General features: G+C 43.1%; 46 protein-coding genes (2 of these 46 only partly in view). 44 read left to right on the top strand and 2 right to left on the bottom strand.

Annotated features, from left to right (window positions below; translation table 11 throughout):
* The 3 genes in view from BLCOC_RS27225 to BLCOC_RS27215 are tightly spaced (at most 32 nt apart) and all read left to right on the top strand, a layout consistent with a single transcriptional unit that may run on beyond the window.
* On the top strand, nucleotides 1-681 hold the 3' portion of the coding sequence (locus BLCOC_RS27225) for an ABC transporter permease subunit (protein WP_115623971.1). Its footprint begins 183 nt before the window's first position; 681 of the gene's 864 nt are visible here — the last part of the coding sequence; its start codon lies off the left edge, out of view; its stop codon occupies nucleotides 679-681.
* 32 nt (nucleotides 682-713) lie between these two features.
* Nucleotides 714-2,213: a GldG family protein gene (locus BLCOC_RS27220; protein ID WP_242999014.1), complete on the top strand. Its 1,500-nt coding sequence runs from the start codon at nucleotides 714-716 to the stop codon at nucleotides 2,211-2,213.
* The gene (locus BLCOC_RS27215) at nucleotides 2,214-3,788 is read left to right on the top strand and encodes a DUF4340 domain-containing protein (RefSeq protein WP_115623970.1); all 1,575 of its coding nucleotides are present in this window, start codon (nucleotides 2,214-2,216) and stop codon (nucleotides 3,786-3,788) included.
* Nucleotides 3,789-4,198: 410 nt separating this feature from the next.
* On the opposite strand, the gene BLCOC_RS27210 is transcribed toward BLCOC_RS27215, so the two are convergent.
* A complete protein-coding gene (locus BLCOC_RS27210; RefSeq protein ID WP_018594796.1) occupies nucleotides 4,199-5,155 on the bottom strand; it encodes an alpha/beta fold hydrolase in 957 nt (318 codons plus the stop codon).
* Between the two features lie 471 nt (nucleotides 5,156-5,626).
* Between BLCOC_RS27210 and BLCOC_RS27910 the strand changes: the two genes are divergently transcribed.
* From BLCOC_RS27910 to BLCOC_RS27140, 15 genes are all read left to right on the top strand, one after another.
* A complete protein-coding gene (locus BLCOC_RS27910) occupies nucleotides 5,627-5,734 on the top strand; it encodes a DUF6783 domain-containing protein (RefSeq protein WP_465220623.1) in 108 nt (35 codons plus the stop codon).
* Nucleotides 5,735-6,355: 621 nt separating this feature from the next.
* Nucleotides 6,356-7,132 carry a ParA family protein gene (locus tag BLCOC_RS27205; RefSeq protein WP_029471024.1) on the top strand — a complete coding sequence of 259 codons (777 nt, stop codon included), beginning with the start codon at nucleotides 6,356-6,358 and terminating at the stop codon, nucleotides 7,130-7,132.
* Complete coding sequence (locus BLCOC_RS27200; protein WP_029471025.1) at nucleotides 7,123-8,046, top strand: ParB/RepB/Spo0J family partition protein; 924 nt, start codon at nucleotides 7,123-7,125, stop codon at nucleotides 8,044-8,046. The genes BLCOC_RS27205 and BLCOC_RS27200 overlap by 10 nt, the downstream gene beginning before the upstream one ends.
* A gap of 23 nt (nucleotides 8,047-8,069) precedes the next feature.
* Nucleotides 8,070-8,597 (top strand): DUF4446 family protein, encoded by a 528-nt coding sequence (locus BLCOC_RS27195; RefSeq protein ID WP_026255415.1) that lies wholly within the window; start codon nucleotides 8,070-8,072, stop codon nucleotides 8,595-8,597.
* Between the two features lie 331 nt (nucleotides 8,598-8,928).
* Nucleotides 8,929-10,206 carry a serine--tRNA ligase gene (gene serS, locus BLCOC_RS27190; RefSeq protein ID WP_029471026.1) on the top strand — a complete coding sequence of 426 codons (1,278 nt, stop codon included), beginning with the start codon at nucleotides 8,929-8,931 and terminating at the stop codon, nucleotides 10,204-10,206.
* A 280-nt stretch (nucleotides 10,207-10,486) separates the two neighbouring features.
* Nucleotides 10,487-11,362 carry a DUF3881 family protein gene (locus BLCOC_RS27185; RefSeq protein WP_018594791.1) on the top strand — a complete coding sequence of 292 codons (876 nt, stop codon included), beginning with the start codon at nucleotides 10,487-10,489 and terminating at the stop codon, nucleotides 11,360-11,362.
* Nucleotides 11,363-11,719: 357 nt separating this feature from the next.
* Complete coding sequence (locus BLCOC_RS27180; protein WP_115623968.1) at nucleotides 11,720-16,345, top strand: EAL domain-containing protein; 4,626 nt, start codon at nucleotides 11,720-11,722, stop codon at nucleotides 16,343-16,345.
* 78 nt (nucleotides 16,346-16,423) lie between these two features.
* On the top strand, nucleotides 16,424-18,172 hold the full coding sequence (locus tag BLCOC_RS27175; protein WP_115623967.1) for a sensor histidine kinase: 1,749 nt from the start codon (nucleotides 16,424-16,426) through the stop codon (nucleotides 18,170-18,172).
* Entirely contained in the window at nucleotides 18,165-18,884 is a 720-nt protein-coding gene (locus BLCOC_RS27170) for a response regulator transcription factor (RefSeq protein ID WP_165907238.1), read from the top strand. The genes BLCOC_RS27175 and BLCOC_RS27170 overlap by 8 nt, the downstream gene beginning before the upstream one ends.
* A 103-nt stretch (nucleotides 18,885-18,987) precedes the next feature.
* The gene (locus tag BLCOC_RS27165) at nucleotides 18,988-20,310 is read left to right on the top strand and encodes an ABC transporter substrate-binding protein (RefSeq protein ID WP_029471031.1); all 1,323 of its coding nucleotides are present in this window, start codon (nucleotides 18,988-18,990) and stop codon (nucleotides 20,308-20,310) included.
* A 118-nt stretch (nucleotides 20,311-20,428) separates the two neighbouring features.
* A complete protein-coding gene (locus tag BLCOC_RS27160) occupies nucleotides 20,429-21,340 on the top strand; it encodes a carbohydrate ABC transporter permease (RefSeq protein ID WP_115623964.1) in 912 nt (303 codons plus the stop codon).
* Entirely contained in the window at nucleotides 21,321-22,163 is an 843-nt protein-coding gene (locus BLCOC_RS27155; RefSeq protein ID WP_115623963.1) for a carbohydrate ABC transporter permease, read from the top strand. Before BLCOC_RS27160 ends, BLCOC_RS27155 begins: the two co-directional genes overlap by 20 nt.
* A 6-nt stretch (nucleotides 22,164-22,169) precedes the next feature.
* Nucleotides 22,170-22,823: a GDSL-type esterase/lipase family protein gene (locus BLCOC_RS27150; RefSeq protein WP_115623962.1), complete on the top strand. Its 654-nt coding sequence runs from the start codon at nucleotides 22,170-22,172 to the stop codon at nucleotides 22,821-22,823.
* Nucleotides 22,824-22,854: 31 nt separating this feature from the next.
* Nucleotides 22,855-24,162, top strand: a complete 1,308-nt coding sequence (locus BLCOC_RS27145) for an ABC transporter substrate-binding protein (protein WP_131918339.1) — start codon at nucleotides 22,855-22,857, stop codon at nucleotides 24,160-24,162.
* Nucleotides 24,163-24,498: 336 nt separating this feature from the next.
* Nucleotides 24,499-26,121 (top strand): helix-turn-helix domain-containing protein, encoded by a 1,623-nt coding sequence (locus BLCOC_RS27140; protein WP_242999013.1) that lies wholly within the window; start codon nucleotides 24,499-24,501, stop codon nucleotides 26,119-26,121.
* 73 nt (nucleotides 26,122-26,194) lie between these two features.
* Here BLCOC_RS27140 and BLCOC_RS27135 read toward each other — a convergent pair whose 3' ends face one another.
* On the bottom strand, nucleotides 26,195-26,920 hold the full coding sequence (locus BLCOC_RS27135) for a FadR/GntR family transcriptional regulator (RefSeq protein WP_029471036.1): 726 nt from the start codon (nucleotides 26,918-26,920) through the stop codon (nucleotides 26,195-26,197).
* 413 nt (nucleotides 26,921-27,333) lie between these two features.
* Here BLCOC_RS27135 and BLCOC_RS27130 point away from each other — a divergent pair, with 413 nt between their 5' ends.
* From BLCOC_RS27130 to BLCOC_RS27005, 26 genes are all read left to right on the top strand, one after another.
* Nucleotides 27,334-28,602 carry an MFS transporter gene (locus tag BLCOC_RS27130; RefSeq protein WP_115623960.1) on the top strand — a complete coding sequence of 423 codons (1,269 nt, stop codon included), beginning with the start codon at nucleotides 27,334-27,336 and terminating at the stop codon, nucleotides 28,600-28,602.
* Nucleotides 28,603-28,628: 26 nt separating this feature from the next.
* Entirely contained in the window at nucleotides 28,629-28,829 is a 201-nt protein-coding gene (locus BLCOC_RS27125; protein WP_018594778.1) for a 4Fe-4S binding protein, read from the top strand.
* Nucleotides 28,830-28,840: 11 nt separating this feature from the next.
* Nucleotides 28,841-29,896 carry a 3-methyl-2-oxobutanoate dehydrogenase subunit VorB gene (vorB, locus tag BLCOC_RS27120; protein WP_115623959.1) on the top strand — a complete coding sequence of 352 codons (1,056 nt, stop codon included), beginning with the start codon at nucleotides 28,841-28,843 and terminating at the stop codon, nucleotides 29,894-29,896.
* Between the two features lie 6 nt (nucleotides 29,897-29,902).
* The gene (locus BLCOC_RS27115; protein WP_081732787.1) at nucleotides 29,903-30,649 is read left to right on the top strand and encodes a thiamine pyrophosphate-dependent enzyme; all 747 of its coding nucleotides are present in this window, start codon (nucleotides 29,903-29,905) and stop codon (nucleotides 30,647-30,649) included.
* Entirely contained in the window at nucleotides 30,646-31,176 is a 531-nt protein-coding gene (locus tag BLCOC_RS27110; RefSeq protein WP_029471039.1) for a 2-oxoacid:acceptor oxidoreductase family protein, read from the top strand. Before BLCOC_RS27115 ends, BLCOC_RS27110 begins: the two co-directional genes overlap by 4 nt.
* A gap of 28 nt (nucleotides 31,177-31,204) precedes the next feature.
* The gene (locus BLCOC_RS27105; RefSeq protein ID WP_115623958.1) at nucleotides 31,205-33,301 is read left to right on the top strand and encodes an acetate--CoA ligase family protein; all 2,097 of its coding nucleotides are present in this window, start codon (nucleotides 31,205-31,207) and stop codon (nucleotides 33,299-33,301) included.
* Nucleotides 33,302-33,328: 27 nt separating this feature from the next.
* Nucleotides 33,329-34,756, top strand: a complete 1,428-nt coding sequence (locus tag BLCOC_RS27100; RefSeq protein WP_029471041.1) for a sodium:solute symporter family protein — start codon at nucleotides 33,329-33,331, stop codon at nucleotides 34,754-34,756.
* Between the two features lie 15 nt (nucleotides 34,757-34,771).
* Entirely contained in the window at nucleotides 34,772-35,758 is a 987-nt protein-coding gene (locus BLCOC_RS27095) for a C-terminal binding protein (RefSeq protein WP_115623957.1), read from the top strand.
* Nucleotides 35,759-36,019: 261 nt separating this feature from the next.
* Complete coding sequence (locus BLCOC_RS27090; RefSeq protein WP_029471043.1) at nucleotides 36,020-37,789, top strand: sensor histidine kinase; 1,770 nt, start codon at nucleotides 36,020-36,022, stop codon at nucleotides 37,787-37,789.
* Nucleotides 37,782-39,368, top strand: a complete 1,587-nt coding sequence (locus BLCOC_RS27085; RefSeq protein WP_029471044.1) for a response regulator transcription factor — start codon at nucleotides 37,782-37,784, stop codon at nucleotides 39,366-39,368. Before BLCOC_RS27090 ends, BLCOC_RS27085 begins: the two co-directional genes overlap by 8 nt.
* A 184-nt stretch (nucleotides 39,369-39,552) precedes the next feature.
* A complete protein-coding gene (locus tag BLCOC_RS27080; RefSeq protein ID WP_029471045.1) occupies nucleotides 39,553-39,993 on the top strand; it encodes a PPC domain-containing DNA-binding protein in 441 nt (146 codons plus the stop codon).
* Nucleotides 39,994-41,376, top strand: a complete 1,383-nt coding sequence (locus BLCOC_RS27075) for an ABC transporter substrate-binding protein (RefSeq protein WP_115623956.1) — start codon at nucleotides 39,994-39,996, stop codon at nucleotides 41,374-41,376.
* Between the two features lie 78 nt (nucleotides 41,377-41,454).
* A complete protein-coding gene (locus BLCOC_RS27070) occupies nucleotides 41,455-42,330 on the top strand; it encodes a carbohydrate ABC transporter permease (RefSeq protein WP_018594767.1) in 876 nt (291 codons plus the stop codon).
* Nucleotides 42,331-42,346: 16 nt separating this feature from the next.
* On the top strand, nucleotides 42,347-43,225 hold the full coding sequence (locus tag BLCOC_RS27065) for a carbohydrate ABC transporter permease (RefSeq protein WP_115623955.1): 879 nt from the start codon (nucleotides 42,347-42,349) through the stop codon (nucleotides 43,223-43,225).
* A 28-nt stretch (nucleotides 43,226-43,253) separates the two neighbouring features.
* Nucleotides 43,254-43,961, top strand: coding sequence for an RraA family protein (locus tag BLCOC_RS27060; protein ID WP_115623954.1), 708 nt, complete (start codon nucleotides 43,254-43,256; stop codon nucleotides 43,959-43,961).
* 101 nt (nucleotides 43,962-44,062) lie between these two features.
* Nucleotides 44,063-44,932, top strand: coding sequence for a sugar phosphate isomerase/epimerase family protein (locus BLCOC_RS27055; protein ID WP_029471048.1), 870 nt, complete (start codon nucleotides 44,063-44,065; stop codon nucleotides 44,930-44,932).
* A gap of 12 nt (nucleotides 44,933-44,944) precedes the next feature.
* Nucleotides 44,945-46,840 (top strand): DUF5060 domain-containing protein, encoded by a 1,896-nt coding sequence (locus BLCOC_RS27050; protein WP_115623953.1) that lies wholly within the window; start codon nucleotides 44,945-44,947, stop codon nucleotides 46,838-46,840.
* Nucleotides 46,841-46,844: 4 nt separating this feature from the next.
* Complete coding sequence (locus BLCOC_RS27045) at nucleotides 46,845-47,834, top strand: dihydroxyacetone kinase subunit DhaK (RefSeq protein WP_115623952.1); 990 nt, start codon at nucleotides 46,845-46,847, stop codon at nucleotides 47,832-47,834.
* A 74-nt stretch (nucleotides 47,835-47,908) separates the two neighbouring features.
* Complete coding sequence (dhaL, locus tag BLCOC_RS27040; RefSeq protein ID WP_115623951.1) at nucleotides 47,909-48,547, top strand: dihydroxyacetone kinase subunit DhaL; 639 nt, start codon at nucleotides 47,909-47,911, stop codon at nucleotides 48,545-48,547.
* Nucleotides 48,548-48,566: 19 nt separating this feature from the next.
* Nucleotides 48,567-49,007 carry an RpiB/LacA/LacB family sugar-phosphate isomerase gene (locus BLCOC_RS27035; protein WP_029471052.1) on the top strand — a complete coding sequence of 147 codons (441 nt, stop codon included), beginning with the start codon at nucleotides 48,567-48,569 and terminating at the stop codon, nucleotides 49,005-49,007.
* A gap of 6 nt (nucleotides 49,008-49,013) precedes the next feature.
* Nucleotides 49,014-50,081: a hypothetical protein gene (locus BLCOC_RS27030; RefSeq protein WP_115623950.1), complete on the top strand. Its 1,068-nt coding sequence runs from the start codon at nucleotides 49,014-49,016 to the stop codon at nucleotides 50,079-50,081.
* Nucleotides 50,082-50,104: 23 nt separating this feature from the next.
* Entirely contained in the window at nucleotides 50,105-51,142 is a 1,038-nt protein-coding gene (locus BLCOC_RS27025) for an alcohol dehydrogenase catalytic domain-containing protein (protein WP_115623949.1), read from the top strand.
* 38 nt (nucleotides 51,143-51,180) lie between these two features.
* Nucleotides 51,181-54,738 (top strand): pyruvate:ferredoxin (flavodoxin) oxidoreductase, encoded by a 3,558-nt coding sequence (gene nifJ / locus BLCOC_RS27020; RefSeq protein WP_115623948.1) that lies wholly within the window; start codon nucleotides 51,181-51,183, stop codon nucleotides 54,736-54,738.
* 15 nt (nucleotides 54,739-54,753) lie between these two features.
* Nucleotides 54,754-55,041, top strand: coding sequence for a UxaA family hydrolase (locus BLCOC_RS27015; RefSeq protein WP_018594756.1), 288 nt, complete (start codon nucleotides 54,754-54,756; stop codon nucleotides 55,039-55,041).
* A 21-nt stretch (nucleotides 55,042-55,062) separates the two neighbouring features.
* Nucleotides 55,063-56,223, top strand: coding sequence for a UxaA family hydrolase (locus BLCOC_RS27010; protein ID WP_029471055.1), 1,161 nt, complete (start codon nucleotides 55,063-55,065; stop codon nucleotides 56,221-56,223).
* 27 nt (nucleotides 56,224-56,250) lie between these two features.
* Nucleotides 56,251-57,671: the 5' portion of a 4-hydroxyphenylacetate 3-hydroxylase family protein gene (locus BLCOC_RS27005; RefSeq protein ID WP_115623947.1), read on the top strand. Its footprint extends 34 nt past the window's final position; the window shows 1,421 of its 1,455 coding nt (coding positions 1-1,421); the start codon lies at nucleotides 56,251-56,253; its stop codon lies beyond the right edge, outside the window.

Below are 57,671 nucleotides of genomic sequence, written 5' to 3'. Positions count from 1 at the left end.
GTTCTGACCATGAGAATTTTGGCAGAGGAGAAGAAAAATAAGACGGATCAGCTCCTTTTTACATCTCCGGTGTCAGTTTGGAAAATTGTACTAGGTAAGTATTTGGGAATGGTTACAATCTATGCAATCCCTGTAGTAGTTGCCGCATTTTACCCTCTTATAATGGGAAAATACGGGACAGTGTCGTATCCTATGGCATATACCGCTGTAATCGGTTTTTTCTTTCTGGGATGTGCGGATATTGCTGTAGGTCTGTTTCTCTCATCTGTTACGGAAAGTCAGGTAATTGCGGCAGTTCTGACTTTTGGCGTTCTTTTCTGCAGCTATGTGATGAACGGCATCGAATCTTTCTTTTCACAGACAGCAGTAAGTTCTATGCTGGCCTTCATGGTGATTGCCCTTATTATTGCGTTCATTGTTTATCAGATGACAAGAGATGCGATACTCACCGGAATTGTAGGTGTTATTCTGGCAGGGGGCACACTTGTTCTGTACTTTGTAAAATCATCTCTTTTTGAGGGAGCTATTCAAAAAGTTTTGGATTTATTTGCAATTGCAAATCATTTTGATAACTTTGTCGGCGGTATACTGGATGTGACAGGAATCATATATATGCTTTCCGTAATTTGCATTTTTGTATTTCTGACAATTCAATCCATACAAAAACGGCGTTGGAGCTGATTATGGAGTCGAAGAAAGGAGAAAATGCAGACATGAAAGAATCAAAAGGTAATATTAGTAAGAAAAAAATTAATATAAAAGATATTATTAGTAATAATAAGGAAAACAGACGAAAAAACAGGAAAAATCTGAAGCATGGAACATATAGTTTGGGAGTCGTTGCGGTTTTTATTGCAATTCTGGTAGTAGTAAACCTATTGATCCAGGAACTTCCATCAAAATTTAGAGAGATTGATCTGAGTACACAGAAAATGTACACGATTGGAGATCAGACAAAGAAGCTGCTGAAAAATCTGGATAAAGATGTCACTTTGTATTATATAGCACAGAATGGTTCTGAGAGCAGTGATATAGAGAAACTGTTGGAGAGGTATGAGGAAAATAGTAAACATTTAAAAGTTGAGAAAAAAGATCCTGCTGTCAATCCAAAGTTTACTTCCCAATACACTACAGAAGGTGTAAATAATAACAGTATTATTGTAGTCTGTGGTGATAAGAGCAAGGTAGTTGATTACAATTCCATGTATGAGACATCTGTAAACTATCAGACGTATACAAGCGAAGTCACCGGGTTTGATGGGGAAGGCCAGCTTACAAGCGCAATCAATTATGTGACATCAGACAATATGCCTGTTATGTACACACTGGAAGGCCACGATGAGTCTACTATGAGTGATTCTCTAAAAGATATGATACAAAAAGCAAATATAGATATTCAATCGCTGAATCTGCTCACAATGGATGCTGTTCCGGAAGATGCAGACTGCTTGTTTATATTTGCACCATCAAAAGATATTTCAGAGGATGAGGCCAATAAAATCATATCTTACTTGGAAAACGGAGGAAAAGCTCTTATTGTATCTAACTATACAGGAGAAGATATGCCAAACTTTGCGTCAGTTTTAGAAAATTATGGTGTGAAGACCGCAGATGGTATTATACTTGAGGCGGATTCTAATCATTATATCTCTCAAAACCCGTCATATCTGCTTCCTAATATAGAAAGTAATGATATAACTTCAAATCTTTCTTCTGGCAGCCGTTATATTCTTATGCCCTTGGCGCAGGGTATCAAGACGGTGGATAACTACAGGGATACGCTCAAAATTCAAAATATTTTAACCACATCTGACAGTTCGTATTCTAAGGTAAATGTGGAAAACATGCAGACTATGGAGAAAGAAAGTGGAGACATTGATGGGCCATTTAATGTAGGCGTGGCAATCAGTGAAGATTTAGATAATGATAAGCAGACACAGATTGTATACTATTCTTCAGAAACATTGTTTAATGATAATATGAATACTATGGTATCAGGCGCAAACTTTGAGCTGATTTCCGCATCTGTTAACTGGATGTGTTCAAATGAGGATGGAAGTACAATCTCTATACCAAGTAAGAGTATGGATACCACCACCTTGACGATACCCGCAGCAGATGCAAGCTTTTGGAGTATATTTGTCATGGCTGTAGTTCCGGCATTTTTGATTATTTTAGGCGGTGGAATTTGGATGAAGAGGAGAAAACAGTAAATGAAGAAAAAAAATACAGCACTAATTGCAGGCATTGTAGTGTTAGCTCTGCTGCTGATATTTTATATGATTCTTCATAACAGCGGCAAAGAAGATAGTCAGGAAAATGAAAAAGAATCAGAAACGGCATTCGAGACTGATATAGATGATGTCAGTGAGGTTGTAATCCAATCAGGTGATAATAAGTATAACTTTACAAAAGCAGAAGATACGTGGAAGTATGACGGCGATGAAAGTTTTCCACTGGATCAGTCAGCTTTTGAAGAGATTATCAAAAAGTTTGAAAAAATAGCCGCTGATAGAACCTTAGAAGGTCAGGATAATGTATCAGAATACGGACTTGACAATCCAACTGTAACTGTGAGCCTAAAAGATAAGGACGGAAACGAGCAGACACTGCAGTTTGGTGATACAAATTCTGTTACCAGCAGTAGTTATATGACAGTAAATGGTGATAATAAAAAAATATATATGGTATCCTCCACTATTGTCACATCTTTGCAGTTTGATTTAAATGATTTGGCAGAGAAAGAGAAATTTCCAAGTATTTCAGACATCACAGGTGTATCTATAAATAAAAATGGCCAGACATTTACAATTGCAAAAGACAGCGCTTCCGGTACAGGATGGAGTGTAACGGGCTGGGATGGAACAAAAAAAGATGCAGGCAGTTCTCAAGTATCAGAATATACAAAGCCTATAACAAGTATGTCATGGACCGGTTTTATAAGTCAAAATACAGAAGATTTAAGCCAATATGGACTTGATGCTCCTACTGTTGTGACTATTGATTATCAGGTTACTGAAACAAAATCTTCTGATGATGCGGAGGACAACAGTGACCAGGTGGATTCTGATAAAGATACTGCTTCTGAAAGTGAAAATACAGAAGATGTTGATACCGAGGATAAAGTGACTGTTGATAAACAGGAAATTTTGTCAATAGGAAGTCAAACAGAGGATGGCAGCTATTATGCTAAACTTGCAAATCAGTCAGGAATTTATACATTAAGCGAGTCTGTTGTTGATTCACTTCTAAATGCTGAAGTAAATCAATTTTTAAGTACCTATATTTCTGATTATATTTTTGCTGATTTAGATAAAGTCACTATTGAAAAGGATGGAAATACTTACGAGTTTACCAAAAAAACAGAAGAGAAGCCAGTAGAAAGCAGTAGTGACAAGGAAAAAGCAAATAATACGGAGAAAACAGAGGATACTAAAGAATCAAATAATTCAGATACAGCAAAAGAAACAACAACTGTAACAACTTACTATATGAACGGAAATGAAATTGAACTAAATGATTTTTCTGAGTTTTATAGCCTGATAAGCAGTATGGAATGCCAGGAATGGCTAGATACAGTGCCGGATGTTGAAAATACACCCGAAATGTCAGTTCATTTCTTTAAAGAGAATGGTGTTGATGTTACCGTTGCGTACTATGCTTATGACTCTAATTTTTATCTTGTAAAAGACAGCAAAGGAAACGCATCTTTGGTAAATAAGATGAAAATAAAAGAATTGACAGATGCTTTTGATGCTTTTTTGGGTAAGCAAAATAGTAAATCATAAAAATGAGCTGTTATAATCTGAAGAATAAACTAAAACTTATATTTAAGAAGGTTCTGGAAGACTATGATGTATCTATTGATTTATAATTCTTTAGAATAAGAGGTATTAAAAATGTATTGTTGTATTATTTTCTATTATTTAGTAAGAAATGTATGATTATACAAATCTTTAAAAATATTATAGCGGTTTAATACCTGTTCAGTATCATAAGGGGTATAGGTAATTATAACTTAATAGACATTGACAATGGAACTTTTCCCTTAATTATTAAATGTTTTCTTATAGTTTGAGCGGGAAAGTACAGAACTAGCAATAGCAAAAGATTTTTATACTAAAAGATATTATATTAATAAGAAAGGCAATGTAGTAATCCAATACTACATTGCCTTCTTATGTTTCACGTGAAACATTTAATCTAGAAATATATTTAACTGTTCCATAAGAGCATCCGGTGCTTCCATATGAGGAAGATGTTTTGCTCCTTTCAAACTGATTGCCTCAACTGCAGGGTTACATTCTGTATACTGAGATATAATATCTTTACTGTCTCTCTCGGCTTCTCCCTCAATGATAAAAATACTCTGATCAATCGCCTTTAGTGCATGATTTATATTATTGTTGGTATATCTTCCTATCATGCTGGAGAGAAGATATCTTGAACTACTCATACCCTTGTGTGCGGATTCATAATAAGTATCAAGCCATTCGGCAGTCATATTAAAGGGATTATAAAGATACTGTTCTGTAAATAACAACTGAATATTGCTTTGGCAAGTGATCATATTGTAAACTAAAGTACCAAAAACAGGAATCTCCAACAAAAACTTATACAACTTACTTTTTTTGTCAGGAATTTTGTTTAAGGTGCTAAGAGCAGGCGGATTTATCATAATAATTTTACCAAATAAATCAGTTTCATTATGACAAGCCATCAAAGCAAAAGAACCTGAATATCCACTGGTTATAACATCTGTTTTCTCATGAATAACATTCTTTATAAAATCAGAAATAACCTGTACATATAAATAATTTGTATAAGTTATCCTCTGCTTGTCGGATCGGCCGCATCCCAGTAAGTCAATAGTATAAACAGTATGATTTTCAGCTAACTTATCGACAATTTTATTCCATTCATATGCAGAACTATATACCGTCAAATCATGTACCAGTAAAACAGGGGTCCCAGAGCCAGTCTTTTTGTAATATATCTTGCCAAACCGCCAATTATAATAATTGTTAGCTGTGGACTTCAACATTTCTTTCAACACAGCAGTTCCAAATATAAGGCGATTAATCACATATATAATACCTGTAGCAATAGAAAAAAGTATACTTGCTGTAATTAGTTTATGCCTTGATTTTTTCATAAAACCGTCCACCTCCCAAAAAATAATATACTAATATTATAAAACATTAAAGTCAATTATACAAGTTTAAAATAATTGACAGTTAAATACCAATCAGTAGAACTAAAAACAGTTGCAATGCTGATATACTACTTCTAGTGTTAACATGTATATATTAATATATGAAATATAATTATATTAAAAAAATTAATTCCTAGATCAAATAAAAAACTTGTTTTTAAGTGATCTTACTTAATGATGGATAATATTTATTAAAAGTTGTTTTTGCTTTTTTAATATACTAGGTACTAATTCAAGGTATTGATATGATAAACGCACAGATATGTAAATATGATATAAAAAAAGTTAGATGACAAGATGTTTCACGTGAAACATCTTGTTGTTTAAGTTGTTGCTCTTTAGAAAGTATTAAGCTAGGTGTTTTATAAGAAAGATGAGGAAAGTAAAAAAAGAAAAAAATAGAAAAAGTAAATAAACAGAAGAACAATAGTACAATTTATTATTGCTTTCAGTAAGCTGTGCATCACACTTTGTAGGAGATTTTGTTCCAATGAGGGGATGCGTAGCGGGGTGCGTTGACTAAATTAAATCAAATTTTCCACAAGATGGGTGTGCAGATTGTATGAATAAATTTTTAAACACACTTTATGTCAAATGTATTATATCTAACATGTATTATTTAAATTTACATCTTATACAAACATGTTTGTTAGCATTTACGGAAACTTAAAGCACGTCTATACTATAAACAAACATAACGAGCAACAGCAACACTACCAAAGCCGTATATGAAAAACATGCAAATAAAACCAGTATCAAAGAAAAACAGGTTGAGAAGGAGAGGCGGGGCAGAGGGCGGAGGAGAGTGATGTCACAGTAGAGCGTTCGGAAGAGATCCACCTGCCCCAGACACTTAATGAGGAGGCCGCTGCCGACGAATTTAGTGTCTGGGAGCCGGTTAGCTTCCGGACAGCGAAACGCTTCACTCTCCTCCGCTCTCTGCCCCGCCTCTCCTTTTCAACCGTCCGCCCTCACCTATTTTTTCATATACAATATAACCAATAAAATACTAATAAAAAAATGTTTCACGTGAAACATTCTTATGGAAATACTCCACAATTAATGCTATAATAAACACGTATATCATAATAAAAAACAAATTAAAAACTTTTCCACACAGATGAAAAGAGGAGAGTATAATTGGGAAGAATTATAGCTATAGCAAACCAAAAAGGCGGTGTAGGTAAATCTACAACAACCATTAATCTTTCCGCCTGTCTGGCAGAAATGAATCAAAAAGTCCTCATTATAGATATCGACCCTCAGGGAAACACCACAAGCGGCGTAGGCGTAGAAAAGGAGAACCTGGATGCCACGTTGTATGAGCTGCTTCTTGGAGACTGCGATTTATCAGACTGCCTGATTGAAAACGTATTTGAAAATTTATCCATCATTCCGTCTAACGTCAATCTGGCTGGAGCCGAGATTGAATTAGTAGGAGTTGAAGACAGAGAATACTTACTAAAAAATCATATTGACGGCATAAAAGACAAATATGATTTCATTATTATGGATTGCCCTCCATCACTTAATATCTTGACAATCAATGCAATGACAACAGCAGATTCCGTTCTTGTTCCAATCCAATGTGAATATTACGCCTTGGAAGGACTTACACAGCTTATTCACACCATTGAATTAGTACAGGAGCGTCTAAATCCTTCTCTTGTTATGGAAGGAGTAGTATTTACCATGTATGATGCAAGGACAAACCTTTCCCTGCAAGTAGTAGAGAATGTAAAGAGTAATTTGAACCAATCCATCTACAAAACAATAATACCGAGAAATGTCCGTCTTGCAGAGGCACCCAGTTATGGCCTGCCGATTACATTATATGATAAAAAATCTGTGGGAGCAGAGAGTTATAAGCTTCTCGCAGAGGAAGTTTTACATAAGGGGGATGAAGAATGGCAGTAAGAAAAGGTGGACTTGGAAAAGGGTTAGATTCCATGATTCCGGACAGTAGTGCTAAAGTCAAAAAGAAAAATCCTGTGCCCGCACCTGCTGTAAGTACAAATGAAGTTGACATAAAAGATGAAAAATCTGTTCAGATGATTAAAATGTCTATGATAGAACCAAACAGAGAGCAGCCCAGAAAACAGTTTGGAGAAGATGCTTTGCTGGAGCTGGCAGAGTCAATAAAGCAGTTTGGAATCTTACAGCCGCTTCTTGTACAGAAAAAAGGTGATTACTATGAAATTATTGCAGGGGAGCGTAGATGGAGAGCCTCTAAGTTGGCAGGTGTAAAAGAAATTCCTGTTATCATAAAAGAATTTTCAGATCAGGAGGCTGTAGAAATTTCTCTGATAGAGAATATCCAGAGAGAAGATCTGAATCCCATTGAGGAGGCAGTGGCCTATAAACGCCTTATGGAAGAGTTTCATTTAAAACAGGATGCCATTGCGGAGAGAGTGTCAAAAAGCCGTACTGCTGTGACAAACTCTATGCGGCTTTTAAAGCTTGATGAACGTGTTCAGCAAATGCTTATTGATGAAATGATAACAACAGGACATGCCAGGGCACTTCTGGCTATAGAGGATTCTGAAATTCAGATCATGGCAGCTACAAAAGTGTTTGACGAAAAACTGAGTGTCAGAGAGACAGAAAAAATGGTCAAAGAAATTCTGAATCCGGCACCGGAAAAACAGGAAAAACCGGTAGACGAGGCACAAAACCTGGTATATCAGCAGTTGGAGGAAAAGATTAAGCAGATTATTGGTTCAAAGGTAGAAATACACCGAAAGAACAATGATAAGGGGAAAATAGAAATCGAATATTATTCCAAAGATGAGTTGGAACGTATTGTAGAACTGCTGGAAACGATTAGATAAAATAAGGGAGTTGTGAACAACAGATGAGTAGTTTATTAGAAAGCCTTCAGTCTCACTCAGGAATATTGATGGTTTTATTGCTGATCGTAGTAATTATACTGCTGATTTGCGTATTTAACCTTTCATTGGGACTGAACCGGCTAAACAGAAAATATACGCTGTTCATGAAGGGGAAGGATGGACAATCCCTTGAACGGCTGTTTAAAAGAAAATTTGACTTGATCGAGAAATTAGTGCGCTCCACAGATGACAATGGGGAGGAAATTGACAAAATATGGAAAGTAATGGATAAGTCCCTGAACAAATATGGTATTGTCAAATATGATGCCTTTGAGGATATGGGGGGAAAACTTAGCTTTGTACTTGCCATGCTTGACAAAAATAATACAGGTTTTTTGCTGAATGCTATACATAGCAGAGAAAATTGCTTTCTTTACATTAAAGAGATAGTAAATGGGGAATCCTATGTAGTATTGAGTGAAGAAGAGGTGGAAGCACTGAGACAAGCTGTAAACTTCGGCATTTTACAGGAAACAGAATTAGAGGATTGATTATAACGATTCATTTGACTGTATTGTTATGATTAATTATGTAAATAATCATATGTAAAATCATATGTAAATAACGATATATAAATAACGATATGTAAATAACGATATGTAAATAACCATATGTGAATAAACAATAAGTAAATAAACATAAGTAAATAAATATAAGTAAATAAACATAAGTAAATAAGCACATGTAAACAAAGCTGTATAAATAAGATTATGTAAACAATAAAAACGCTAGAAACAACATACAAAAAGCTATATAAACAATATACAAAAGTTAAAATAAAAGTTATGTAAACAAACTAGCGAAAACAGAAGGAGAACAGAAATGTTAGACATTAAATTTTTAAGAGAAAACCCTGATATTGTAAAACAAAATATTAAAAATAAATTCCAGGACAGCAAATTGCCGCTTGTAGACGAAGTCATTGAGCTGGATAAAAGGAATCGTGACATTAAAAAAGAAGTGGAAGCTCTGAGAGCAGAAAGAAATAAAATCTCCAAAATGATTGGCGGTCTTATGAAGGAAGGCAGGAAAGAAGAGGCAGAGGAGGTAAAAAAGAAAGTTACAGCCAATGCTGAAACCGTAGAGCGTCTGTCTGCTGAGGAGAGAGAAGTAGAAGAAAAAATCAAAACCATAATGATGACCATTCCGAATATTATTGACCCATCTGTGCCTATTGGCAAAGATGATACGGAAAATGTAGAGGTTCAGAAATACGGTGAGCCGGTAGTTCCTGATTTTGAAATTCCGTACCACGCGGAAATCATGGAGAGTTTCAACGGTCTTGATCTGGACAGTGCCAGGAAAGTAGCAGGAAACGGATTTTACTATCTTATGGGGGATATTGCAAGGCTTCACTCTGCTGTTATTTCCTATGCAAGAGACTTTATGATAAACAGAGGATTTACTTACTGTGTTCCGCCGTTTATGATTCGCAGCGATGTGGTGACAGGAGTTATGAGTTTTGCTGAGATGGATGCCATGATGTATAAGATTGAGGGGGAAGACCTCTATCTGATCGGAACCAGTGAGCATTCCATGATTGGTAAATTCATTGACACTATTGTACCTGAAGAAGAGCTGCCAAAGACTCTCACAAGCTATTCTCCGTGCTTCAGAAAAGAAAAGGGAGCACATGGACTGGAGGAGCGCGGTGTATACCGTATACACCAGTTTGAGAAACAGGAAATGATCGTTGTATGTAAACCAGAGGAAAGCAAAGAATGGTTTGATAAATTGTGGCAGAATACAGTAGATTTATTCCGTTCTTTGGATATTCCGGTTCGTACACTGGAATGCTGCTCCGGGGATTTGGCAGATTTGAAGGTGAAATCTGTGGATGTAGAAGCATGGTCACCAAGACAGAAGAAATATTTTGAAGTAGGAAGCTGCTCAAATTTGGGTGATGCGCAGGCAAGAAGATTAAAAATCCGTATAAATGGGAAAGATGGCAAGTATCTGGCGCATACCTTAAATAATACAGTTGTTGCTCCACCTAGAATGCTGATTGCATTTCTGGAAAACAACCTGCAGGCAGACGGCTCTGTAAGGATTCCCGAGGCACTGAGACCTTATATGGGCGGAATGACAGAAATAAAATAAGAAATAAATAGAATAAAAAACAGGCAGAATAAGAAACAGGCAGAATAAAAAGCAAACAAAATAAGAAACAGACAGAATAAGAAGCAGACAAAATAAAGCGCAAACAGAATAAGAAACAGACAGAATAAGAAGCAGACAAAATAAAGCGCAAACAGAATAAGAAGCAGACAAAATAAAGAGCTGACAGAATAAAAAACAAACAAAGTAAGAGGCATACAGAGTATTAATAAATATTATGTAAACTAAGTTATGTAAACCTTAACCAGACGGAGGTACGTATTTGCACAGTTATTTAAAATCCATTGGTTTTTCTGGGATTAACGGAAAAAAAGAGGTGGACCGGATTCTTAAAGATGTGATTTCACATTATGATGAGAAGACGGTGATCGAGGACAGAAAAAACCATCTGTTTGCGGAAATCTCAAAAACCTATGGCTGTGATTTTGGAATAACGGTCTGTGGAGAATATGATGAGAATAATGAATTCCAGATGGAATATTATTTTCCCTATTTCCGCGGTACCGGGATTACCACCCAGGAGGATGTGGTAATTGAAAAACATGCGGGAAAAGAATCTTATGCAGGTGCCTGTGATGATGTGAGAATTGGAGTGACCATTATATTTTATCTGCAGAATGCAGGGGAATATCTCACAGAGAGAAGCCATGGGAATTATTCCAGAGGATCCTACGCCATTACCCTTGCGGCTCTGGCTAAGGAGGGAAAGATTCTTCTTCCTGTCACAAAGGATGAAAAGCAGGAAAAAGAAGAGAAGGAAAATACCATTAACCGCAACCGCATGATCGCGGCGGCCCGCAACGGCGATGAGGATGCTATGGAAAATCTCACGATGGAGGATATTGATATCTATTCCATGATTTCCGGAAGAATCCCCAACGAGGATGTGTACTCTATTGTAGATACATATTTTATGCCGTACGGTATGGAATGTGACCTGTACAATGTCATGGGCGAAATTATGGACTGCTCCAGAGTGAGAAATGTCATGACAAATGAGGAAGTTTACGAACTCAGAATTGCATGTAATGATCTGGAAATTGATGTCTGTATCAACACCAGTGACCTGATGGGAGAACCTGAGGTTGGCCGGCGCTTTAAGGGTGTGATCTGGCTTCAGGGAAGCATTCATTTTTGATTATATTTTGAATTATATTTGTAGTTACATTTGCAATTATATTTGCAGTTACATTTACAATTGTGCAGAAGCTGTATTTTGAAAAAACACAGAGTATAATTTAAAACAAAATTAAGATTTAAGAAAATGAGGTATCGGAATTTATTCCGGTACCTTTTTTATTGTCTGGGAAAGTGTATAAGACGCTGCTGTGCAGTAAACAAGGGTATCATACAGGATATGTACTGCTATGTAATGCACCAAAAAAATCTATTTTGGGGTTCGTGGAATTGCATAAGGCAGAGTCAAATACATTGACGATTATGTGCATTCAGCACTATAATAAGTGTATTAACGGGTAAACACGTTGGAGGTTGTATGGATAAGCTATCAGGAAATGAAAACAGTAAAATATATATTATAAATAGTGATTACAGGATTGTCAGCTGCAATGAGGAGCTGAAAAAAACATTTCCTGAACTGGAGTGCGGGCAGATATGTTATGAGGCACTGTGCGACGAAAAGGAGCCATGCAGAGATTGCCCGCTTGCCCGGCAAGCCAGAGACAGTGCTGTCTTCTACAATAAAAAGGTTAAGAAATGGGTGGAGATCAATTCCGGTGCTGTTGACTGGCCGGGAGCCGGAGTATGCAGTATGGTGCTGGCAAAAGAAATAGATGAGGGAAATAAAAGCCTGTTCTTTAATCTGACAAGCCTTACCGCGTATGATGAGCTGTATGAGTTGAATCTTACACAGAATACATATAAAACGCTGTATCAGATGGAGGGAAAATATCCCGCGGTCCCGCTGTCAGGAAGTCTTACACAGATACTTCGGGATACCGGTGACCATCTGATCCACCCGGATGACAGAGAGGAATATTTTGAATTCTGGAATCTGAATGATATCCTGGTAAGAATGTCAAAGGAATCTGCTGAAAATGTGCTGCGGCTGCAGTGCAGAAAAAAAATGCAGGACGGCCGGTACTGCTGGGTTCTCCAGATGGTTGTGCCCCTTCGGTACCAGGTCGGCGGAGATAACATTATCATGTGCTTTATCCAGGATATCAATAACCAGAAGGCAAAACAGATAAATCAGGAGAGGCAGAGCCTGATCCAGGAAAACTATTATGACAGTCTGACAGGACTTTATAAGAAAAATGTCTTTTTTGCCAGAGCGGAGGAACTGCTGAAAAGGGGTGGTGATAAAAAATACTGCCTGATGGCTGTTGATATAGAACATTTTAAAATATTTAACGAATGGTATGGACAGGAGGCAGGGGATAAGTTTCTTGTAAGAGTGGGTGAGTTCCTGAAAGAGGCTCAGGAAAAAGACCATGGAGTTGCCGGATATATTGGTGATGATGATTTTGTGATTATACTGCCGGACAACAAAGATGCTCTGAAATCCCTGCAGAACGATATCCTGCACTATGTAAGGCAGTACGGAGGGAACGCGGGCTTTCTCCCTGCCTTTGGTATGTATGAGATCACAGATACCAATTTACCGGTAAGCACCATGTGTGACAGGGCATCTATAGCGCTGGCATCTGTGAAGGGAAATTATGCAAAGCGTGTTTCCTGGTATGACGCGGCAATGATGCAGAAAATAGAAGAGAACCATTTACTTTTATCGGAAGTACAGAGAGCGCTTACCAACGGTGAATTTGTATTTTACGCACAGCCAAAATGCAATATGATGACAGGAAAAATCATAGGACTGGAATCACTTGTCAGATGGATCCACCCTGAAAGGGGTCTAGTACCTCCAAACGAATTTATACCGGTTCTGGAGAACAGCGGATTTATTGCAAACCTGGATATTTATATCTGGGACAAGGTATGCGGATGTGTCAGAAACTGGCTGGACAGGGGGAACCGGGCAGTTCCTATTTCTGTGAATGTGTCCAGGATCGACATTTATACAGTTGATGTGGTGGCATGTTTCTGCGGTCTGGTGGAGAAATACAGGCTTGACCCTTCCCTCATAGAAATAGAAATCACAGAGAGCGCCTACGCAGAGAATTATAACATCATCAAAGAGACGGTGGAGGAACTGAGAAAGTCAGGCTTTACGGTTTTGATGGATGATTTCGGGAGCGGATATTCTTCCCTTAATATGCTCAAAGATGTGAATGTGGATATTCTCAAAATAGATATGAAATTCCTGGATATGAGTGAAGAAAGCGCAGACCGTGGAGTAGGAATCCTAGAGGCTATATCAAGTATGGCACGCCTTATGGGAATCCGTGTGATCGCAGAGGGTGTGGAGACAAAGGAACAGGTGGATTTCCTTCTTGATATGGGATGTATTTATGCACAGGGGTATTATTTTTACAAGCCAATGCCTGTGGATGTATTGGAACCTCTGCTTGAAGATGTTAATAAAGTGGATTTCAGAGGAATTAAGGCCAGAGCGATCGAGAGATTCCGCATAAAGGATATATTCCGGGAAAATGTGTTCAGTGAGACCATGATGAATAATATTCTTGGGGGAATCGCATTTTACCATGTGTTCCGGGATGAAGTAGAGCTGGTGCGTGTCAATGAGCAGTATTATAGAATAATGGAGACAGATCCCGTGGACCTGGAAGAAAATAAAATGAATATCCTCCGGTATGTCTATGAGGATGACAGGAGCACAATGTTGCATATTTTCCAGGAGGCATATGAGAAGACGGCAACAGGAGCGGGCGGGGAGATCAGACGTCTGAAAGGAAACGGGAAAACCATCTGGCTGCATATCCATGTATTTTTCCTGAAGGAACAGGATGGGCATAGATTCTACTATGGAGCTGTCAGTGATGTGACGATGCAGAAAGAGAGGGAGACTATGCTGGAGTCATCTCAGAGAGCACTCTCTGCTGTTCTGAATGTATCGGAGAATGATGAATCTTTTATGAAACTCACAGAGGATAACAGAAAGACAGCCTCCACCATATTTGCCCAGATGTCTCCGGGAGGCATGATCGGAGGATACTGCGAAGAGGGATTTCCGCTTTATTTTGCCAATTATGAAATGGTCCGTCTGTTGGGCTATGAAAGTTTCGAGGAACTCAAAGCAGCTATCAATGGCTTGGTGGTCAATACCATACATCCGGAAGACAGGAAGCGTGTAGCAGAGGATATAGGAGAGTATTCGCCCGGTGTGGAATATACCACAACGTACCGTATGCCAAAAAGAGATGGGACCTGGTTCTGGACACTGGATAAGGGAAAAATCATACGCGCAGAGGACGGAAGGCTGGCGATCGTCAGTGCGTGTACGGACATTTCAGAGACTATGATGGTACAGCAGCAGCTGGCAGAAAGAAATGCCATGCTTCTTCGTCAAAACCGGGAACTGATGTTTTTGAATTACGATATGCCAGGGGGGTATCATAGGTGCGCGGATACGCCGGAGTACGATTTTCTGTACATCAGTGATAAATTCCTGGAGATGTTCGGATATACAAGGGCTGAGATAGAGGAACGGTTCCAGAATAAATTTATGCGCATGGTACATCCCAATGACCGGCATCTGGTCCTGGACGGCGTGAATTTCCTCAGCAGCAACACAAAACTGCATAACCTGGAGTACAGGATATTGGGAAAACAGGGGTATGTATGGGTTATTGACCAAAGCAGATATATGCATTTTAACGGCACTTCATTTTTGCAGGGAGTAGTCATAGATGTGACGGAGACAGTTGAGCTGAGAAATAAAATGCGTATGCTCATGGAAAATTCTCCGGATAATGTGGTGATGGTCTATTACAAGGACGGCATATTCAGCTATGATATTCTGGGTGACGGACTTTTCAGGGAATTGGGATATACAAAGGAAGAGTATGAAAATCCTTGGAAAAAGGGGCAGGAGCTACAGTTTACAAGAGAGAGGCTGGAGGAGGCCATCAAGTCAGGAAGAAATTATCAGGATACAATAGAACTGAGAATGCCGGACAATATGAAGATATGGCTCAGTGTAGACGGAAGATTTATCGGAGAAAATGAAGAGGGGATCATATACCTGTGCATTTACAAGGATGTGTCTTCGATCAAGAGAAAAGAACATGAACTTTGGCTTATAAGAAAAGAAATCGAGAGTATTCTCCGCCTGGCAGACATCAACGGCTGGGAGTGGGATATCAGGAGAAATCTGCTTACCTTGTCTGATATACAGCATTTAAAGTCAGGAAAAGAGCAGGATACTTCCCAACTGGTAAAAAACTTCCCGTTTTGTTTTCTGGAAAAAGATCGTATTCCGGAGGAATACAGGGGTCAATTTATAAGTATGCTGAAAGAATTGTGCAAAAAGGTATCCGGGGGCAGTGCGGAGTGTATCTTTCCTCTCATGAAAGAAAACGGAGAGGTCATATGGGTCAAAGCAGCAGGAGAATCAATCCGGGATAAGGACGGAAGCCCGGTGAAAGCCATAGGGTATTATCTTGATGTCACGGATCAAAAGAATCAGGAACTGCGGCTTACAAAAATCGCAGAGGTTGATGCCCTCACAGGATTATTTAACCGCCAGACAGCAATACCGAGGATCAAAAAGCATCTGGCAGAATTGAGCAACGGGGAAGAATCCGCTGCGATCATTATGTTTGATCTGGATAATTTTAAATTGGCCAACGATGTGTTCGGACATGCATATGGAGATGAGATGATCTTCCAAAATGCGCAGAAACTGAAGGGATTTTTCAGAAGTGATGACATACTCTGCCGTATAGGAGGAGATGAATTCCTTATATTCTGCAGAAGGATCAAGGACGCTGATGTACATGCAAAGCTTAAAAAGGTGGTAAAAGGTATGATCACTGTCCGCAGTGACGGAGAGCATGAGATTGTATTCTCTGTATCCGCCGGATATGTGATGATACCTGAACAGGGCGTGGAGTTCGATGAACTTTACAGAAAAGCTGATGTTGCGCTTTTCAATGCCAAGATGAATGGAAAAGGTTCCTTCAGAAGGTATGAAAGTGACATGAAGGAAATCAGATATGAACTGGCAATGGATAAGTAGCTTTTGGTTAATGACAGGCATTTAAGGGCAATGCCTGTCATTTCTGACTGCAAAAAACAGTGCTGATTGGAGGATCTTATGAGAAGAGGTAAGATGAAAATTCTTGGAAAGGCAAGAATTTCTGTAAAACTGGCATTTTTGTATATGTCGCTGCTTTTAATATCATGGAGTATCATATTTTTAATCTTTTATCGTGTCAGTGATAAAAATGCCACAGACTCCGCGCAGGCCCTTTCCACTCAGACATTGAACACGGTCAGTAAAAATATTTCAACCCTGATAGACAATACGGCTTATTATTCCAGGATCATTTTGTCCAGCAGCGATATTACAAACGCACTGGAGAAAAAAGATGAGAAGCTGCAGAAGGAAAGCCTTCATCAATTTACTTCACTTGTAGATACGGAAACGCACATCAATGGCATTTATATGTGGGATATGGACAGTCATGGATGCAGTATTGACAAGAACCATGTGAGGATCCTTCGCACAGAAGATATCAGAGAGACAAACTGGTATGAAGAGGTAAGAGAATTGTCCGGGTCTTACTGTCTGAGATTGAATGCAGACCGCGTTCTCACCCAGAGCAGTGCTGAGACCACAGTATCTCTCATGCGGGTCGTCAACAACCCCACAGATTACCGGCCTGTTGGAATCCTGATGATAAATATGGATCTGAACGCTTTTGCGGACAGCTACAGCGGACTGGACCAGAAGAGTATACCTGATATCTATATTCTGGATGATACAGGAAAAATTGTCACATCCCGGGCAGAGACATCCCTTCCCAGAGTAAAAAAAGAGCTGGAAGACGGCAGGAGCAATAAAAAAGTGTTATTTGCACAGCAGGATATTGAACGTATAAACTGGAAGGTACTGGCGGGAGTAAGAATTGAAAACGGATTGGAACAATCCGGGATCGGTGGTCTTATTTTTGCCATGGCTATGATCTTTCTGGCTTTGTTCTGTGGTACGGGCTACTTTATCATGAAACGCTATGTGGCGGATCCTTTGGAGGCCATGGCAGGCTCCATGAACCGCATGAGCGGAAGAAAATTTGAAAAAATCAGGATGTGTGAAAACAGACACAGCACTTTTGGAGAGATGGAGATTCTGGAAAGCACTTATAACAAGATGGTGGATGAGATAGACGCTTTGATCGAGATGGTCTATGAGGAGGAGAAAATTAAGAGAAAGGCAGAGCTGAACGCCCTGCAGGAACAGATGAAACCGCATTTTCTCTATAACACCATTGACGCCATGGGATATCTGGCGCTGAGCGGAAAAAATGAGGAGGTATATGACGCACTGGAGGCCTTTGGCAGTTATTACAGGATACTGCTGAGTAAAGGAAGGGAAATGATCTCTGTCCGGGAAGAAGCGGAGATGGTAAAGGATTATCTGGAACTGCAGAAATTGCGGTACGGTGATTCCCTGCACTATGTTCTCAATGTAGCACCGGAAATACAGGGAACCTTTATCTTAAAGATGGTACTGCAGCCTTTGGTTGAGAATTCAGTCAATCATGGAATACGTCCAAAGGAAACTCCGGGTGTGGTATATGTGGAAGGCATAGAGGAGGACGGATACCTGAAATTTACTGTGGAAGATGACGGTGTGGGTATGGATGAGGATAAAATAAGAGAGCTGAACAGAGAGAACATAAGTACCAATGAAAAGAGTTTCGGGTTGAGAGGGACCATAGAGAGAATGAGGATATTTTACGAGTCAGATATTGATTACACGATCAAAAGCACAAAAGGCAGGGGTACCACCATTGTATTGAGAATACCTGTCTGCTATGAAGGAGATGAGGGGCATGATTAAAGTTCTGCTTGTGGAGGATGAAGTGGGGACCAGAAATCTTCTCAGGATCATTGTGAATTGGGAAGAGTTTCATATGAAAATTATCGGAGAGGCGCCCAATGGCAGGGAGGCGCTGTTCCGCATACAGAGAGAGCTTCCGGATTTGGTAGTGACAGATATTAAAATGCCCATTATGGACGGTATTGCTTTGGCGGAGGAGATCATGGAAAAATATCCATCGGTGAAGGTCATCATTGTGACAGCATATGATGATTTTAAGTATGCGCAGAAAGCACTCCGGGCAGGCGCGGTGGACTTTATTTTAAAGCCCCTAAAGCGGCAGGAGGTAAAGGATGCTCTTTTGAGAGTGGGCAGGCAGATTGAGACTGTTGAGGAGGATGCAAAGGATGTAATTGAACAGATACGTGATTATGTAGAGGAAAATTATGCCCAGAGCAGCCTTTCTCTTTCAATGACAGCGGAGAAGTTTTATCTGAACTCCAGTTATTTAAGCCGGGCATTCAGAAAGAAGACGGGAATCCCTTTTGTGGAGTATCTGAACAAGGTCAGGATCGAACATGCCTGTGATTATCTGAAATCAGGAAACTGGAAAGTATATGAGATTGCTGAAAAGGTCGGAATTCCGAATCCGGACTATTTCAGCCGATGTTTTCGGAAATATATAGGAATGTCTGTCAATGATTATAAAAAGAGTAAAATATGTGAGGATTAGGGTAAAAATTCTGGGTTCAGAGTCAGGAGAATATTTTCTATACTGTAACCGTAGCAAGCGATAAGCCATAAGAAGCTATAGTATGTATCAGGAGGAAAAGAAAATGAAGAGGAAAATGGCAATTCTTTTATGCGCAGGTATGGTAATGAGCCTGTTGGCAGGCTGCGGCGGCAATGCAGGAGGAAACGGATCCTCAGACAGCAAAGAGAATAAAAGTGAAGAGGCTTCTGATAAGAAGTCCGGGGAAAAGGTAAAGCTTACATTTTGGAAATCCCCCCATTCAGACCGGGAAGATGACATATGGGCCGGTATGATCGAGGACTTCAACAAAGAAAATCCCGATATTGAGGTGGAATTCCTGAATGTTGCATGGGATTCTGTTGTAGAGAAAGAAACTGCGGCATTCTCAGCAGGCAGCGGCCCTGATATCAGTTTCCAGACAGAGCAGTTCCCGCTTTATGCCAAGAATGGATATCTTCTGTCTCTTGATGATTATGCAGATGAGGAAAAGTTATCCGGTTATCCGGAATCCGCCCTGGAATATTGTTCTCATGACGGAAAACTAATGGGTATACCGTTTGTGGCATTGAACTCAGTTATGTTCTATAACAAGGATATGTTTGAGGAGGCGGGAATTACTAAGGTGCCTGAGACATGGGAGGAGCTGAGGGAAGCTGCTAAAAAGCTCACCCAGGACAAGAACGGTGACGGCGAGACTGACCAGTGGGGCATGATGTATGAGATGGATGACTATTGGCAGCCTTTGAGTTATATTATTCAGGCCGGAGCTGATATGTGGAATAAAAACCTGACAAATATCGGATTTAATAATGACCAGGGTGTAGAAGGACTGACTTTCTTTGATCAGCTCTATCATGAGGATCAGGTAGTCCTCCCCTTGGAGAAATATACCAACAGAGATGAGGAGCGGGCTTATTTCTATAATGGACAGGTTGCAATGTTCCCGCAGCAGATACATTATACAAATATAATCAAAGAGGCTTCGGATATTAATCTGGGAGCATTTGCCCTTCCAAAAGGACCGGCCAGCGATGAGGAGCACGCCAAATGGAATTTTGCCAACATTGGTATGCTCTCCATCTCCAGCCAGACAAAATATCCGGATGAGGCATGGAAATTTGTTGAATACATTACAAGACCTGAGGTTGAGAAAATATATCTCTCAGAAGTCGGTTTCTTCTCACCGCAGCTTGCTACCAATGACATGATGTATGAAGGGGATGAAATTATGGCTGTTGCGGCAGAAGGGATCAAGAAGCTTCAGGTAAGCCCGGCTTCTGATTATGCCAATGCAATGCTTCAGAATCTGAAGATCATGTACGAAAATGTTGCAAGGGGTGAGAAATCACCTGCAGATGCCATCCAGGCCATGTATGATTCCATGAAGGCGATCAGCGGAGAATAAGTTCCGGAACTGAGTTTTGGTCTTTAAAAGGCCGGATAGAAAGAGGGGTTTTTGCAGTGAGGGATTGAATCTGCATTGCAAAGGCCCCTCTGCCGTTTGGGAGGATGGTGTATTTATTATGAATAAAAGAAAATGGAAAGAATATGCTGTGTCCTATAGCTTTTTACTGCCGTTTGCGGTATTCTTCATTGTTTTTACAATAGTACCTATAGGATATGTATTTTATCTCAGCCTGCATGACGGTAACTTTCTGCAGGCACAGTTTGAATGGGTAGGGCTGAAGAACTTTAAGGATGTTCTGCAGACACCGGATTTTCAGAACGCGTTTAAAAACACCTTTATTTATATGCTCATAGAAGTTCCGGTGAGCCAGTTCCTTGGAATATTTTTTGCACTTCTGATCAAGAAAAAAACAAGGCTGAGCCATGCGTGTGAAGTTGTTTATTTTCTTCCCATGCTGATATCCATGGTGGTTGCCAGTGTTCTGATCTCTTATATTTTATCAAATAACGGTCCTCTGAATATGTTGTTTCAGGTGTTGGGCATGAAGCCTATCAGTTGGCTGAACGGCAGGTTCAGTGCAAAAATGGCAGTTATGATACTGGAACTTTGGAAGGGCGGAACCTTTTTTGTCTTTGTTTATATGTCGGCAATGCGTTCACTTCCTGCGGATTGTCTGGAATCCTCCAGGATCGATGGGGCTAATGTGGTGCAGGAGACTATCTATGTGGTTCTTCCCCTTATCAGAAACGCTATCATTCTGTGCGTGACTATGAATACGATTTGGCAGTTCCAGATATTTGAATCTGTGTATATGCTCACAAACGGAGGACCGCTGGGAGCCACACAGACTGTCATTTACGAGATATACCAGTACAGCTTTAAATATTACAGGGTGGGATTCGGGGCAGCAGCCTCGCTTGTATTTCTGCTTGTGATCCTGCTCATATATGGACTTGAAAATCTGCTTTTAGGTGAAAGGGATAAGAGCAAGAGAAGGGGGAAAAAGTATGAACAGATACAGGGTTAAGAAAAGAGTTTTTTCCTTTCTGAAAGCGTTTATGCTGCTTTTGCTGGTGGTCATCATCGCGTTTCCATTCTGGCAGCTTATTGTATCCTCTATGCTGGATACTAATGCTATAATCAGTTATCCGCCGAAGTTCTGGCCCAGCGGAGGCTCTCTGAGTAATTATACAGAGGTATTGAAAATGCAGAGCGGGGCTTATCTGCGCTGGATGCTGAACAGTATATTTGTTGCGGGCAGTAATACGGTGCTGGTAGTGCTGGTGGCATCCATGGCCGGGTACGCGTTTGCAAAGAGAAAGTTTCCCGGATCCCGGGTTTTGTTTAATGTGGTTGTGGCCACGCAGATCATTCCCAGTGTGACCACATTGATCCCGCTGTTTCTCATTGTCTCTAAGCTGGGATGGGTTAATACATATAAGTCCCTGATCTTCCCGGGTGTGGCAAGTGCTTTCGGAGTCTATATGATGACACAGTTTATGAAGGATATTCCGGATTCTCTTCTGGAGGCGGCAAAGATAGACGGGTGCAGTAATTATGGAACATTTTTTAAGATCGTGCTGCCCATAACGGTACCGCAGTTGAGCCTTCTGGCAATCTTCAATTTTACGCAGCAGTGGGGAAGCCTGACCTGGCCTCTGATCACCGTGAATGAGACTATGATGAAGACACTTCCTCTGGGAATTGCCTCCATGAAGGATTTAAACGGAACGCTGACGGGAACCATAATGGCAGCGTCTATGATAAGTTTTATCCCTCTGCTTATTGCATTTATTTTTGCAAGTGATAAATTTATAGAAGGAATGACATTAGGAGCTGTGAAAGGATAAAGAGGTATGAAACGAATATTGTGTTATGGCGATTCTAATACATGGGGGCATAATCCTGAACCTGACGGGGAAAACTTCCGGTATGAAGATGATGTGAGATGGACCGGAGTTTTACAGAAGTGTCTGGAGGGAAAGGCAAAGATCATTGAGGAGGGGCTTTGTGGGCGCTCTGTCATGTTTGACGACCCCACCTCACCTGACCGAAATGGAAGAAAGTTTTTAAACTGCAGTCTGCAGAGTCATCAGCCATTGGATCTGGTGGTGCTCATGCTGGGGACAAATGATGTCCGCCATATATTTACGCCCAGTGTGAAAGAGATTGCAGCAGGTATGGTAAACCTGGTAAGAATGGCTCGTAACCGGGAGGCATACTGGGTTGGAAAAACACCCCAGGTACTGGTGATCGCGCCGCCACCGGTGCGGGATGAGATTGCAGGGTCTGATTTTTACGGTATGTATGATGAGGAATCTGTGAGGAAAAGTAAAGCTCTGTATGGAGCCTATGAGACCGCTTTAAAGGATATAGAAGGAGTATATCTAATGGATGCGGGCAGCGCTGCGGAGGTATCCGTGAAAGACTGTATCCATCTGAGCAGTAAGGGGCACAGCAATCTGGGAAAGGCAGCGGCGGAATATATTAAAAAGATACTGAAAATTTGAGTTCAGTAAAGGACAACATGGGTGATAGCAGGTGGAAAGATGGCAGAAAATTTTTTTATTGGGGTTTTTATTTCTATTGGCAGTGATAACCGTGTTCTTCCTCAGGTTTTTTCCAAAGCTGGAGAACGACAGCAGTAGAGATGAACAGACGATGATAAATCTACGGCTGTGGCATCCCTGGGAGAATGAAGGGGAGGCATATAAAAAATCGTTCCTTGAGGCAGTGGAGGAGTATAACGAGACACATGACAGGATACAGATTCAGGCAGAAGGGACAGAGATGGAACTTTACAGAGAAAAACTGCCCTCGGCCATTGCTTCCAATGATACACCGGACATTTATTTTTGTTTTGGGGACAGTTATCTGCGGGGGGCAGTCAGTTCCGGAAAGCTGTTAAAAATGAATGAATTTTTGTCAGATGACACGGGCAGCAGGCTTCATGCGGATGTATTGGAGAGTATGACTTATGAAGGCGGGATCTATGGTCTGGGATTTTCTGAAAGCATAGCTGTTTTATTTGTAAACGAGGATATGTTTGAGGCGTACGGGTGCCGGGTTCCTACAGATTGGGAAGAATTGCTGGAGGTATGCCGGGAATTTCTTGCCAGGGATATCACACCCTTTGCCTGCTCCGGTGACGCGGATACCGGATTCAGGCTCTATCTGGAGAGTATATGCGTAAGTGAGGCGGGAAGTGAAACCTGCGCAAAGGTACTCAGTCAGAAAGGAACAGAGGAGGAGACCGCCGCTTTTGCCGCCGGCGTGGATAAGTTTTGCCGGCTCCGGGATATGGGGGCTTTTGGAGAACCTTTATTTTCAAGAAGCACGCAGGATGTGGAGAATGATTTTTATCTGAGTAAGATACCTATGTACTTGGCAAAAAGCGATTTCACCGGAAATATAGTGAGGGAGAACAATCCCTTACATGGGAAGCTGTCTGCAGTCTTGTTTCCCGGCACGCACAGCCAGGGAGAGGTGCTGGGAGGGATCAGCGATATCTTTGTTGTAAATAGGGCAGCGGAATATCCAAAAGAGACAGTTCAGGCACTGGAAGAGGTACTGCAGAATTTCGCCGGGAAATTATACGAAAGCGGGGCAGGGATTCCGGTGTGGGATACAGGCGATGCAAAAGATCCAAAGGATGATGTTTATTGGCAGATAAGGAGTATTGCAAATTCTGCGCACAACCGGATGCCGTATTGGGAATTTTATCTGGACCGGCGCAGAGCTGAGATGTTCATGAAAAGTTCCGGTGAGCTTGGGGAAGGGATTATAACACAGGAGCAGTTTGTGAGAGGATTGTGTGGGGAAACAGAAGAGACGGCAGATGGATGGTGAGCATCCGTCTGCTGTTTTTTTAAATGTGTATTGCATATATTGAACGGCAATCTGCTTGATATTCTTTCTATTAATCCATTCCTTTGATATAATAAGTGATGAAACGGGAACAACCAATGGTTGAATTATCGAAAAAATCGAAAAAACAACTGACGGTTGCTTGTAAATGCACACAGATTCCAGATATGCTGTTAGTATCTTAAACAAGACGACGCGCCGTTTTATCAGATAAACCTAACCTTGTATAGTTGTGAGAATTATGATCACAACTGCAATATTAATGCTGAATAAATGTTGAGTAAAGCCAAACTGTAAAACTGTAATCAGGAAAGTTGAATGGGTGAAAATATGGATGAGAATACAAATAAGAGAACAGCAAATATCCGCCTCCCGGAATCATTTGGAGACAGAATTTCATTTTTAAGAAAGCTGAAAGAACTTACTCAGGCACAGCTTGCTGAAAAACTGGGGATCTCTGCACAGGCTGTAAGCAAATGGGAGAGCGGACTCTCCTGCCCGGATATTATGATGCTGGTTCCTCTGGCGGATATATTCGGAGTCAGCACAGATGTGCTGCTGGCCGGCGGTCAGCTTACGGGATATGGAATGTCTTCAGGCGAGGAGGCAGCAGAAGCATCTAAAGAGACACTGGGACTGGGCAGGCTGGAATGGCAGGCTGAAGTTGAATGGCAGATAAGACCGGAAGAGGGTACAAATGAAAAAGGGCAGACCGTTCCGGAGGACGTGGCAAAATCAGAAAATGGAGCCATGCCGGAGGACGTGGCAAAATCAGAAAATGGAGCCATGCCGGAGGACGTGGCAAAATCAGAGAATGGAGCCATGCCGGAGGACGTGGCAAAATCAGAGAATGGAGCCATGCCGGAGGACGTGGCAAAATCAGAGAATGAAGCCATGCCGGAGGGTGGAACAAAATCAGAAGATGGAGCCGAGCCTGAAAGTGTAGTAAAATCGGAGGATGGAGCCATACCGGAGGGTGCAGTAAAGTCAGAGGATGGAGCCGGGCCGGAGGGGAGAACAAAATCAGAGGATGCAGCCAGGTCAGATAGTGCAGCTAAATCAGAGGATGGAATCCGGCCGGAAAGTGTAGAAAGAGCAGAAGATGAAGCCGGGCAGAAGGGTAAGGCAGAAGAACATACAGGTAAAGAAGACGCGGCCGAAACACGGAGCCAGTTTGGGCAAGGCGAACAGGGGAATAAGACTGAGAGCGGATACCGGCAGAGTGATTCCGACAGGAGGAAGTGGCAGGAGGACTGGAAGAACGGTACGCTGGAAGTCAGAAAGGTTTTCCGTGAAAATAATGTGATGATCCATTCCCTTCACATTGATATCGGCATGGCAGATGCCATAATCCGCGAGGGAGATGAGTTTGCCCTTGATCTGTCCTGCTATCCCAATGGCGACTGCAGGGAAGAGGTGAGGGACGGAGTCTGGAAGATCAAAGACAGAGGGTATAAGGATTTGTTCTTACTAAGCAATATCACCAATATTTTCTCGGAGAGGAAAGTGATCATTATCATCCCCAGAGGATATCACTTTAAAGATGTGAAAATAAAACTGGGCGCAGGCAAGCTTGTGGGCAGAGGAATCCTCACAGATGCCAGCAGTCTGGACCTGGGAGCCGGTGAGATCATACTGGCTGACTACTACAGCGGTGCCGCAAAGGTGAAGTGCGGCATGGGAAAAGTTATGCTGGAAGGCCAGCTTCGGGGCAGATGTAAACTGGACTGCGGCATGGGAGAGATCGCGGCCAGCCTTGTGTCACCTTCTGAATATGGCTATAGAGTCAAGGTGGGAATGGGCGATGTCAGAGTGGGCGATAACCAGTTCGGCGGCATGGGCGGTTCTTATAAAGTGAATACAAGTGCTGAAAACTTCTTTGATATTAACTGCGGAATGGGAGCAGTAAAGGTATTGTTTGGAGAGCACAGCGAAGGATAGATAAGCTGCGGAAAAACAGCGGGAACCCCATAGATTTTAGTGGGTTCCCGCTTTGTTTTTTACTGGATCATACTTACAGGGGATTTTTTGCTATGGACTGCAGGACATTCAGCGCATCCCGGTCGTCATCTGTAAAGGAAAAATGTTCATCAATACATTTTCTGGCCAGATCAAGATCCCTGGTTTTTATGGCCTCATATAATTCATTGTGTTCCTGAACCAGAAAATCCGTGGGATAGGCATCCTCGATCACTTTGGAAACCAGTGATATATTAAGGTTATAGAGGTAGGACAGAGCATTGAGCAGAAAGATAAACATAATATTTCCCGAGGATTCAATGATCTTGGCATGAAATTGACGATCCCAGTCCGTCCGCTCTTGTGAGGTGGTACTGGCATTGTAATGTTCTATGATCTCCCCCAGTTCCCGGATCACCTCTTCATTCCCCTCCTCAATGATATTTCTGATGGATTCAGACTCAATACCTCGTCTCAATTGAATCAGATCGTCAATTTTCCCATTATTCAGAGTATACAGTAAGGAAAGGTTATTGGTGGTTCTCTCCTGTACCTTATTTACAATAAAATTTCCGCCCCCCTGGCGGCTTTCACAGATTCCTATAACTTCAAGTGCTTTCAGCGCTTCTCTTACAGAAGTACGGCTCACTCCGAAATTCTCCGACAGTTCCTTCTCTGTTGGAAGTCGTTCTCCAACTTTTAGTTTTCCGTCAATGATCATATCCTTGATCTGTTCTACAATATATTCATAATTCTTTTTGTTCCCGATAACGTCAAACATAGTATCCTCCGATTTTGTGCATCTATTACATGATTTATTAAAAAAGGCAGGCTGTTCACGCCTGTGTTTTGTATAATTGTTATAATTTTACCACAATCAATGAAAATAATAAAGCACTTATAACAAATGGGTTAATAAGTTAACAAGGGAAAATGCATAAATTCAATTGACATATGACATTTTCTGTGGTAGTTTATAACCATAATAAATTTGTATGACAATATTACAATATCATAATATGAACAATGAGAAAAGTAAATTGTTCAGAAATATCGTCAAGATAATGAATTGTAATGAATTGTAACTGCGGTTTTGCATGGTTTTTTGCCTGTGAGCATAAGGCCGCTGCACAGTTACTATGGAATACAAATAATGGTTCCCGAAAATGTAATAAATACGAAAGGAGTTAAAGCATGAACAGCAGAGTGAAACGTTATGTTGCAATTACTGCGCTGGGGCTGGTATATGGCACGATGTTTAATCTTCCATATATCAAGTATGTATTTTACGACGCGATGATCGACGGAATGGGAGTGAGCAATACGAAACTGGGTTTGCTGCTTACAGTCTATACCATTGTCAGTACAGCGGGGCTGCTTCCGGGCGGATGGATCGCCGACAGGTTTAAGACAAAAGGAATTATTGTGGGCAGCGCGTTTTTGAATGGTATCATATGTTTTTTCTTCATGTTTACAATGAAGAATTACGCGTGTGCCATGATTACTTGGATCGTATCGGCCATTGCAGGTGTTACAGCATTTTGGGCAGCTATTCTGAAGGCTGTCAGACTGATATCGCCTGAGGATGAACAGGGCAGGGCATATGGATTTTGGGAAGGTGTGTGCGGGTTGTCGGCCACCATCGGCAATTTCGTGGCACTGTATGTTTTCTCAAGGTTTGACAACTCCACATCAGCGCTTAAAGGGGCAGTGGCCAGTATGGGATTTATGTGTATCATCGGCGGTTTACTTGTATGGTGGCTCTATGATGAGAATATTACTTCCACAGATGAAAGAGGAGAAGAGAGAAAGCAGGTAAGTATTAAAGAAACATTTGCAGTATTTAAGCTGCCGAAGCTTTACCTCAGTTGTATTATCGTGTTCTGCAGTTACGGATTCTTTAGCAGCCAGTCCTTTTTGACACCTTATTTTACCAACGTTCTCGGGGCGGCAGTTACCTTCAGCGGTGTCCTGGCTATTTTCAGGAGTTATGGTCTTAAGATCCTGGGAGGTCCTGTGGGCGGTGTGATCGCTGATAAGCTTCACTCTCCGTCTAAACTGGCCATTGGGTGTTATGTGATCATGGCGGCAGCAGTGATTTATATAGCGAACGCAAAGGGCGGCAGTGAGTTGATCACAGTGCTCACAGTATTGTCTCTGATCCTGGCAACGGTATGTTTTATGGCAAGAGGTACTATGTGGGCTACCATTGGAGAGGCACAGATTCCGCCGGAGATATCGGGAACAGCTATTTCAGTGGCGTCTATTATCGGTTTTAATATACCGGATACTTTTCTGCCGCCGCTTCTGGGCAGTTGGCTGGACAAATACGGAAATACGGGATATCAGTATATATTTAATTTCCTCATTGGATTGTGTGTGGTGGGAGTGATAGCTGCACTTGCCATGGTGTTGTCAAACAGGAGATCAGCCAATAAAAAGTTAACTGTAAACCAAGGATAAAAATTTTGCCGGAAAGGAAGGATATTATGCAAAAACTGAAACTGAACGTGGAACGCTGCAAAGGATGCGGATACTGTGTCGATGCCTGTAAGCAGGGAGCCTTGTCACAGCCGGGTAAACTGAATAAAAAGGGATACAGTATTGTGGTGGCCGATGAGGAAAAATGTATACAGTGCGGAATGTGTTACCGTATGTGTCCGGACTGCGTGATTGAAATTTTGGAATAGGAGGGAAGACAATGGCAGCGGAAAAAGTCATGATGAAAGGAAATGAAGCTTTAGCGGAAGCAGCACTGCGTGCGGGCTGCAGATTTTACAGCGGATATCCCATTACGCCTCAGACAGAGATCTTGGAGTATCTGTCCTGGAGAATGGATGAAGTGGGAGGAGAGTTTGTACAGACAGAATCTGAACTGGCAGGAGTCAATATGCTCTATGGAGCGGCTTCTGCAGGAGCGAGAGTGCTTACAAGCTCTGCAGGACCGGGGTTTGCATTAAAACAGGAAGGCATCTCTTATCTGTGCGCGGCAGATCTTCCGGCTGTTCTGATCGATGTAATGAGGATCGGCAATGGTCTGGGGGATATCGCCCAGGGACAGGGGGATTACTGGCAGCTTACCAGAGGCGGAGGCAATGGCGACTACAGGACAATTGTTCTTGCGCCCAACAGTGTACAGGAGAGTGCAGACCTGATCGGTGATGCCTTTGATCTGGCAGACAAATACCTCCATCCTGTGATCATTGCATCAGATGCGGCTATCGGACAGATGATGGAGGCAGTATGCTTTCAGGAGATGAAAGAGGATAATATTGATAAATTTGACTGGTCAGTAAAAGGATGCAAGCCGGGAGACAAGCAGAGGATCATATCGAATGTATGTTTCTATGGACACCCCGATTATGAGGATTATCTCCGGAACAAGTATAAAACCATAGAAGACAATGAACAGCGGTGGGAGAGTATCCGGACAGAGGATGCTGAGATCATACTGGTGGCCTATGGAATTTCCTCAAGAGTAGCCAAGGAAGCTGTCAGAAACGGAAGAAAACAGGGATTAAAGCTGGGGCTTATCCGTCCAATCACCCTGTGGCCGTATCCTGTAAAGGCATTCCAAAACCTGTCAGAAGATTTTAAAGGATTCATCAGTGTGGAAATGAACATCCTGGGGCAGATGGTAGATGATATCAAGCTGGCTACAGACGCGAAATATCCCATAGAATTTTACGGCACGTTCTTTGATGTGCCTGAGAGTGATAAGATAATCGAAATTGCCAAAGAAATGATAGAGAGATAGGGGGTTATGTCAGTGAAATTAAAAGCACCGGAAACAGTTACCTTCAGACCAACCTCATTTTGTCCCGGCTGCGGGCATGGGATCGCGGCCAGACTAATAGGGGAGATCATAGATGAAATGGGCTTACAGCAGGATTTTATCCCCACCGTAGATGTAGCTTGCGGAGCCTTAAATATGGATACCTGGAGATTTGATACGGTTATGGCAGCCCACGGCAGGCCTGTGGTGGTTGCCATCGGCGTGAAGAAGGTCCGGAAAGATAAATTATCTGTTGCCTATATCGGTGACGGGGCTGCATATGCCATTGGTATGGCTGAGACTATGCATGCGGCGCTGCGCAATGATAATGTTGTGGTTATCGTTATGAATAACGGTGTGTTCGGCATGACTGGCGGCCAGATGGCGCCTACCACATTGATCGGACAGAAGACCACATCCTCACCAAAGGGGAGAGACCCCCAAAAGCAGGGGGAGCCGTTTGACGTAGTAAAAGCTCTTGGACAATTTGATATTGCGTATCTTGCCCGTGCATCTCTTGACAGCCCGGCAGCAGTAGTCAAGGCAAAAAAATACATAAAAAAGGCATTTGAAAAGCAGTTGAACAACGAAGGATTCTGTCTGGTTGAAATTCTGGCACCCTGTCCCACCAACTGGGGATTATCGCCGGTGGACAGCCTGAAACATATTCGTGAGAAGACCCTTTCCTACTATAAAGTAGGAGAATTCGTAGATAAGAAAGGAGAAGAAGAATGACAGAAATTATTTGTGCGGGATTTGGCGGTCAGGGTGTATTGATAACCGGAATGATTCTGGCCTACTGTGGTATGCAGGAAGGCAAATATTTTACATGGTATCCTTCTTATGGCTCCGAAATGCGAGGGGGAACTGCCAATTGTAATGTGAAGATAAGTGAGGAAGAGATTGCAAGCCCTTATGCGAAGCATTTGGATATTCTGGTTTCCATGAATGATGTGGCCATTGATAAATTTGAGCCGACTATGAAACCGGGGGCTGTCCTTGTGGCAAACAGCTCGCTTCTAGATGAGACACGGATATTCAGAGACGATATCAAGGTGGTAAAAGTACCGGCTACGGAGATCGCATCGGGTCTCGGAAATCCCAAGGGCACCAATATAGTTATGCTTGGGGCGCTCTGCAAAGAAACAGGACTGTTTGAGAAGAATTTTATGAAGCATTCCATTGATGAGTATTTTGCGAAAAAAGGGAAGGTAAATCCAAAGAATGCCCTTTGTTTTGATGCAGGAGTAAAAGCTGTGTAAATGTGTTTCACAGAAAGCAGGTGAATATATGGATCTAAATAAACTGCTGAAGGCCAGGTCCCTTGCTGTTGTAGGTGCCAGCGAGAAATCAGGATTCGGAGGGGATACCTGCAGAAACATTCTGGAGTACAGAAAAGATCTGAGCAGGGTGTATTTTGTAAACCCCGGCAGGGATACCGTGCTGGGCAGAAAATGTTATAAAAGTTTATCAGAGATTGATGATGAGATAGAGCTGGCGATCATCTGTACTCCCCAGGCAACAGTATGCGGTCTGCTCAGGGAAGCAAAAACAAAAGGCTGCGGAGGTGCTGTTGTCTTCGCCAGTGGTTACAGTGAGACAGGTGATGAGAAGGGAAAAGAGGCGGAGGAAGAGCTGAAAGCGCTGGCTAAGGAACTGGATATAGCGGTTTTGGGGCCGAATTGCGGAGGGTTCAATAATTATGTGGATGACGTGATCTCTTTTGCGTTTCCTGTGGAGAAGAGGGATAGAAAAGGAAGTATCGGATTCATTTCCCAGAGCGGTCAGTTCTGCATAAATCTTATGGACAGCGGTGATATGAGATTTTCTTACGCCATTTCTATCGGAAACGGTAAAATTGTGACACTGGAGGATTACCTGGACTTTTTGGTAGAGGATGAGAATACCACGGTCATCGCCATTTACATGGAAGGTGTGCAGGATGCAGAGCATTTTGCCGACTGTCTGAAAAGGGCTGCTGAGAAAAGAAAGCCCATCGTCATTCAAAAAGGCGGCAGAAGTGAAAAGGGGGGAAAGATTGCCGCCTCCCATACGGGAGCACTGGCAGGCTCTGACCGGGCATATGATGCTGTTTTTGATAAATTCGGAGTCATCCGGGCAGATGATATGCAGGAACTGATGTCCACAGCACTTCTTCTCTCTACATTAAAGAAACTGCCTGCCAAAGCTGCTTTTGCATCTATGAATATATCAGGCGGAGAGACGGGTATCTGTGCGGACATGGGCAGTTCTTTCGGGATTTATTACCCTGATTTTGAGGAGGAGACTCTTAAAAAGTTAAGATCCATGCTGCCATCCTTCTGTACCCCGGGCAATCCTCTGGATATGACTGCAGCCCTGTGCTATGACAGTGATTTGTATGCCGAGGGGCTGAAGACAGTCATGGATGATCCGAATATTGAGATGGTGCTTATCGGGATCACAATACAGCTTGTAGTGTCAGACCCAACTATTTACAATATATATAACGGCGTTAAAAAAGTAGTGGAGCAGGGGTATACAAAGCCCATAGCGATCCTGCCGTTTATTGAGGGTACACGAAATCAGGACGTGGCAGAAAAATTCAGAGAGATAGGAGTACCTATCCTTCCAAGTCCCAAGTATGCGTTCTCAGCGCTCAGCCATCTCTCAAAATATATTGCATATGACTGTACAAAAAGAGAGCTGTCATTGGCTGTACCCCATAAAAAAGCAGGGGGGCGCAAAAAGGCTCTGAGTGAAGTAAAAAGCAAACGGATGCTGAAAGAGAGCGGAATTCCATTGGAATTGGGTGTCATAGTCACAAGCAGAGAGGAAGTTTTTGCTCAGGCAGAAAATGTCACATTCCCTGTAGTCATGAAAATCGAATCTGATGACATTCTGCATAAATCCGACGTGGGCGGTGTTGTCCTGAACATAAGAGATGAGAAGGAAGCAGTCAGTGCCTATGAGACGATTCTGGAAAATGTAAAAAACAGGGCGCCCGATGCAAAAATAAATGGCGTGCTTATGCAGAATATGATGCCCCAGGGAACGGAACTGATTCTGGGGGTAAAAAGGGATGCACAATTTGGTCCTATGCTTTTGGCAGGACTTGGCGGTGTCTTTGTAGAGGTGTTCGGAGACAGCTCCCTGTATCCCATTCCCTTGAACAAAGAGGAGGCACGCCGGATGCTGGAGGCACTGAAATCCTATAAAATGCTGAAAGGCTGCAGGGGTACAAAGGCCAGGGATATTGATGCAGTTGTGGAGATGATGGTTTCCGTATCTGATTTTGCCGAAGCTCATAAAGATGAGTTATGCGAGCTGGATATCAATCCGCTGTTTGTTTATGAAGAAGGGCAGGGAACAGGCGTTGCAGACGCTTTAGTGGTTTTAGAGGAGTGAATCCCGCTGTGGATGGAGGTGTAGTCCTTGAAGGGAATAGATATCTGTTTTGTGGTACTTTATATGGTGATGATGTTGGGCATTGGTATCTATACGTCACGGAAACAGAGCAGTATGGAGACATATTATGTGGCGGGCAGACAACTGGGCACATTATCTATTGCCTGTCTGTGGATTTCCTGCTGGATTGGCGGAGCTTCTGTGATCGGCACCTCCACCAAAGCATACGATATGGGAATCACTGCCATATGGTATGTAGGGATTTTGGCAGTCGGATGTGGGTTGTTTTCTCTTATTTTTTCAAAAAAGGTAAAAAAGATAGGAGATCATCTGGAGAATCTTACATACCCGGATTTCATTGAGAGCCGGTATGATCACAGATGCAGGTTTATCTCTACCATATGTACGCTGATCGGTATGATCGGGGTCACTGCCTCCCAGTTGGTGGCAAGCGGTGTGATATTAAACACCATCACCGGGTGGGGAAGCGGTATATCCTTTACAGTTGCGGCAATCGTATTAATTCTTTATACGGCACTGGGAGGGTATCTGGCAGTCACTTACACAGACTGGGTGCAGGTAGGGCTTTTACTGATCGGGGTGATCATCGCGGTTCCCTTTGCCACCAAAGCTATCGGCGGTGTGGATGCCATTAGGGTTCTGCCTGACAGTTATTTTGACGTGGGAGCCTGGGGATGGCCCACTATTATAGCGTTTGCGCTGTCCACACTTCTGTCCTTTTTTACTACAATGGACAGCTATACCAGATGTATGGCGGCAAAGGACGCGCGGACAGCTAAAAAAGGCGGGCTTATCGCAGCCCTCTGTATACTGCCCATCGCGCTGTGCGCCACGTATGAAGGACTGGCGGCAAAGGTCTTGATACCGGATCTTCCGAAGGGAAGTAACTCTCTGATACAGCTAATCCTCATGACATTTCCAAGCGGTATAAAAGGGCTGGTCATCACAGGTATTTTTGCAGCGATCATGTCCTCCGCGGATATTGCTATTTTAACGGCATCAGCCAATGTGACAAGGGATATTTATCAGAGATATATCAATCCTAAGGCAAAGGACAGGACCATTGTACGTCTGGGGACAGTCAGCTCCCTTTTTATAGGGGGAATCAGTCTTTTGTTTGCCTGGCTCAATCCGGATATTATGGATATTCTCCTTATCACCTTTACCTTCCTGTCCGCAGGGCTTTTTATCCCTACATTTTTTGGATTCTTTTGGCGAAGGGCAAGTATAAAGGCAGCATTTTACAGCATGACGTTGTCCATGATAACGGTTATTTTTTGGTATATCGGGCAATACCAGGGCTGGGGTGCTGTGTTCCGCATTGACGCTTTATGGCCGGGACTTCTGGTGTCGGCACTTGTATTCTTCTCCCTGTCCCTATTGAGAGAGCAGAGTCAGGAGGAGAAAGAAAAAATCAACCATTTTTTATCATAGAAAGGCGGAGAGACTATGAAAATTATCATTGCAGAATATCCGGAATCAGCGGATCGTGATCTGAGTATAGAAAAATCGGTATTCCCGGAGGATGCAGAACTGGTACTTGCTGTTTATACAAAAGAGACAGAAGATGAATTTATAGAAAAGTGCCGGGACGCGGACGCGATCCTGGTGGGATATGTGGGGATCAACAGGAGGATCATTGACGGTCTGCAAAAGTGTAAAGTCATATCCATACAGGCAACCGGCTGGAACTATGTGGACATAGAGTATGCCAGAGAAAAGGGGATCGCTGTCTGCGCAATAGGGGAATACTGTACGCAGGAAGTTGCGGACCATACAATTTTGCTGACCCTTGCTCTTCTTAAAGGACTGAAGACATATGAGAGAAGTGTAGAGAAAGACAAGGCATGGATCTATAATGCAAAACCCGGTTTAAAGAGAATAGAAGGACTGAATTTCGGCATTGCGGGATTTGGGAAGATTGGGAAAGCGGTGGCAAAAAGGGCTAAAAGCTTTGGCATGAACATTCTGGCTTATGATCCCTATATTCCGGATGATGTGATCCGGCAGTTGGGAGCAGAACCCGTATCAATGGACGGGCTTCTGGAAGAAAGCGATGTGATCACAATCCATATGAACCTCACCGCTGAAAACCAGGGGATGTTTGATCTGGAAAAATTTAAAAAGATGAAAAGATGTCCCATCTTACTGAATGTGGCCAGAGGAGGCGCTGTCAATGAACAGGATCTGGTATATGCTCTGGATCACAATATGGTGAGCGGAGCCGGGCTGGATGTGCTTTCCTCCGAAACGCCGGATATGAGTACAAACCCGCTGGTGGGCAGGGAGAATGTGATCATCACACCTCACAGTGCGTTTTATTCTACAACTACGGAATATCTGCTTTACAAAATACCTGCGGAGAATGTGCTTCGCTGTCTAGAAGGGAAATATAAGGATGCGAACCGGGTAGTGAACGGAGTGGGATTAGGATGAAAGATTGAGGTATAAAAAAAGAGTGAGAGAGGGCTTATCCTTAAACAAATTAAGGATAGGTCCTTTTTCAGCTATTAAAAAGAATGGAAAATTTTGGAATATGACAATATTCGACATAATTATTGAGAATAATTTGTAAATTATAAGGATTATATGGTATGATAATTGAAAAAATAAAGAATATGGAAAAACTGTACTTTTTATATGGAATCGTCTGAAAGCCGGATGTTCATACCTTTTGACGTTATGGGGGAGATACACGTGTTAAAAACAATAAAAGGAAAACTGATCGCTTATTTTTCTTTTGCTTTTTTATCTGTCATCATTATAATTTGTGGTTATTATTACTATACCAATTATAATTTTCAGGAAAGTCAGATTATTCAGAATGTTAGCTCGAACATTGATTATATACAGAGTAACATGAACAGGATGCTTATGCGCTGTGAAGAATTTTCGGATAAAATATATTTTGACAACAAGATTACAAAGGTTCTGACCAGGCAGTATGTTTCCACAAAAGATTATTATAATCTGGACGGGGATTTGGTGGATGCAATTGGGGATATCTCACTTTATCTAGATAACGATATTATTTCCCGGTATATACGAGGGATTGTGATCAAAGGAAATAATGGAAATGTAATAAAATATGGGGAAGATGCGGATTACATAAATATAAACGAGCTTACGGAGATGGATTGGTTCAAAAAAGATAAGTACAATAATTTTGTTGAATGGGAGTCCATGATACATAATGATTCGCCGGTAAGTCAGGTTAAGTATCAGATTCCATTTGTACGGCAGCTTATTTCCACATATACCGGTAAAAATGTAGGCTGGCTCTTTGTATCCATATCACCATCGATCATAAAGGATGTGGTGAAGGATTATGAGTTGTCCAGCGATGATATTTTGATCATCTGTGATAAAGATAAAAATTGTATTTACAGCAGTAAGCCTGAATTGTTCGGAACAGATATCTCGGATATGGTATCTGTCTGGGACGATGATAAGGCCATAAGCTATGATGACCAAAAATGGTTTGCGGTAAAAGATTATTCGGATTATTCAGGACTGGAGATTATTCAGTTGATCAATTATAAAGTCTTCCAAAGTCAGAGCGATATATTGAAAAAATCAACTCTAATGGTAATTTTGATCATGCTGGTGGTTATTTTTTCACTGACAAGTCTGCTCTCGAATAGCCTGACTAAACCCATTTCAAATATAACAAAACGAATGAAGTTAATATCAAAAGGTGATTTTTCCGTTGATAAAACCTTAGAGGGCGATGATGAGATCGGAACTTTAGGCAAAGGGATCAATATGCTATCACAGAGTGTGGATTCGCTTATGGAACAGATTCGGAAAGAGGAGGCAATGAAGAAAGAGCTGGAATATAAAACCCTTCAAAGCCAGATCAATCCTCATTTTGTATATAATGTACTGAATTCCATAAAAATCATGGCACAGCTCCAAGCGGCAGACAGTATATATATTATGGTGGAAAGCTTTGGTGAACTGTTAAAGGAAGTCAGCAAAGGCGTAGATGATAAAATTACAATAGAGAAAGAATTTGAACTGCTCGAACGCTATGTCTATCTTCAAAAGATAAGAAAAAAGGGATTGATCAGAACAGAGTATGACATTGAACCGGGATGTGAAAACAGCCTAATCATAAAATTTTTGCTGCAGCCCCTTGTAGAAAACGCGATTTTACACGGATTTGAAGGAAAAAGAGGGATGGAACTTATTCATATCAGCGCCCGGCGCAGGGGAGATAATCTTCAGATCCTTATTCGGGACAATGGGATAGGAATGACCGAGGAAGAAATCAGACAGTTATTTGAATGCAACAACGAGAATCAAGTACATTATAATAAAATAGGTGTTAAGAACATCCAGGAAAGAATACAGATTTTGTATGGTCCGCAGTATGGTCTTTCTTATGAGAGTGAGTTAAATAAATATACATTAGTAAGTGTATTGCTGCCATTTGAAGTCAAAAGAGGTGAAGACAATGTTTAAAGTGGTTTTTATTGATGATGAAACCCTGGTAAAGCTGGGGCTTCGGTCTATGCTCAACTGGGAAGATGAAGGGTTTCAAATTGAGGGCGATGCTTCCACCGGAAGTGAAGGATTGTCCCTGATAACGGAAACAAAGCCTGATCTGGTGATAACAGATATTATTATGCCGGATATGGACGGAATAGAGATGATGCAGAAAGTGAAGGAAAATCATCTGGATCCCATTTTTGTTGTGCTGAGCAGCTATGACCAGTTTGAGCTTGTAAAGAAAGCCATGAAGCTTGGGGCTAAGGATTATCTTCTGAAATTAAAACTAAACAGAGAAATACTTCTGGACATGCTGGAAACCGTTAAACAGGAACTCAAGAATAAAGGAAAAACAGACTGGAAGAATGAACCCTCCGTCTGGCAGACAGAGGAGCTACGGAAAGCCTTTTTAAAAAAGGCACTTCTGGGGGAATCCCTGTTAATGGAACAGAGTGATTTTGACCTGGGATGGAAAAATAAACCCGTGCGTATTGTGTACATAGTATCAAATGTTCATCATTTGATCAGCACCAAGGAAGAGACGGAGAAGAAGATTTATCTGGAGACTATATGTAAACTGATCAAGGATATCAGCAGAGAATTTTTTGATTCCTACTGTACGCAGTGGGAGAAAGGGGAGTTTTTGATCTTTCTCTCTGAGGAGGGGGCGGAGGATGTAAACAGTGATCTGAATTTTATGTCGGAGGCAATTATTGATATGCTCATGCAGTACAGCAATATTCAGGCGTCTATAGGGATCAGCGGAAGTGTTACAGGGTATGAAAATTTTAAGGGAGCATATCTGCAGGCAAAATCCATAAAAAATATCCTGGCAAGAGATGGCTATGGCAAAGTGGTCTCTTTTGAGGATACTATGGAGACAGATACATTGAAAACAGGAGAGATAGCAAATAACTTTTTTAGTGCGGAAAAGCTTGCGTGTATCTGTGAAACTTTGAATCTGGACGAGTTGGAACAGTCTACAAAAAGAATTGTAGAGGAGATAAGAGGGAAACATGTTAAACTAGACAGTGCCGCCTTTCTGTGTACAAGATTTATGTGTCTTATGGAGGAGTATCTGAAACAGAACTGGCAAAATAGTTTCAGCGGCGGTAATCTGAATGATTTGATGAAGAAACTATATCACTCGGATACTATTGCGGAAATTATCGAAGTGTTTAACAACTATACTTCAAACATCAGACAATTTTTTTCAGAACAGGGAGATAACGAACAGGAGAGGATCGTACGGGAGGCAAAAAAATATATCCGGGAACATGTGTATGATAATATCAGTTTGAAAGAACTGGCCCAAGTGTTGTTTATCAGTTCTGGTTATCTGAGCACCACATTTTCCAAATATGAACCCATAGGCGTAGCCAACTATATCAATAAGGTGAAAATTGCAGAGGCGCAGCAGTTGTTAATGAAACAGCGTCTTAAGATATATGAGGTGGCCTTTAAGCTGGGGTACGAGAATGCCGGTTATTTTGCCAAGGTATTTAAGAAATATACAGGATGTACACCAAAAGAATATATGGAAAGAAAATAATTCCTATTTCCTGAAAATATTTCTAGAACTCTGAATGAAGATGGGTAAATAGCATATAAAATATTATTATTTCATAAAAATAGTGTACAAAATAACAAGAGGGTCGCTTTTGCCGGCCCTCTTGTTTTGTTATACTTGTCTCATGAAATTCAAACATTCAATTTTATAAGAAAGGACGGAAGGTATGAAAAAGTACATGGGGTACGAATTTGGAAGATTTATGATTCTGAATTTAAAGAGGGACGACCTGCTGCTTGAAACGATTGAAAAGGAACTAAAAAGGAGCGGGATAAAAAACGCGCTTTTGACAAGCGCCATCGGTTCCCTGCAGAAAGTAGTGCTGCATCGTGTCGTGGGGACAGGAAGAGAGCCGGAAGATGAATTTGTGACATTGGAAAAGCCAATGGAGTTGGCATCATTACAGGGAATGGTGTTGGACGGAAAAGCACATTTTCATATGGTGGTCTCTGATGTGGAAAAATCCTATACAGGGCATCTGGAGCCTGGGACAAAGGTGCTTTATCTTGGAGAAGTATCCCTGGTTGAACTGAAAGGAGTATCACTCACCAGAGAAAAGAATGAAGACAATATCGGGATGATAGTGGAAAAGGAGGAGGAAAATTAGATGAGAAAAAGATTCTTAAAGAAAATGTATGCGGTATCAATGATAGGAATACTGGCAGCATCAACTATGCTGGCAGGATGCGGGGATTCTTCATCGGAAAAAGGATCAGAGGAAAAGACATCTGAAAGCAACAAAGATTCAGGAGATCAGATTGAGATCAAACTCTCAACAACGTGGACACAGGGTTCTGTAGCGCAGGACAACATAGCAGAATTAATAGCGGATTTTGAAAAAGAACATCCCAATGTGAAAATCGAACATGATGCACTTTCCACAGGAGATCTCCGTACCAAGCTGACCGTTCAGGCAGCCTCAGGAGATATGCCGGACGTTTCCTGGTGTCCCCAGAGTTATGCCCGAGAGTTTATTAAAGACGGCCTTATCATTGACTGGGCAGACATTGTAGAAGAAGATCCTGACTGGCACCAGTGGTTCGCAGATCCTGTTCTCGAAGCGCTGACAGAGACTGACGGCAAGATTCTGCTGGCACCTCTGGAGGCAAGTATTGATGGACTTTACTATAACAAGGCCATGTTCGATGAACACGGATGGACAGCTCCCAAGACATGGGATGAATTTATGGCCCTGATCCCTCAGATCAAGGAAGCCGGGATTACCCCGCTTGTCACCGGGGGTAAAGACAGCAGATTTGCCTGGATGGCTTCCGCATTTCTTGTGAGAAGCGGCGGCCTGGACAATTTCAGGAGTCTCTGCTACGGGGATGACTTAACAAACTGGAACGACGAATCTACAGGATTCCCCACAGCAGTCGCGAAGTTCAAAGAGATGGTTGACGCGGGCGCGTTTCCCAACGGCGTGATGGGAATGAGTGCCACAGAGGCAGATCAGATGTTTGCCAATGAAGAGGCAGCTATGTATTACGAGGGAGCCTGGAAGGTTGGTAACTTTGAGAGTGCCGGCGGCCCGGAATTTCTTGAAAAGCTTGACAGACTTGACTGGCCTGTTATGACTGACTGTGCAGATGGCAATCCTGACACAAGAGTGGGCGGATGCTTTATCGGCGTGATGGTAAAGGCAGGAAACGATGCGGAAAAGGAAAAACTGTGTGTTGAACTTGCAAAAGCTATCTGTTCTCCTGATTTCGGAATCCCGCTTATGGAAGAGGGCGGTCAGGTATATCCTGGCGTGGCTGAATATGACCGCACCACCTGTTCAGAAATCATGAATAAAATGATAGAAGCATTCCATGCGGCTGACAGTTATATTCCTTCCATGGATGGTATTGCCCCTCCGGCAGTTGACCTCGCTATCAAACAGACAGCTTTTCCGGGTATCATAACCGGAGAATTAGATGTGCAGCAGGCAGTTGATGAAGTGCAGAAAGCGGCTGAGGATTATGCGGCATCATTAAAAAATCAGTGATCACTAAAAGTAGTTGACATTATTTCATGAGTACCGGCTGTCTCACAGCAGCCGGTATTCAGGAGAAGGGTTGTAAAAATGATTGGAAAAAAGAAAAAAGATAATTTTAAGCAGGACAGTGTAACAGTGATCAAAAATCCAAAAACAAAAACGTTAGTGTATTTGGCTTTGACGATCGCAGCAGTTCTTGTGGTTTTACCTCTTATGTGGTTATTTTTTACATCCTTTAAATCACGTGTAGACCTTGCGAAAAATACATGGGGCTTGCCAAAGGTCTGGGAATTTTCAAATTACATGATAGCCTGGACAGGATCGAAGATTCCTCTTTATATGCTGAGCAGTGTCAGGGCAACTGCAGTTGCAGTTATACTCACGATCATTTTATCCACACCGGTCAGTTATGTTTTGTCCAGGTTTAAGTTTAAAGGAAAAAAGATATTATATATGTTTTTTATTGCCGGAATGATGATTCCTATTCACTCTACGGTAATTCCGATCTATACCATGGTTGGAAATATGAACATGAATAACAGTCTGGAGGTTCTGGGACTGGTTTATGGAGCTTTCAGGGTTCCCATATCAATATTTATACTGGAAGGTTTTATGTCTGCGCTGCCCAGGGAACTGGAAGAATGTGCGATCATTGACGGCTGTTCCACTGCGAATATATTTTTCAAAATCATAGCTCCTCTTTCTAAGGACGGAGTGGTGACAATCTCGATATTGACTGTGCTGTCCTCATGGAATGAATTGTTGATCTCCATGCTGCTGATCAGTGACCCGTCTAAAAAGACATTGCCCAATGGCTTGATGGGATTTATCACAGAGTATAACTCGGAATATACACAGTTGGCAGCGGGAATCATGATCTCGATCATACCGGCCATTTTATTCTATGCATTTGCACAGGAGAAAATTGAAAAGGGTATGATCGCAGGCGCTATTAAAGGATAGGACGGGGGAGAGCAAAATGAAGATTACAAAGAAAAGTAAATTGACGGTTATCTTATTCGTCTTACCGGCCTTGATCGTCTATCTCATATGGGTCATATATCCCATTATCAACGCAATGTGGATGAGCATGCTGAAATCAGATACACTGCACAGCAGCCATTTTGTGGGGTTTGAAAATTATATAAGTGTATTCAAATCAACACTTTTCTGGAAATCCATGAGAATTTCACTTATATTTATTGTCTTGACCACAACGTTCCAGGTGATCCTTGGTTTCTTATATGGATATCTGGTTTATCTGCAGCCTAAAGGGTATCGGATTTATAAAATTTTGCTGTTCGTACCTAATGTTCTTCCTTCTGTTGCGGCAGGATTTATATGGAGTTATATATACAGTCCCAGTATGGGTATATTAAAGCCTTTAATGGAAGCCATTGGACTGGGGCAATATTACATATCGCCCATTGCGGACCCGAAGCTTGCGCTGGTGGCAGTGGTATTTGCACAGATATGGAGTGGATTAGGAGTACAGGTCATACTCTTTAATTCAGGATTCATGAATATACCATCAGAAGTGATCGAAAGTGCGAAACTGGATGGAGCAACAGGTTGGAAAATGATAAAAACCATGGTAATTCCCATGTCCTGGGATATCACCAAGATGGTCATTATCTTACAGACCATCGGAGCACTGCGTTCCTTTGACCTGATCTATGTTATGACAGCCGGCGGACCGAATCATTCCACAGAGGTTCTTCCAATGCATCTGTTTGTAAATGCATTCCAGAACTTCAATCTTGGATATGGCAATGTAATAGCAGTCATATTGTTTGTACTAGCTATGATAATCACAGTTTTTATGAGAAAAGTAATGGAACGGGATAGTTTATATTAAAAAATAATAGTATACGGAGGAAATTAAAATGATGACAGATACAGAATTGATCAAGGAGCTTAGAAAATACAGATGCGCGGACCTCTGCGATGGCATGGATGCCATTGGTTTGGTGGACAAAGGAACCATGAATGAGGCCATGCGGCCTCTCAGAGATGGGATTGAATTTAAAGGGTTTGCCTACACGATCAAGCTGCTTCCGAAATCCGATGCTGTAAAGGTATGTAAGACACCGGAGGAGTGGAGAGAGGAATTAGGAAAAGAGTGTAATAAAATCTATAATTTTGTGGGAGAGATCACTCCGGAACGTGCAAAGGATACGGTTATCGTTGTGGATATGGAAGGTGTCAGAGGTGGGCTTTGGGGCTCGGAAATCGCTATGACTATGATGGAACGCGGTATTGAAGGCGTGGTTCTGGACGGAGGATGCAGAGACTCTTATGAGACAAATCTTGAAAAGGCACCGGTATTCTGTACAAAAAGAACGTTTACCCATGCATATGGAAGAGTAGAACCGGGGGCATTGAACATTCCGGTCAACTGTGCAGGTGTAACCGTGAAGCCGGGCGATATTGTATGCGCAGATGACGATGGTGTTCTGGTGATCCCCAGAGAACGCGCAGAAGAGGTTATTATGTTTGCAAAAATGCAGTTGGAGGACGATATTGCTGTCCGTACAGAGCATTATGACAATTTAGGATTTGAGCATGATGAAACACTTAACAGAATGAAATAATGTCTTTGAAGAATAGGGAAACCTTAACTTGCGGCTTGTATATACAGGCCGCATATCTTCTTAAGAGCACAGGATCCAGGTAATACAGGAGGCAGTATAGCATGAAATACGGGATATGTCTTACACCCATCTATCCGGCAGCTATCAATGATATTACGGTAATGTCGCAGGTTATTGAGAAGACAAAAAATCAGAAAGTGTTTAATTGTGCAGAGATATATTTTGAAGGTTCCAAAGAAGAGGAGAACACCATCCGTAAGATGTCAGAGGATACCGGTCTGGATACAGTGTATCTGGGGGGACTGCCTATAAAGAGAGATGGTATCGATATATCATCAGGAGATGAGGCAGAACGGAAAAAAAGCGTGGATAAGTGCAAAGGCCACATTGACCATGCAGTCCGTATGGGATGTGTCAGAATAGTGGTCGCCAGCGGTCCTGACTGGAAAGGTGATAAGGATAAAAAATGTATTGCGGAGCAGATGCGAAAGTCTCTGGAGGAACTTGACATTTACTGTCGGGGAAGCCGTCTGGAAGTTTCTGTGGAACCATTCCCAGTGAGGACAGATCCGTATCTGGCAGTTGGAGAGACAAAACTGGTGCAGGATATTTTTAAAGACAGCAGTTTCCGCAATGTGGGAATCACCTTTGATACCAGCCATTTTTCTCAATTAGGAGAGGATATAGAGGAAAGTTTTCAGTCACTGAAGCCGTGGATACATCACATGCATTTGGCTAATTGTGTGATGAGGGATAAAACAAGCCCTCTGTACGGAGACAAGCATCCTGCATTTTCACAAAAAGACGGTGATTTCAGTATAGAGACCATCCATGACTTCTATCAGAGAATGAAGTCAAAAGGGGCACTTAAGGAAGTTGATATCTGTTCTCTTGAGATTGTAAGCAGGGGAAATGAGAACCGATATTATGATGAGGCCTGCAGGGAAGCAAAAATGATCTGGGAATTATAGGAGGAATATTGTATGGGGAATGGAGAGATCCATTTGTGGGAAACGTTTGAGATCGTACTGTACGCTGAGGGTAAATATGAGAATCATTATACAGACGTCTGTGTATGGGCGCATCTGAAGGGGCCGGATTTTGATAAGAAGTGTTTTGGCTTCTGGGATGGGGATAATGTATTCAGGATCAGAGTGACAGCGGTCCGCCCGGGGCTTTGGACATACACAACAGGGGCAAACGTAGAAGATAAAGGTCTTGTGGGAGTGACGGGAGCATTTGTGGGTATTCCTTGGACTGAGGAAGAGAAACAAGAGGTACAGACACGCAGAGGTATCATAAGAGCCAGTAAAAACGGACATGCCATGCAGTATGCAGACGGAACACCCTTTGTAATGGTAGGAGATACCTGGTGGGGATTGGCAACATACAGATATCCCTGGGATGAGAGTGAAACTGAGCATCCGATCGGCAGCAGCATGAGTATAAAAGATATGGCTAGGCAGAGGATCCGCCAGGGATTTAATACTGTTGGCATGATCGCGTCTTTCCCTACCTGGGCTGATGACGGTGAAGATGCATGGATCATGTTGGATGACGGACATGAAACAGCAGTTAGAAACGCATGGACTGTAGATGGTTCATCCAGACAGGGAGTCAGAAAAGATACAGCACCCTGTAAAGCTATGCATAATGAAGGCGGAAGGCCATTCTTTTTCCCGGGTAAGGTAGAAGGTTATGAAGAGATTGTTCCTGATTATGACAGGATCAACCCGGAATATTTCAAGGTACTGGATAAAAAGATTGACTGGCTGAACAGGCACGGCATTACAGTGTTTATCGAAGCAATACGCCGTGACTGCTCAAAAACCTGGAAATATTATTACGACTGGCCTATGGTTTATACCAGGTATATTCAGTATATATTTGCGCGTTACCAGGTAAACAACTGTATTTTCAGCCCTATCCATTTTGATATCAAGATGAATACCATAGACAGCCGTGAATTCAATGAACCCATTGATCTGCTGATAGATACTTACGGCAGGCCGCCTTTCGGAACCCTGATGGGAACCAATCCTTCCCCCAGTACCCTGATCAATTACGGAGGCCCAAAAGAGCAGCACTGGCTGACACTTCATCAGACCGGAAATTGGCGTGAACATGAACACTACTGGTATCTCACGGATATCTTCCACGCTTCTCCTGCCTGTCCGGCAGTCAACGGTGAACCTTATTATTCCGGTTACCCGGAATCCTCCATGAAAATAGATGAAAACGGAAATACCGTTACAGAGTTAGGCACCCTCACAGCCGACAGTGAGGAAGACCATTTAAACTGCCGATCCGGGTATTACGGAAGTGTTTTGAGCGGTGCTTATGGGGGTGTTCTGGCCGGATTTGAAGGCGGATGGGGAGCCAATATTGAAGAGGGCAATCTCTATAATATCTGGGATACCATGACTTTCCCGGTGAGTTACCAGGTGAAATATGTGCGAGATTTCCTCTTGTCTGAGGGCAGCAGATATACGGAACTGATTCCCAATGCTGAATTGGTGACACCCAATAAAGCAGGAGATCCTTACGGGTATAGAGGCTGGGCTTTTGCTTCTGCCACCGAGAAAAGGGATCTGATCCTGGGATATGTGGAAAGGGATTGTCCAAGAGTCGCGGTACGGGGACTGCGCCCATATGAAAAATATGATTTTATATGGTTTGATCCCTGTGACGGAACCTGGAGCGGAAGTACAAAATTAAGTGTCAGTGCGGTAGGTATGATCCATTTACCGGAGTATCCGGGCAGGCAGGACTGGGCATTTAAATTAAAGAAAATACAGGAGCCATACAGGATCGATACTTCCGAGAACCCCAAATCATCACTGGAGGAATATAGAAGGCAGAAAGTGCGGAAAGGGTAATGATATGCAGAGAATATTAAACGACCCGGATAACATAGTAGACGAAATGCTGCAGGGATTTTTCAAAGCGCACTGTGATCTTGTGGAGAGAACATCAAATCCGCGTGTGGTAAAGGCAAAAAATATTCCAAGGGATAAAGTAGGCGTGGTGACCGGCGGCGGTTCCGGGCATAAGCCTGCATTTGTGGGATATGTGGGGAAAAACTTATGTGATGCAGCGGCCGTGGGCGAAATTTTTTCTTCTCCGACGCCAGGTGCATTTCTGGATGCCATGAAATGTGCTGACCAGGGAAAAGGTGTTGTCTGTCTGTACGGCAATTATTCAGGCGACAATATGAATGTAAAGATGGCGGTCAAAATGGCAGAAAAGCAGGGAATCAAAGTCAGGACCGTAATTGCCAATGACGATGTGGCATCAGCTCCAAAGGAACAGCGGGAAAAAAGGCGTGGTGTTGCAGGCGAGATCCTCATGTGGAAGGCGGCTGGTGCAAAAGCGGCACAGGGGGCAGATTTGGACCAGGTTGCGGCGACAGCGCAGAAAGCTATCGACAATACCAGATCGGTTGGTGTGGGGCTGAAACCATGCGTTCTGCCTGCAATCGGACATCCGGGGTTTGAGATAGAAGAGGGGACCATGGAGCTTGGGATCGGTCATCACGGGGAACCGGGAGTGGCAGTGGTGCCAATGGAAACAGCCGATAAACTGGCAGAAAGAATGCTGGACATGATACTTGCGGATCATCCGTATAAGGCAGGAGATGAGGCAGCGGTCCTTTTGTCCGGGCTTGGCGCTACACCGGTTATGGAATTGTATGTTCTTTATAATGAGGTGGAAAAGCAGCTGACTGAAAAGGGAATTGGTGTTTATCGGGCATATGTGGGGAATTATTTTACATCACTGGATATGGCAGGAGCCACTTTGTCACTGATGAAGACAGACGATGAACTGAAGGAACTGCTTGCCATGCCTGCATACAGTATGGGATGGAAGTAGAAGATCAGGGACACACCTGGGGATATGAGGACATAGGGTAAACGGCATATGGATATACATGATGGAGGTATATTATGCAGGCATTTAAAAACACAGAAGGAAAATCCATTTTGTTGAGAATGGTTCAGGTGATCCAGGAGAATAAGGAGTATCTTGGCCAGATAGATGGAGTCATTGGAGACGGTGACCACGGAGCGAATATGAACAAAGGCTTTACTATGTTCTTAAATCAGTATAAAGACGTGGATTACAGTTTTACGGAAGGGCTTTATCACCTGGGTATGGTTCTGCTCAACGGGATAGGAGGATCAATGGGTCCTATCTACGGAACCATTTTCATGGCAATGTCAGAAGCGGCAGACGGTAAGGACGTGATAGGACTCAGTGAGTTATCCCAAATGCTGAAAGCTGCGGAAGAAGAACTTTTTACAATTGTGGATGCCCGAAAAGGGGACAAGACTTTAGTGGACAGTTTATCTCCTGCAATAGATGCGGTGCAGCAGGCGGCAGCGGCTGAAGCGGACTTTAGATCAGCACTGGATGCCATGTGCGCTGCGTCCGGGCAGGGGAAAGAACGTACCAGAGACTTGACCGCCAGGTATGGAAGAGCATCCCGTCTCGGGGAGCGTTCCAGAGGTGTGCTGGATGCCGGCGCTGTATCCTGTGATCTTCTTTTAAATGCAATGGCCCAAGGAATAGGGGAATTGCTGTGAGACAGAAATGAGGTAAGATATGAAAATTGCGATTGGCTGTGATCCCAATGCGGAGGAAGCCAAGAAGAGACTGATAGATTATATTACCAGGGAGGGACTGGGCACAGTGACTGACTTTGGCAGTACAGATGCGGTGTACGCTCACGTGGCTTTTTCAGTTGCCAGGGCAGTGGCAGATAAGGAATATGACAGAGGAATCCTGCTCTGCGGCACAGGGATCGGAATGTCTATTGCGGCAAATAAGGTAAAAGGCGCATATGCCGCATTGGTGTCAGATACATATTCGGCAAAAAGGTCACGGCTGTCAAATGATGCAAATATACTCTGCATGGGGGCTTTTACCATTGGTGATAAAGTGCGGGAAGAGCTGACAACAGTGTTTATACAAAATGATTTTATTTCAGGAAGTTCTTCACAGGTTAAAGTAGACGCGTATAAGGAATACGATGCAGAAAGATAGTGTTATATGAAAATTGTTAAAAAGGTAATAGATCATATTGAAAAGTGTTATGCAGTTACAGAATTTGAGTATGACGGAAAAAGGCATCTACTCTGCTGTGCGGAAGGTAAAGGTCCATGCCGCGCATATGATTTACAGGGAAATCCGGAAGAAACACTTTGGAACGGACCGGGAGGTGTCATGACACTGGCACAGTTTCCTGAAGGGGACGAACCTGTTCTTCTGGCGACACAGGGATTTTTTTCTCCGGATGATGCGTCAGATGCAGAGCTTGTATATTATTACAGGAGAAATGAGCGGTGGCACTGCAAAACATTGTGCCGGCTGCCGTTTCTTCACCGATTCGGGATCGTGTGCAGCCGGGGGAAAAAGTATATTGTTGCGGCAACTTTAAAATCGGCGAATGCATTCAGTGGAGACTGGACTTGCCCCGGCAGAGTATGGGCAGCAGAGCTGCCGAAGAATATCCTGCAGTATGACAGCGGTCATCCGTTGAAGTTTCAGCCTGTTCTGAATGGACTGTATAAAAATCATGGTTTTAGTATAAACAGGGATGAAGAAAACAGTTATGCAGTGATCGGAACAGAAAATGGAGTGTATACTGTTTATCCGCCCAAAGATCCAAAGGAGCAATGGAAATGCAAGCTGATCCTGAAAGAACCCGCCAGTGACGTCTTATACCGTGACCTGGATCACGATGGGGAAAAAGAATTGATCATTTTATCTCCCTTTCACGGTGAGAATATCAAGATTTTTAAGAAAAATGAAAAAAATGAATTTGTTCAGGTATATGAGCGGGAGAAGAAGATGCCCTTTTCTCATGCGATATGGGGTGATGCCATAGATGGGCATGAACATGTATTTATCGGCGGAAGAGAAGGGGATAGAGAACTGATAGCACTTTATTACGACATGGAAAAAGAAGAATATAAGGAGTTCCGGGTGGATGCAGGCGCCGGAGCAGCCAATTGCATGTTGTTTCAGGTAGACGTACAGAGCAGGCTGATCTGTGCAAATCGTGAGACAGATGAAGTGGCAGTCTATTCTTTTGGATCTGATGACAGTCTGGGATAAAAAGGGAAAGTGAGGATGAGGTTATGAAGGCAATTTTAAAAGATAAAAGGGAAGCAGGATTTACACTGGCAGATATACCGGTTCCGGAAATCGGAAGAAATGAAGTTTTGATAAAAGTGGAGGCATCTGCCCTCTGCAGATCAGATGTGGACGTATATGAATGGACACCTCTGGTAGAGAAGGCGAACTATGACCTGCCTTTTGTTATGGGGCATGAGTTTGCAGGTACTATAGTAAAGACAGGAGAAGACGTACAGGGATATGAGCCGGGCGACAGAGTGGCCGGGGAGACACATATCCCATGTGGTTACTGTGAGACCTGCAGGACAGGAAACCAACATATCTGCGGCAATCACATGGGAGTTTTGGGAAGAACGGTGGACGGATGCTTTGCAGAATATATTGCGCTGCATCAAAAAGCGCTGATCAGACTTCCTGAGAATCTTTCTTTCCAGGAGGGCGCTATATTAGAGCCTTTTGCCACAGCAATGCATGCGGTCTCGAAAGCAAACCCATCCGGCAGATCCCTGCTGATCGCAGGTACGGGAACTATTGGGCAGATGGCAGTGGAAATCGCCAAATATCTGGGCTGTACAAAATTGTTTGCAGTGGACATCAGCGACACGAAGCTGCAGGAGAGCAGAAAACGGGGGGCGGATGTGACCATTAACGGTATGAAAGAAGACCTGGTTGAGATCGTTAAACGTGAAACAGACGGATACGGAGTAGATGCAGTCATTGATTTTACAGGAAATGAGAGAGTTATCAACCAGGAGGTGGAAGCCGTTAAGATCGCGGGAACCATCGTACATGTGGGAATGGTGGAAAAACCCCTGACATATAGGAATTTTATGTACGGCGTTGTCTATAAGGAACTTATCGTTACCGGAATCTTCGGAAGACGCATGTATGAGACATGGACAGAAGTTATGAATATTCTAAAAACAGGAAAGATCGATCTCAGATCATTTGTTGCCAAAGAAATGAAGCTGGAAGATTTCCAGGAAGCAAATAGAGAGTTTCCAAACGTTTCTGGCAGAATTGTTTTTCAACATGAATAGGGTCATGACATAAGAGATTGTAGCGAAAGGAAGAAGATATGGAATATAAAAAGAGGAAGGAAACCATGGATGGTAATACTGCCGCGGCTATGGCTTCATACCATTTTACAGAAGTGGCAGCTATCTATCCCATCACACCTTCATCCCCCATGGCAGAAGCAGTGGACAAATGGGCTGCAGAGGGGAAGAAAAATATCTTTGGAAAAACAGTAAAATTGATGGAGATGCAGTCAGAAGGAGGAGCAGCAGGAGCACTTCATGGAAGCCTGCAGTCAGGTGCACTGTCCACTACCTATACTTCTTCCCAGGGGCTGCTGCTTATGATACCCAACCTGTATAAGATCGCAGGTGAGCTGCTGCCGGGAGTTCTGCATGTGAGTGCAAGATCACTGGCTTCTAATGCACTGAGTATCTTTGGGGACCATCAGGATGTTATGAGTATCCGCCAGACAGGGACAGCCCTGTTGGCATCAGGAAGTGTACAGGAATGCATGGATTTGGGCTGCACAGCCCATCTGTGTGCCATCAAGTCAAGAATTCCCTTCGTACATTTTTTTGACGGTTTCAGAACATCACATGAGATACAGAAAATAGAGGTGATCGGATCACAGGAGATCAGACAGCTTGTGGACTGGGATGCTGTTTCAGCCTTCCGTGACAGAGCGCTGAACCCGGAACATCCAGTCCTCCGCGGAACCACACAGAACCCTGATATCTTCTTCCAGGAAAGGGAAGCCGTGAACAGATTTTATCTGAACCTGCCGGAAATAGTACAGGAATATATGGACAAGGTTAAAGATCTTACAGGGAGACCATATCATCTCTTTGATTATTACGGGGCAGAGAAACCGTCAGTGGTGATCGTCTCTATGGGTTCCTCCTGCGAGGTGATCAAGGAAACCCTCGATCATCTCAATAGAAAAGAGGATAAGTACGGTCTTGTCCAGGTTCGTCTGTTCCGTCCGTTCTCAAAAGCGGCATTTTTGAAAGCTTTCCCGGAGAGTACAGAGAAAATCGTGGTGCTTGACCGGACAAAAGAACCCGGAGCTAACGGAGAACCGCTGTACCAGGAAGTGCGCGCGGCATTTTACGGCGAGGACAGACATCCTGAGATCATAGGCGGCCGCTATGGTCTTGCGTCTAAGGATTTCACACCCGGAGATGTGGCGGCTATACTGGAAAACGCGGAGAGTGACAGGCCGCTGAATGGATTTACCGTGGGGATCAGGGATGATGTTACATACCTGTCACTGCCGGTCAAAGAAGATTTTCCGGATACCGCGCCGGAGGGGACTGTAAACTGTAAATTCTGGGGACTGGGTTCAGACGGAACGGTAAGCGCCAATAAATCCGCAATAAAAATCATAGGCGATCATACAGAAAAACAAGTACAGGCCTATTTTGCATATGATTCCAAAAAATCAGGGGGAATCACCATATCCCATCTGCGTTTCGGGGACAAGCCGATCCGCTCTTCCTACCTGGTAAGCCACGGAGATTATATTGCCTGTCACAATCAGGCTTATGTGACACAGTATGACCTGCTGGACGGTATAAAGGAAAATGGAATATTTCTGCTTAACTGTATCTGGGATGACCGGGAAGTGAACAGCCGGCTGCCGGAAAACCTGAAGAGGATCATTCTGGAAAAAAGTATTCGTTTTTATACCATAGATGCCGTACATATTGCAGAGAAGATTGGACTTGGCAGACGTATCAACATGATCATGCAGACAGCATTCTTTGCACTGACACAGATCATTCCTGTGGAAAAAGCCGTGGAATATCTGAAAGCTGAAGTTAAGAAAAATTACGGGCACCAGGGTCAGAAAGTGATAGATATGAACTTTGATGCCATTGAAGAAGCACTGAAACATATCCATAAGGTGGACTTAAGGTTACTGTGCCGGGAGAGCGGGGAAGAACGAAAACAGGAAATCTGTACGGGCGACGCGGATACAGACTTTTTTGTAAATAACATTATGGTTCCCATGAACCGGCAGAAGGGTGATAACCTGCCTGTCAGTGTATTCAGCGGCAGAGAAGACGGGACCTTCCCTACCGGTACAACCCGGTATGAAAAACGCGGAATTGCGCTGATGGTCCCTGAGTGGGATGCGGATGCGTGTATTCAGTGTAATCAATGTTCGCTGGTATGTCCTCATGGCGTATTCCGTCCAAGGCTGCTGACTAAAAAAGAGCTTGAACAGGTACCGGAGGGGATCAGGGAAAAAGCAAGGCCTGCAAAGGGTTATACAGATACCCTTTTTTATATGGGATTTTCACCTATGGACTGTACAGGATGCGGGAATTGTATTCACATATGTCCGGCAAAAGGAAAAGCTCTTGAGATGGTAAGCCTTAATAAGAGAGCAGAAGAAGAGACTAAAAACTGGAAGTGGATAGAAGAACACCCGGGGACATTAGAATCGCCAAAAGGCAGTTATAGTATAAAAGAGACACAGTTTTTGCCGGTTTATTTTGAATTTTCAGGGGCCTGCGCAGGATGTGGTGAGACACCCTATGCCAGACTGATCACGCAGCTCTTTGGGGACAGAATGATGATTTCCAACTCCGCGGGATGCGCTACAGTATGGGGCGGAAGTGCGCCGGCGGTTCCTTACAGGAAGGATGAAAGAGGGCATGGGCCTGCCTGGGGATTTTCACTTTTTGAGGACAATGCAGAGTATGGCCTTGGCATGTATCTGGGCTACCATGCCGTGAGAGAAGAGATTAGACAGAAACTGGAGATCCTGATAGAGAAATTGGAGGAACCGGGAAAAAACAGGCCAAGGCTGTATTGCGCTTTAAGTGAATATCTGGATGAGTTTCAAAATTCAAAAGAAACGAGAACCCGTGCGGATAAGCTGGAAAAACTGCTGCAAGACAATATGGATATTCCGGAGGCAAAGCAGATATATGACAGAAGGGACTATCTGATAAAGCGTTCTAACTGGATATTCGGCGGAGACGGCTGGGCATATGATATTGGTTATGGAGGCCTGGACCATGTACTTTCCACAGGCGCAGATATCAATATCATGGTATTTGATACAGAAGTTTACTCCAACACAGGAGGGCAGTCTTCTAAGTCCACACCAAAAGCAGCCACAGCAAAATTTGCGGCAGCAGGAAAGCGGAGGAAAAAGAAAGAGCTGGGCCTGATGGCAATGCAGTATGGAGATGTATATGTTGCCCAGATTGCATTGGGGGCTAGTCCTGTGCAGGCGTTAAGGGCAATCCAGGAAGCTGAAAATTATCCTGGACCGTCCCTGATCATCGGATATGCGCCGTGCATTAATCACGGGATCAAAGGCGGTATGGGACGTACGCAGGAGCAGCAGAAGCGTGCTGTGGAAGCGGGATACTGGAACCTGTACCGGTATGATCCAACAAAAAAAGAAGAGGGCTTAAATCCGTTTATGCTGGATTCCGGAGCACCCAGGGCAGAGTTCCGGCAGTTTCTTGAAAGTGAGGTGCGATTTTCATCTCTGAAAAAGAAAAATCCTGAGCTGGCGGAAGAATTGTTTGTCCAGGCAGAAGAGGACGCACTGGAGCGTTATAACAGATACAGGAAAATGAGTACGGAAGTTTAGCAGGAGGGAATCCTTATGCAGATAAAAGGAATCCAGATAGAGGCAAAAGACCAGGTGGTTACCCTTACGCAGCAGGCGGAGTCCGGTGACAGGGTGTGCTACATTTCAAAGGGAATACGCTGTGAGGTGACTGCTGGGGAAGAGATTCCGCAGTATCATAAAATGGCCTGTAAGCATATAAATAAAGGCGAAAAAGTGTATAAGTACGGGAATGAGATAGGAGAGGCAGTGGCAGAGATCAAGGCAGGAGAATGGGTGCATATGCATAATCTGAGAAGTACCTGCCTGGTGGAGCAGCCATAAGAGGATAGGGGGACAAATTTTATGAAAATTCAGGGATACCACAGACCGGACGGAAAATTTGGGATCAGAAACCACGTGCTGATCCTCCCCTGTTCTCTCTGTGCCAGCGAGACGGCCAGATTTGCATCAGAGAATGTGGAAGGAACTGTGTATCTGGCAAATCAGGGGGGATGTTCTCTGAGCAGACGTGACCTGAAAGTTACGTTGGAAACTTTATCCGGAATTGCCGCAAATCCCAATATTTACGGGACAGTTCTGGTGGGAAACGGCTGTGAGGTGGTACAGGCATCTCTGCTGGCTGAAAGGATCAGAGAAAAAACCTGTAAGCCGCTGGAAGTGCTGGTGATCCGGCAGGAGGGCGGCAGTTTAAATGCGGTGAAGCGAATTGTGGAGCTGGCGGGGAAGATGAGAGAAGAGGCGGACAGAGTGCCTCTGGTTGAAGAAGATATTTCACGTCTGATCCTGGGGACGGAATGCGGAGGCTCAGACCCTACTTCGGGGCTTGTATCCAATCCTGTTGTGGGGAAATGCAGTGATCTGATCATAAAAGAGGGCGGAACGGTCATTCTGTCGGAGACGCCGGAGCTGATAGGTGCAGAACAAATCCTGGCTTCCAGATGCAGAAACGAGGAGACAGCAGAGAAACTGTTAAAGACTATAAAAGCATTTGAGGAAGATTTTCTGAGGGTGGGGGAAAACCCAAGAAGCGGGAATCCTACGCCGGGGAATATAGCCGGCGGCATTACCACACTGGAGGAAAAATCCCTGGGATGTATCCACAAGGCCGGAAGCAGCATTATTCAGGAAGTAGTGGAATATGGAGAACCCATCAACGAAAACGGACTGATCGTTATGGATACACCGGGTCAGGATGTGGCGTCAATTGTGGGAATGGCAGCGGCAGGAGCACAGATGGTTGTATTTACAACAGGACATGGTACGCCTACGGGTTCCGGAATTGTGCCTGTGATCAAACTCACCGGAAACCCGGAGACAGCGCATTTGATGAAAGACAACATAGATTTTGACTGCAGTAGTGTACTGACAGAAGGGAAAGAGATTGCCCAGGCAGGGGAAGAACTGCTTGCAATGGTCCGCGATACAGCCCGCATGCATAAGACAAAAGCGGAAAAACTGGGATTTCAGGATGTTTCCATAGCCAGATACTGTAATTTTGCCTGATAGATCAAGAGAGAGGAGCTGTAAAGCATGGGTTTTATGACAGCGAAGGAATATATTGAAAGTTTAAGAAAAATGAAGACAGTGGTCTATCTGTTGGGAGAAAGAGTTGAAAACTTTGTTGACCATCCCATTATAAGACCGTCTGTCCATTCTGTGGCTATGACTTACACTCTGGCGCAAAATCCTGAATATAAAGATCTGATGACTGCTGTGTCCGGCCTGACTGGGGAGAGGGTAAGCCGTTTCTGCCATATCCACCAAAGTACGGAAGACTTGATAAATAAAGTAAAAATGCAGAGGCTTTTAGGACAGAAGACAGGTGCCTGCTTCCAGCGGTGTGTGGGAATGGATGCTTTTAATGCCATTTACTCCACCACATTCGAGGTGGACAAAAAATACGGAACAGACTACTTTAAAAAATTTTGCACTTACATGGAGTATGTACAGGAGAATGACCTGACAGTTGACGGAGCTATGACGGACCCCAAAGGTGACAGAGGACGTTCTCCCAGTCAGCAGGATGACCCGGATATGTATCTTCATATTGTGGAGAAGCGGGAGGACGGCATTGTAGTAACAGGGGCAAAGGCCCATCAGACAGGAGCTGTAAATTCCCATGAACAATTGATAATGCCCACAATCGCCATGAAGGAAGAGGATAAGGCATACGCGGTTTCTTTTGCTGTTCCTTCTGATGCGGAAGGCATCACTATGATATATGGCAGACAGTCCTGTGATACCAGAAAGCTGGAGAATACAGGGTGCATGGATTGCGGGAACTGTAAATTCGGCGGGCAGGAAGCGCTGGTGGTATTTGACAGAGTCTTTGTTCCCTGGGACAGAGTGTTCTTATGTGAGGAATATGAATTTGCAGGTGTTCTGGTAGAGCGCTTTGCAGGTTATCACAGACAGAGTTACGGCGGATGTAAAGCGGGGGTTGGAGATGTGCTTATCGGTGCTTCGGCAACGGCAGCAGATTATAACGGTGTGTCTAAGGCATCCCATATAAAGGACAAGCTCATTGAAATGATGCATTTGAATGAAACCTTATATTGCTGCGGAATCGCCTGTTCCGCAGAGGGAAGCCCTACACAGTCAGGCAATTACCAGATTGATAACCTGCTGGCTAATGTGTGTAAGCAGAATGTCACAAGATTTCCTTATGAGATTGCCAGACTGGCGGAGGATATTGCGGGAGGGCTGATGGTTACCATGCCATCGGAGAAGGATTTTGAATCCCCGGAAGTGGGGGAAATGTGCAGAAAATACTTTAAAGGAAATAGCCAGACGGATGTTATGGACCGCATGAAGATCCTGCGCCTAATAGAAAATATGACACTGGGAACCGCAGCGGTGGGGTATAGGACAGAGTCACTTCACGGAGCGGGAAGTCCCCAGGCACAGCGTATCATGATCGGTAGACAGGGAAAACTGGCAGAAAAGCAGAG

This window comes from Blautia coccoides (genome assembly GCF_034355335.1).
GTDB lineage: Bacteria > Bacillota > Clostridia > Lachnospirales > Lachnospiraceae > Blautia > Blautia producta.
The sequence above is the reverse complement of the archived record's forward strand: the minus strand, read 5'-3'. Positions and strand labels throughout refer to the sequence as shown.

Excerpts from the sequence above, each read along its gene's own strand:
- BLCOC_RS27180 (WP_115623968.1), top strand. The coding sequence starts at position 11,720 with ATGGATAAGCTATCAGGAAATGAAAACAGTAAAATATATATTATAAAT.
- BLCOC_RS27125 (WP_018594778.1), top strand. The coding sequence starts at position 28,629 with ATGCAAAAACTGAAACTGAACGTGGAACGCTGCAAAGGATGCGGATAC.
- BLCOC_RS27200 (WP_029471025.1), top strand. The coding sequence starts at position 7,123 with ATGGCAGTAAGAAAAGGTGGACTTGGAAAAGGGTTAGATTCCATGATT.
- BLCOC_RS27010 (WP_029471055.1), top strand. The coding sequence starts at position 55,063 with ATGAAAATTCAGGGATACCACAGACCGGACGGAAAATTTGGGATCAGA.
- BLCOC_RS27130 (WP_115623960.1), top strand. The coding sequence starts at position 27,334 with ATGAACAGCAGAGTGAAACGTTATGTTGCAATTACTGCGCTGGGGCTG.
- BLCOC_RS27070 (WP_018594767.1), top strand. The coding sequence starts at position 41,455 with ATGATTGGAAAAAAGAAAAAAGATAATTTTAAGCAGGACAGTGTAACA.
- BLCOC_RS27115 (WP_081732787.1), top strand. The coding sequence starts at position 29,903 with ATGTCAGTGAAATTAAAAGCACCGGAAACAGTTACCTTCAGACCAACC.
- vorB (WP_115623959.1), top strand. The coding sequence starts at position 28,841 with ATGGCAGCGGAAAAAGTCATGATGAAAGGAAATGAAGCTTTAGCGGAA.
- serS (WP_029471026.1), top strand. The coding sequence starts at position 8,929 with ATGTTAGACATTAAATTTTTAAGAGAAAACCCTGATATTGTAAAACAA.
- BLCOC_RS27105 (WP_115623958.1), top strand. The coding sequence starts at position 31,205 with ATGGATCTAAATAAACTGCTGAAGGCCAGGTCCCTTGCTGTTGTAGGT.
- BLCOC_RS27055 (WP_029471048.1), top strand. The coding sequence starts at position 44,063 with ATGAAATACGGGATATGTCTTACACCCATCTATCCGGCAGCTATCAAT.
- BLCOC_RS27135 (WP_029471036.1), bottom strand. The coding sequence starts at position 26,920 with ATGTTTGACGTTATCGGGAACAAAAAGAATTATGAATATATTGTAGAA.
- BLCOC_RS27195 (WP_026255415.1), top strand. The coding sequence starts at position 8,070 with ATGAGTAGTTTATTAGAAAGCCTTCAGTCTCACTCAGGAATATTGATG.
- BLCOC_RS27210 (WP_018594796.1), bottom strand. The coding sequence starts at position 5,155 with ATGAAAAAATCAAGGCATAAACTAATTACAGCAAGTATACTTTTTTCT.
- nifJ (WP_115623948.1), top strand. The coding sequence starts at position 51,181 with ATGGAATATAAAAAGAGGAAGGAAACCATGGATGGTAATACTGCCGCG.
- BLCOC_RS27215 (WP_115623970.1), top strand. The coding sequence starts at position 2,214 with ATGAAGAAAAAAAATACAGCACTAATTGCAGGCATTGTAGTGTTAGCT.
- BLCOC_RS27095 (WP_115623957.1), top strand. The coding sequence starts at position 34,772 with ATGAAAATTATCATTGCAGAATATCCGGAATCAGCGGATCGTGATCTG.
- BLCOC_RS27060 (WP_115623954.1), top strand. The coding sequence starts at position 43,254 with ATGATGACAGATACAGAATTGATCAAGGAGCTTAGAAAATACAGATGC.
- BLCOC_RS27140 (WP_242999013.1), top strand. The coding sequence starts at position 24,499 with ATGGGTGAAAATATGGATGAGAATACAAATAAGAGAACAGCAAATATC.
- dhaL (WP_115623951.1), top strand. The coding sequence starts at position 47,909 with ATGCAGGCATTTAAAAACACAGAAGGAAAATCCATTTTGTTGAGAATG.
- BLCOC_RS27110 (WP_029471039.1), top strand. The coding sequence starts at position 30,646 with ATGACAGAAATTATTTGTGCGGGATTTGGCGGTCAGGGTGTATTGATA.
- BLCOC_RS27150 (WP_115623962.1), top strand. The coding sequence starts at position 22,170 with ATGAAACGAATATTGTGTTATGGCGATTCTAATACATGGGGGCATAAT.
- BLCOC_RS27030 (WP_115623950.1), top strand. The coding sequence starts at position 49,014 with ATGAAAATTGTTAAAAAGGTAATAGATCATATTGAAAAGTGTTATGCA.
- BLCOC_RS27085 (WP_029471044.1), top strand. The coding sequence starts at position 37,782 with ATGTTTAAAGTGGTTTTTATTGATGATGAAACCCTGGTAAAGCTGGGG.
- BLCOC_RS27025 (WP_115623949.1), top strand. The coding sequence starts at position 50,105 with ATGAAGGCAATTTTAAAAGATAAAAGGGAAGCAGGATTTACACTGGCA.
- BLCOC_RS27080 (WP_029471045.1), top strand. The coding sequence starts at position 39,553 with ATGAAAAAGTACATGGGGTACGAATTTGGAAGATTTATGATTCTGAAT.
- BLCOC_RS27165 (WP_029471031.1), top strand. The coding sequence starts at position 18,988 with ATGAAGAGGAAAATGGCAATTCTTTTATGCGCAGGTATGGTAATGAGC.
- BLCOC_RS27175 (WP_115623967.1), top strand. The coding sequence starts at position 16,424 with ATGAGAAGAGGTAAGATGAAAATTCTTGGAAAGGCAAGAATTTCTGTA.
- BLCOC_RS27050 (WP_115623953.1), top strand. The coding sequence starts at position 44,945 with ATGGGGAATGGAGAGATCCATTTGTGGGAAACGTTTGAGATCGTACTG.
- BLCOC_RS27170 (WP_165907238.1), top strand. The coding sequence starts at position 18,165 with ATGATTAAAGTTCTGCTTGTGGAGGATGAAGTGGGGACCAGAAATCTT.
- BLCOC_RS27155 (WP_115623963.1), top strand. The coding sequence starts at position 21,321 with ATGAACAGATACAGGGTTAAGAAAAGAGTTTTTTCCTTTCTGAAAGCG.
- BLCOC_RS27075 (WP_115623956.1), top strand. The coding sequence starts at position 39,994 with ATGAGAAAAAGATTCTTAAAGAAAATGTATGCGGTATCAATGATAGGA.
- BLCOC_RS27160 (WP_115623964.1), top strand. The coding sequence starts at position 20,429 with ATGAATAAAAGAAAATGGAAAGAATATGCTGTGTCCTATAGCTTTTTA.
- BLCOC_RS27035 (WP_029471052.1), top strand. The coding sequence starts at position 48,567 with ATGAAAATTGCGATTGGCTGTGATCCCAATGCGGAGGAAGCCAAGAAG.
- BLCOC_RS27045 (WP_115623952.1), top strand. The coding sequence starts at position 46,845 with ATGCAGAGAATATTAAACGACCCGGATAACATAGTAGACGAAATGCTG.
- BLCOC_RS27015 (WP_018594756.1), top strand. The coding sequence starts at position 54,754 with ATGCAGATAAAAGGAATCCAGATAGAGGCAAAAGACCAGGTGGTTACC.
- BLCOC_RS27220 (WP_242999014.1), top strand. The coding sequence starts at position 714 with ATGAAAGAATCAAAAGGTAATATTAGTAAGAAAAAAATTAATATAAAA.
- BLCOC_RS27065 (WP_115623955.1), top strand. The coding sequence starts at position 42,347 with ATGAAGATTACAAAGAAAAGTAAATTGACGGTTATCTTATTCGTCTTA.